The 56378-nt window shown below is 63.4% G+C and carries 47 protein-coding genes, 1 tRNA gene, 1 rRNA gene and 1 pseudogene (1 of these 50 cut by a window edge); 24 read left to right on the top strand and 26 right to left on the bottom strand.

All coding sequences use genetic code 11. The features are described 5' to 3' along the window. A 16S ribosomal RNA gene (locus GTP55_RS19895) occupies positions 1-337 on the bottom strand; the annotation flags it as partial. Positions 338-629: 292 nt separating this feature from the next. Beyond that, positions 630-1406: an enoyl-CoA hydratase gene (locus GTP55_RS19890; RefSeq protein ID WP_161046596.1), complete on the bottom strand. Its 777-nt coding sequence runs from the start codon at positions 1404-1406 to the stop codon at positions 630-632. 126 nt (positions 1407-1532) lie between these two features. Here GTP55_RS19890 and GTP55_RS19885 point away from each other — a divergent pair, with 126 nt between their 5' ends. Together GTP55_RS19885 and GTP55_RS19880 are read left to right on the top strand one after the other, a co-directional pair. Then, on the top strand, positions 1533-2747 hold the full coding sequence (locus tag GTP55_RS19885) for an MFS transporter (protein WP_161046595.1): 1215 nt from the start codon (positions 1533-1535) through the stop codon (positions 2745-2747). Positions 2748-2791: 44 nt separating this feature from the next. Next, on the top strand, positions 2792-3229 hold the full coding sequence (locus GTP55_RS19880; protein WP_161046594.1) for a universal stress protein: 438 nt from the start codon (positions 2792-2794) through the stop codon (positions 3227-3229). Here the strand turns inward: GTP55_RS19880 and mltA are convergent. Beyond that, positions 3226-4473: a murein transglycosylase A gene (mltA, locus tag GTP55_RS19875; RefSeq protein WP_161046593.1), complete on the bottom strand. Its 1248-nt coding sequence runs from the start codon at positions 4471-4473 to the stop codon at positions 3226-3228. The genes GTP55_RS19880 and mltA overlap by 4 nt on opposite strands. 95 nt (positions 4474-4568) lie before the next feature. Continuing rightward, the gene (apaG, locus tag GTP55_RS19870; protein ID WP_161046592.1) at positions 4569-4943 is read right to left on the bottom strand and encodes a Co2+/Mg2+ efflux facilitator ApaG/CorD; all 375 of its coding nucleotides are present in this window, start codon (positions 4941-4943) and stop codon (positions 4569-4571) included. A 158-nt stretch (positions 4944-5101) separates the two neighbouring features. Here apaG and rpe point away from each other — a divergent pair, with 158 nt between their 5' ends. The 7 genes from rpe (at position 5102) to trpC (ending at position 11308) form a co-directional block, all read left to right on the top strand. Beyond that, a complete protein-coding gene (gene rpe / locus GTP55_RS19865; protein ID WP_161046591.1) occupies positions 5102-5767 on the top strand; it encodes a ribulose-phosphate 3-epimerase in 666 nt (221 codons plus the stop codon). 2 nt (positions 5768-5769) lie between these two features. Next, the gene (locus GTP55_RS19860; RefSeq protein WP_161046590.1) at positions 5770-6453 is read left to right on the top strand and encodes a phosphoglycolate phosphatase; all 684 of its coding nucleotides are present in this window, start codon (positions 5770-5772) and stop codon (positions 6451-6453) included. 214 nt (positions 6454-6667) lie between these two features. Next, complete coding sequence (gene trpE, locus GTP55_RS19855) at positions 6668-8164, top strand: anthranilate synthase component I (RefSeq protein ID WP_161046589.1); 1497 nt, start codon at positions 6668-6670, stop codon at positions 8162-8164. A 1-nt stretch (position 8165) separates the two neighbouring features. Next, positions 8166-8729, top strand: coding sequence for an anthranilate synthase component II (locus GTP55_RS19850; RefSeq protein ID WP_161046588.1), 564 nt, complete (start codon positions 8166-8168; stop codon positions 8727-8729). 17 nt (positions 8730-8746) lie between these two features. After that, positions 8747-9778 carry an anthranilate phosphoribosyltransferase gene (trpD, locus tag GTP55_RS19845; protein ID WP_161046587.1) on the top strand — a complete coding sequence of 344 codons (1032 nt, stop codon included), beginning with the start codon at positions 8747-8749 and terminating at the stop codon, positions 9776-9778. 82 nt (positions 9779-9860) lie between these two features. Then, positions 9861-10502, top strand: a complete 642-nt coding sequence (locus GTP55_RS19840; protein ID WP_161046586.1) for a LysE family translocator — start codon at positions 9861-9863, stop codon at positions 10500-10502. Then, entirely contained in the window at positions 10502-11308 is an 807-nt protein-coding gene (gene trpC / locus GTP55_RS19835; protein WP_161046585.1) for an indole-3-glycerol phosphate synthase TrpC, read from the top strand. The genes GTP55_RS19840 and trpC overlap by 1 nt, the downstream gene beginning before the upstream one ends. Here trpC and GTP55_RS19830 read toward each other — a convergent pair. The 7 genes from GTP55_RS19830 to GTP55_RS19800 form a co-directional block, all read right to left on the bottom strand. Next, positions 11305-12477, bottom strand: a complete 1173-nt coding sequence (locus tag GTP55_RS19830) for a GGDEF domain-containing protein (RefSeq protein WP_229258066.1) — start codon at positions 12475-12477, stop codon at positions 11305-11307. The genes trpC and GTP55_RS19830 overlap by 4 nt on opposite strands. A 144-nt stretch (positions 12478-12621) precedes the next feature. Continuing rightward, entirely contained in the window at positions 12622-14442 is a 1821-nt protein-coding gene (locus GTP55_RS19825; protein ID WP_161046584.1) for a M61 family metallopeptidase, read from the bottom strand. Beyond that, positions 14442-15008, bottom strand: coding sequence for a nucleotidyltransferase family protein (locus tag GTP55_RS19820; protein ID WP_161046583.1), 567 nt, complete (start codon positions 15006-15008; stop codon positions 14442-14444). The genes GTP55_RS19825 and GTP55_RS19820 overlap by 1 nt, the downstream gene beginning before the upstream one ends. 5 nt (positions 15009-15013) lie before the next feature. Next, entirely contained in the window at positions 15014-17248 is a 2235-nt protein-coding gene (locus tag GTP55_RS19815; protein ID WP_161046582.1) for a xanthine dehydrogenase family protein molybdopterin-binding subunit, read from the bottom strand. A gap of 10 nt (positions 17249-17258) precedes the next feature. Further along, on the bottom strand, positions 17259-17717 hold the full coding sequence (locus tag GTP55_RS19810; RefSeq protein ID WP_110846622.1) for a (2Fe-2S)-binding protein: 459 nt from the start codon (positions 17715-17717) through the stop codon (positions 17259-17261). 28 nt (positions 17718-17745) lie between these two features. Next, entirely contained in the window at positions 17746-18474 is a 729-nt protein-coding gene (locus GTP55_RS19805) for a DsbC family protein (RefSeq protein WP_161046581.1), read from the bottom strand. Positions 18475-18495: 21 nt separating this feature from the next. Continuing rightward, positions 18496-19716, bottom strand: coding sequence for an FAD-dependent monooxygenase (locus GTP55_RS19800; protein WP_161046580.1), 1221 nt, complete (start codon positions 19714-19716; stop codon positions 18496-18498). Positions 19717-19793: 77 nt separating this feature from the next. Between GTP55_RS19800 and GTP55_RS19795 the strand changes: the two genes are divergently transcribed. From GTP55_RS19795 to GTP55_RS19775, 5 genes are all read left to right on the top strand, one after another. Beyond that, positions 19794-19869: transfer RNA gene (locus tag GTP55_RS19795), tRNA-Phe, on the top strand. A 368-nt stretch (positions 19870-20237) separates the two neighbouring features. Beyond that, on the top strand, positions 20238-20621 hold the full coding sequence (locus GTP55_RS19790; RefSeq protein ID WP_161046579.1) for a hypothetical protein: 384 nt from the start codon (positions 20238-20240) through the stop codon (positions 20619-20621). A 504-nt stretch (positions 20622-21125) separates the two neighbouring features. After that, the gene (locus tag GTP55_RS29910; protein WP_229258065.1) at positions 21126-21650 is read left to right on the top strand and encodes a PAAR domain-containing protein; all 525 of its coding nucleotides are present in this window, start codon (positions 21126-21128) and stop codon (positions 21648-21650) included. An 8-nt stretch (positions 21651-21658) separates the two neighbouring features. Next, a complete protein-coding gene (locus GTP55_RS19780) occupies positions 21659-22261 on the top strand; it encodes a lysozyme family protein (RefSeq protein ID WP_229258064.1) in 603 nt (200 codons plus the stop codon). Continuing rightward, positions 22258-22779: a hypothetical protein gene (locus GTP55_RS19775; RefSeq protein WP_161046578.1), complete on the top strand. Its 522-nt coding sequence runs from the start codon at positions 22258-22260 to the stop codon at positions 22777-22779. Before GTP55_RS19780 ends, GTP55_RS19775 begins: the two co-directional genes overlap by 4 nt. A 246-nt stretch (positions 22780-23025) precedes the next feature. On the opposite strand, the gene GTP55_RS19770 is transcribed toward GTP55_RS19775, so the two are convergent. Together GTP55_RS19770 and GTP55_RS19765 are read right to left on the bottom strand one after the other, a co-directional pair. Continuing rightward, on the bottom strand, positions 23026-25686 hold the full coding sequence (locus tag GTP55_RS19770; RefSeq protein ID WP_161046577.1) for a M1 family metallopeptidase: 2661 nt from the start codon (positions 25684-25686) through the stop codon (positions 23026-23028). Between the two features lie 132 nt (positions 25687-25818). Beyond that, positions 25819-28497: a PD40 domain-containing protein gene (locus tag GTP55_RS19765; protein WP_161046576.1), complete on the bottom strand. Its 2679-nt coding sequence runs from the start codon at positions 28495-28497 to the stop codon at positions 25819-25821. 171 nt (positions 28498-28668) lie between these two features. Here GTP55_RS19765 and trhP point away from each other — a divergent pair, with 171 nt between their 5' ends. Both trhP and GTP55_RS19755 read left to right on the top strand, forming a co-directional pair. Further along, positions 28669-30024 (top strand): prephenate-dependent tRNA uridine(34) hydroxylase TrhP, encoded by a 1356-nt coding sequence (gene trhP / locus GTP55_RS19760; RefSeq protein ID WP_161046575.1) that lies wholly within the window; start codon positions 28669-28671, stop codon positions 30022-30024. 88 nt (positions 30025-30112) lie between these two features. Continuing rightward, a complete protein-coding gene (locus GTP55_RS19755; RefSeq protein ID WP_229258063.1) occupies positions 30113-30973 on the top strand; it encodes a CAP domain-containing protein in 861 nt (286 codons plus the stop codon). Between the two features lie 4 nt (positions 30974-30977). Here the strand turns inward: GTP55_RS19755 and GTP55_RS19750 are convergent, their stop codons facing one another. Genes GTP55_RS19750 through GTP55_RS19725 form a run of 6 tightly spaced genes read right to left on the bottom strand, consistent with a single transcriptional unit; the run spans position 30978 to position 36640 of the window. After that, positions 30978-31517, bottom strand: coding sequence for a DUF2058 domain-containing protein (locus tag GTP55_RS19750; protein ID WP_161046601.1), 540 nt, complete (start codon positions 31515-31517; stop codon positions 30978-30980). Between the two features lie 38 nt (positions 31518-31555). Further along, entirely contained in the window at positions 31556-32980 is a 1425-nt protein-coding gene (locus tag GTP55_RS19745) for an efflux transporter outer membrane subunit (RefSeq protein ID WP_161046573.1), read from the bottom strand. A 13-nt stretch (positions 32981-32993) separates the two neighbouring features. Further along, positions 32994-33872, bottom strand: coding sequence for an efflux RND transporter periplasmic adaptor subunit (locus tag GTP55_RS19740; protein WP_161046572.1), 879 nt, complete (start codon positions 33870-33872; stop codon positions 32994-32996). A 2-nt stretch (positions 33873-33874) separates the two neighbouring features. Next, complete coding sequence (locus GTP55_RS19735) at positions 33875-34081, bottom strand: DUF1656 domain-containing protein (RefSeq protein WP_161046571.1); 207 nt, start codon at positions 34079-34081, stop codon at positions 33875-33877. Further along, positions 34078-36174, bottom strand: coding sequence for an FUSC family protein (locus GTP55_RS19730; RefSeq protein ID WP_161046570.1), 2097 nt, complete (start codon positions 36172-36174; stop codon positions 34078-34080). The genes GTP55_RS19735 and GTP55_RS19730 overlap by 4 nt, the downstream gene beginning before the upstream one ends. A gap of 16 nt (positions 36175-36190) precedes the next feature. Continuing rightward, positions 36191-36640 carry a MarR family winged helix-turn-helix transcriptional regulator gene (locus GTP55_RS19725; protein ID WP_229258062.1) on the bottom strand — a complete coding sequence of 150 codons (450 nt, stop codon included), beginning with the start codon at positions 36638-36640 and terminating at the stop codon, positions 36191-36193. A 117-nt stretch (positions 36641-36757) separates the two neighbouring features. Here GTP55_RS19725 and GTP55_RS19720 point away from each other — a divergent pair, with 117 nt between their 5' ends. Beyond that, positions 36758-38686 (top strand): alpha/beta hydrolase family protein, encoded by a 1929-nt coding sequence (locus tag GTP55_RS19720; protein WP_161046569.1) that lies wholly within the window; start codon positions 36758-36760, stop codon positions 38684-38686. A 50-nt stretch (positions 38687-38736) separates the two neighbouring features. Here GTP55_RS19720 and GTP55_RS19715 read toward each other — a convergent pair whose 3' ends face one another. Both GTP55_RS19715 and GTP55_RS19710 read right to left on the bottom strand, forming a co-directional pair. After that, complete coding sequence (locus GTP55_RS19715) at positions 38737-41517, bottom strand: M16 family metallopeptidase (protein WP_161046568.1); 2781 nt, start codon at positions 41515-41517, stop codon at positions 38737-38739. 114 nt (positions 41518-41631) lie between these two features. Then, complete coding sequence (locus tag GTP55_RS19710; RefSeq protein ID WP_161046567.1) at positions 41632-43269, bottom strand: M28 family metallopeptidase; 1638 nt, start codon at positions 43267-43269, stop codon at positions 41632-41634. A gap of 142 nt (positions 43270-43411) precedes the next feature. Here GTP55_RS19710 and GTP55_RS30385 point away from each other — a divergent pair. The 3 genes and pseudogenes from GTP55_RS30385 (at position 43412) to GTP55_RS19695 (ending at position 45931) form a co-directional block, all read left to right on the top strand. Further along, a pseudogene (locus GTP55_RS30385) lies at positions 43412-44348 on the top strand (DUF2167 domain-containing protein). Between the two features lie 4 nt (positions 44349-44352). Continuing rightward, positions 44353-45066 carry a site-2 protease family protein gene (locus GTP55_RS19700; RefSeq protein ID WP_161046566.1) on the top strand — a complete coding sequence of 238 codons (714 nt, stop codon included), beginning with the start codon at positions 44353-44355 and terminating at the stop codon, positions 45064-45066. Positions 45067-45127: 61 nt separating this feature from the next. After that, positions 45128-45931 (top strand): DNA-formamidopyrimidine glycosylase family protein, encoded by an 804-nt coding sequence (locus tag GTP55_RS19695; RefSeq protein ID WP_161046565.1) that lies wholly within the window; start codon positions 45128-45130, stop codon positions 45929-45931. On the opposite strand, the gene GTP55_RS19690 is transcribed toward GTP55_RS19695, so the two are convergent. The 4 genes from GTP55_RS19690 to GTP55_RS19675 form a co-directional block, all read right to left on the bottom strand. After that, positions 45873-47390 (bottom strand): GntP family permease, encoded by a 1518-nt coding sequence (locus tag GTP55_RS19690; RefSeq protein WP_161046564.1) that lies wholly within the window; start codon positions 47388-47390, stop codon positions 45873-45875. The two genes, GTP55_RS19695 and GTP55_RS19690, sit on opposite strands and share 59 nt — an antisense overlap. Positions 47391-47466: 76 nt before the next feature. Then, positions 47467-49248 (bottom strand): hypothetical protein, encoded by a 1782-nt coding sequence (locus GTP55_RS19685; RefSeq protein WP_161046563.1) that lies wholly within the window; start codon positions 49246-49248, stop codon positions 47467-47469. Positions 49249-49251: 3 nt separating this feature from the next. Beyond that, positions 49252-49638: a GtrA family protein gene (locus tag GTP55_RS19680; RefSeq protein WP_161046562.1), complete on the bottom strand. Its 387-nt coding sequence runs from the start codon at positions 49636-49638 to the stop codon at positions 49252-49254. Then, positions 49631-50578 (bottom strand): glycosyltransferase, encoded by a 948-nt coding sequence (locus GTP55_RS19675; protein ID WP_161046561.1) that lies wholly within the window; start codon positions 50576-50578, stop codon positions 49631-49633. Before GTP55_RS19675 ends, GTP55_RS19680 begins: the two co-directional genes overlap by 8 nt. Positions 50579-50667: 89 nt before the next feature. On the opposite strand from GTP55_RS19675, the gene GTP55_RS19670 reads away from it, so the two are divergent. The 4 genes from GTP55_RS19670 to GTP55_RS19655 all read left to right on the top strand — a co-directional run bounded on the left by GTP55_RS19670 (position 50668) and on the right by GTP55_RS19655 (position 54229). After that, a complete protein-coding gene (locus GTP55_RS19670) occupies positions 50668-51816 on the top strand; it encodes a TIGR04552 family protein (RefSeq protein ID WP_161046560.1) in 1149 nt (382 codons plus the stop codon). 204 nt (positions 51817-52020) lie between these two features. After that, positions 52021-53010: a hypothetical protein gene (locus GTP55_RS19665; RefSeq protein WP_161046559.1), complete on the top strand. Its 990-nt coding sequence runs from the start codon at positions 52021-52023 to the stop codon at positions 53008-53010. After that, positions 53007-53429 carry a hypothetical protein gene (locus tag GTP55_RS19660; RefSeq protein ID WP_161046558.1) on the top strand — a complete coding sequence of 141 codons (423 nt, stop codon included), beginning with the start codon at positions 53007-53009 and terminating at the stop codon, positions 53427-53429. The genes GTP55_RS19665 and GTP55_RS19660 overlap by 4 nt, the downstream gene beginning before the upstream one ends. A gap of 158 nt (positions 53430-53587) precedes the next feature. After that, complete coding sequence (locus GTP55_RS19655; protein WP_161046557.1) at positions 53588-54229, top strand: hypothetical protein; 642 nt, start codon at positions 53588-53590, stop codon at positions 54227-54229. Positions 54230-54282: 53 nt separating this feature from the next. Here the strand turns inward: GTP55_RS19655 and pepN are convergent, their stop codons facing one another. Then, positions 54283-56378: the 3' portion of an aminopeptidase N gene (gene pepN / locus GTP55_RS19650; protein WP_161046556.1), read on the bottom strand. Its footprint extends 526 nt past the window's final position; 2096 of the gene's 2622 nt are visible here — the last part of the coding sequence; its start codon lies off the right edge, out of view — the gene reads right to left on this strand; it ends in the stop codon at positions 54283-54285.

The following is a 56378-nucleotide window of genomic DNA, read 5'->3' as shown; positions in this document are numbered from 1 at the left end:
GTAGGAGTCTGGACCGTGTCTCAGTTCCAGTGTGGCTGGTCGTCCTCTCAGACCAGCTACTGATCGATGCCTTGGTAGGCTTTTACCCTACCAACTAGCTAATCAGATATCGGCCGCTCCAGGAGCATGAGGTCTTGCGATCCCCCACTTTCATCCTTAGATCGTATGCGGTATTAGCGTAACTTTCGCTACGTTATCCCCCACTCCAGGGTACGTTCCGATATATTACTCACCCGTTCGCCACTCGCCGCCAGGTTGCCCCGCGCTGCCGTTCGACTTGCATGTGTAAGGCATGCCGCCAGCGTTCAATCTGAGCCAGGATCAAACTCTTTAGTTTAATCTCTGTTTGTGACCACTGCTGGTCACTGGTTCGCTCTTCTCAAAAATACTGACAGTATTTCTACTGAATATTTCTTTGTTGAGCATTTAATGCTTTTTGTTGCAGCATCAAACGCCCACATTTATCGACTGTAAATTTTTAAAGATCATTCTGTACTGCATGCTGACAAAGCGTTTTGTCTGTCAGCGAAGAAGGAAGAGTATGAAGCGTTTGCAGCATTTCGTCAACCTTCTTTTTCCCCGCTTAACTCAGCATTTACATGCGTTGCCTTGCGAGGGACCGAATCATATCAAAGCCCCTCGAAGTTTGGCAAGCGCTTTTCCAAGAAAGCTTTCATGCCCTCTTTTTGCGCCGGCGTGCCGAAGCCGGACTGGAACAACTGGCGCTCATATGCCACGCCTTGCGACAGCGTGGTTTCAAAGGCGCGGTTGACCGCATCCTTGATCTGCATGGCCACCGAAGTCGGCATGGCGGCGATCTGTTTGGCGGCGGTCAGCACTTCTTCCAGCAGCTTATCGGCCGGCACCACGCGCGACACCAGGCCGATGCGCTCGGCTTCGGCGGCATCAATCGTCCGGGCGGTCAGCAACAGGTCCATGGCCTTGGCCTTGCCGATGGCGCGCGGCAGGCGCTGGGTGCCGCCGGCGCCGGGCGTCACGCCGACCTTGATTTCCGGCTGGCCGAACTTGGCGTTGTCCGCAGCGATCAGAAAGTCGCACATCATGGCCAGTTCGCAGCCGCCGCCCAGCGCGTAGCCGGCCACGGCGCCCACCACCGGTTTGCGGATGCGCAGGATGTGCTCCCAGTTGCGGCCTATATAGTTGTCGCGATGGGTGTCCGGGTAGGTGTAGTCCACCATGGCGGCGATGTCGGCTCCTGCGGCAAACGCTTTCTCGCTGCCGGTCAGCACGATGCAGCCGATGGCCGGGTCGGCGTCGAACTTATATAAAGCGTCGCCCAGCTCGTTCATCATATTGTCGTTGAGCGCATTCAGCGCCTTCGGACGGTTCAGACAGATCAGGGCTACTTTGTCGTGCACTTCAACGATCAGGTCTTCATATGCCATACGTTCCTCCAGGTGGAAAATTTACCGGCCGATTGTAGCGCCTATCTCCGCCGCTGGTATGATTGAAATTTGGCAACCTGCATTCAAGAGTCTCCCATTCTTAACGCCCTCAGCAACGACGAATTGATGCGCAACGGCGATTTCCGCCGTTACTGGTCGAGCGCCATCCTGAATGGCTTTGGCAGCTATATCAGCGGACTGGCGCTGCCGCTGTGCGCGGTGCTGCTATTAAAAGCCTCGCCGGCGCAGATGGGCATGATGGGCGCGGCGGCGGCGCTGCCGTTTGCGCTGCTGGCCCTGCCCGCCGGTGTGTTCCTCGACCGCAACCGAAAACTGCCGATCCTGCTGGCCAGCAAGGCGATCCAGGCCACCGCCCTGGCCAGCATCCCGCTGGCATGGTGGCTGGGTCTGCTGACGGTGGAGTGGATGTATGTGGTGTCGTTCGTTACCGGTGCCTGCGCTGTGGTGGGCGGCGGCGCCGAGCAGGTATTCCTGACCAATATGATCGGCCGCGACAAGCTGACCGACGCCCAGTCCAAGTTCACCGCCACCGATTCCATCGCCCGCCTGGTGGCGCCGGGCTTTGCCGGCCTGCTGATCCAGTGGCTGACCGCGCCCTATGCGGTGCTGCTGAACGCCTTCGGCTTCCTGGTCTCGATCAGGCTGCTGCGCAAGCTGAAGGCCAACGATCCCAAGCCGCCGCCGTCCAACAAGCATCCGCTGCGCGACATCCACGACGGCATCCTGTTCATCTGGCGCCAGCCGCTGCTGCGCGCGCTGGCCTGGGCCTCGGGCTGCTGGCATCTACTGTTTTATGGTTTTGTGGCGCTGCATGTGATTTTCGCCACGCGCGAACTGGGCATGAGCGCCGGCATGCTGGGCGCGGCGCAGATGGTCGGCGGGGTCGGTGTGCTGGCCAGCTCCCTGCTACTGAAGCCGCTGACCCGGCGCTATGGCGCCACCGGCGCGATGCTGTTCGGCATGGGGCTGTGCACGGTGGCCTACATCGTCACGCCGCTGATCCCGGCCAATCTGTTCGGCTATCCGCTGGCCAGCGCCATGCTGTGCGCCGCCATGTCGTTTTTCCTCGATTGCGGCGTGATGCTGTTCCTGCTGCCCTACACCACGCTGCGCCAGCAGGTCACGCCGGACGCCTACCTGGGCCGCATGATGTCGACCATGCGCTTCCTGACCGGGGCGATCGCGCCGCTCGGCGCGCTGGCCGGCGGCTACCTCGGCGAACACTTCAGCATCCGCACCGGCCTGGCCTGCGTGGCGGCCGGCGCCATCGTGCTGATGATCGTCCTGGCGCTGTCGCCACCCGTGCGCCAGAAAAGCTGACTAGCCAGTAGGCTGGCTCCAGTGTTCAATGACAGGAGTTAGCCATGTTCAAATCCATTCTACTGCCGACCGACGGCTCCGAGCTGTCCGACAAAGCCACCGCGATCGCGGTGGAATTCGCCCGCCTGCACCAGTCGCGCATCACGGCGCTGACGGTGATCCAGCCGCTGCTGCTGCCATCGCTGGGCGACAGCGGCGCCGTGGCCGACGCCGGCCAGTACGAAATCCAGATGCAGGACGCCGCCCGCGCCCATATCGAGCGGGTGGCGGCGGCCGCCAATACGGCCGGCATACCATTTGAGGGCGTGATTGCGATGTCGCCCAATCCCTATGAAGAGATTGTGGCCGCCGCCGAGAAGTACGGCTGCGACCTGATCATGATGGCGTCGCACGGCCGCAGTGGCCTGAGCAAGCTGCTGATGGGCAGCGAAACCCAGAGCGTGCTGTCGCACACCACGCTGCCCGTGCTGGTTTTGCGTTAGATCTTTTTAGGCAGCAGCACCCAGACGCTGCCGCGCTGCTTCATGCGGCCCGCATTCTCGGCCGCCTCGGCGCCAAAGCCGAAGAAATAGTCGACCCGGATTGCGCCACGGATGGCGCCGCCCGTATCCTGCGCCATCACCAGCCGCTGCAGCGGAATATCGCTGTTCGGCTGGGTGGTGGACAGGAACACCGGCGCCCCCTGCGGCAGCTGGGTGGCGTCGATGGCCACCGAGCGTTGCGGCGTCAGCGGCACGCCCAGCGAACCTTTCGGCCCCACTTTCGGATCCGGCAGGCGCTCCTCTTTAAAGAACACATAGCTCGGATTGGCGTTGAACAGCTCCTGCATGCGGGTCGGATGGCCGGCGATCCACGCCTTGATGCCCTGCGCCGAGGCCTGCTCCAGCGTCAACTCGCCCTTCTCCACCAGATACTTGCCGATCGATTTATACGGCTGGCCATTCTGGTCGGCATACGCCACGCGCACGGTTTCGCCGGTGTCGCTCAGCTGCACGCGGCCCGACCCCTGCACCTGCAGGAAGAACGATTCCACCGGATCATCCACCCACAGCAGCTCCTTGCCGCTGAAATTGGCCGACTCGATATCGGCGCGGGTCGAATACGGCACCACCTTCTTGCCCACCAGTTTACCGCGCAGGCGCATGCCCTTCAGTTCAGGGTAGACGCTGGCCAGGTCGATGGTCAGCATATCGTCCGGCACCTTGTACAGCGGGGTCTGGTACGGGCCGCCCTTCTTGCGGGCGCCGTGCAGCAGTGGCTCGTAGTAGCCGGTGATCAGGCCGTCGGTGGCGCCGTCGGGGGCGATCACCTGGTTCGGCTCCAGGAAAGCTTCAAAGAAGGTGCGGATGGCTTTTTCATCGTTGCCGTTGACGGTGCGCGCCACGGTGCACGATTCCTTCCACAGCGCCTGTTTGATCAGCACCGAGCATGACGACATGAACGCCGGCCAGGCGGCGCGCAGGTCGTCGCGTTCCCAGCCGGGCAGCTGGGCGAAGGTGGCCGGCACCATTTGCAGCGCGCCCGGCTTGGCCGGTTCCGCCGGCGGCGTTGGCGTTGGCGTTGGCGTTGGCGTTGGCGTTGGCGTTGGCGTTGGCGGCACCGGCACGAACACCGGCGGCGCCGGCTGGGCCGGTTTTTCAGGCGGCAGCGGCGTGGAAGTACAAGCGGCCAGCGCCAGCGCGACGACGCTCAGCGAAACGGGTAGACTACGACGTGGAGATAACATAAAGGCTAACTATGTGGGTATTAATGGTGGAAGCGGGCGTGGCGTTTTTCCTGCTGGTGTTCATCGTCTGGTGGACCATGAAGGGCAAGAAGTGATCAATGCAGCGTGCGCGGCAGCGACAGCACGAATTCCGGGATCTTGACTTCGAACTGGTGACCATCCTCGGCCACGCAGAAATATTCGCCAACCATCGAGCCCTGCGTGGTTTGCAGCGCGGCGCCGCTGGTGTATTCGAACACTTCGCCTGGCTGCAGCAGCGGCTGATGGCCGACCACGCCCAGTCCGCGCACTTCTTCCACATGGTTGTTGGCGTCCGTGATCACCCAATGGCGCGAGATCAGCTGCGCCGCCACCGTGCCGGTGTTTTTGATCGTAATCGAGTACGTAAACACAAAATTAGTGCGTTCCGGGTCCGACTGGTCCGGCAGGTACTGGGTTCTGACCGACACGGTAAATTCATAAGTGGGCATCAACATTCCTCTAAAAAGCAAGCTTGGCGATCATATATCGCCAAGCATCCATTGCACCGCAAATCCGCCCTGTATGCAAGGACGGCGCACCTGAAAACAGGCGCAATGGCGTGGACCAGCGTAAAATAACGCATCTTTTTCAATGCCAGCCCAACGCCATGACCACTTTCCGCATCGCTCCCAGCATCCTGTCCGCCGACTTCGCCCGCCTGGGTGAAGAAGTCCGCAACGTCGTATCGGCCGGCGCCGACATGATCCACTTTGACGTGATGGACAACCATTATGTTCCCAACCTGACCATCGGCCCGCTGGTGTGCCAGGCGATCCGTCCGCACGTGGAAGTGCCGATCGATGTGCACCTGATGGTCAAGCCGGTCGACCGCATCATCCCGGACTTCGCCAAGGCCGGCGCCAACATCATCACCTTCCACCCGGAAGCGTCGGACCACATCGACCGTTCGCTGCAACTGATCCGCGACCACGGCTGCAAGGCCGGCCTGGTATTCAATCCGGCCACCCCGCTGAGCTACCTGGAACACGTGATGGACAAGATCGACATGATCCTGATCATGTCGGTCAACCCGGGCTTCGGCGGCCAGTCCTTCATTCCGCACGCGCTGAAGAAAATCGCTGAGGCGCGCCGCCTGATCGACGATTCCGGCCGCGACATCCTGCTGGAAGTCGACGGCGGCATCAAGATCGACAACATCGCCGCTGCCGCTGCCGCCGGCGCCGACACCTTCGTGGCCGGCTCCGCCATCTTCGGCCAGCCCGACTACAAGGCCGTGATCGACGCCATGCGCGCCAACCTGGCCAAGGCATAAGAATGAGCGTACTGGCAGGCGTGCGCGCCGCAATCATTGACCTCGACGGCACCATGCTGGACACGATCCCCGACTTCCACGTCGCGATCAACGGCATGCGCGCGGAACTGGGCCTGGGCCCGATCACGCAGCAGCAGATCGCGCTGATGGTCGGCAAAGGCTCGGAAAACCTGATCCGCTCCGTCCTGGCGCTGGATTGGGACGCGGACCGCATCGAGGCAGCGTTTGCGCCAGCGATGGACGCCTACCAGCGCCACTACCTGAGCATCAACGGCAATCACAGCGTGCTGTATCCGGACGTGATCGCGGGCCTGACCGCCCTGAAGGCGCAGGGCCTGCGCCTGGCCTGCGTGACCAACAAGCCGATCGCCTTCACCACGCCGCTGCTGAAGCAGAAAGGCCTGGACGGCTTTTTCGAGGTGGTCTACGGCGGCGACTCGCTGCCGCGCAAGAAGCCGGACCCGCTGCCGCTGCAAACCGTGTGCGCCGACTTCGACCTGCCGCCATCACAGGTGGTGGCCATCGGCGACTCCTCCAACGACGCCCAGGCCGCGCGCGCCGCCGGCTGCCCGGTGCTGACCGTGCCATATGGTTATAACCACGGAGAGTCTATACACGACATCGATTCCGATGGTATAGTTAATACGCTGCTAGAAGCGGCAAGCCTGATCCGTTCGCATAATTAACCGTTAGCTGAACCAAACCTGACCGAAATGTCTCTCACCAAAAAACACACCGTCAACCAAACAGGCTCGATTGAGGCCTGGCTTTGGCGACGCTGGCAATCCTGGCAAAACTGAGCCGAATTGATTGCTGTCGTCCGCATTCCCATGCGCGACAGGTTTTTTGAACACACCACCGCTGGCACACCTCCTTATTCCGGCGGCATGGAGAGAAGATATGACCGAACTCGAATTCAAATCGTTGGCCACCGACGGCTATAACCGCATCCCGTTGATCGCGGAAGCCTTCGCCGACCTCGAAACCCCGCTCACGCTGTACCTCAAACTGGCGCAGACCCAGAACGCCGGCAAGAACACCTTCCTGCTGGAGTCAGTAGTGGGCGGCGAGCGTTTCGGCCGCTACTCCTTCATCGGCCTGCCGGCCACCACGCTTCTGCGCACCTTCGGCAACCGCACCGAGATCGTCAAGAACGGCACGGTGATCGAGACCCACGACGGCAATCCGCTGGACTTCATCGAGACCTACCAGAAGCGCTTTAAAGTGGCGATCCGACCCGGCATGCCGCGTTTCTGCGGCGGCCTGGCCGGCTACTTCGGTTACGACACCGTGCGCCACATCGAGAAAACCCTGGCCAACGGCGCGCAGAAGGATGACCTGGGCCTGCCTGACATCCAGCTGATGGTGACCGAGGAACTGGCCGTCATCGATAACCTGAGCGGCAAGCTGTATCTGATCGTCTACGCCGACACCACGCAGCCGGAGTCGTATTCGAAAGCCAAGCAGCGCCTGAAAGACCTGCGCGTGATGCTGCGCCGTGGCGTTGAAGCGCCGGTGACCAGCGCCTCGGTGCGCACCGAAGCCGTGCGCGAATTCGCCAAGGAAGATTATCTGAAAGCCGTCGCCCGCGCCCACGAATACGTGCTGGCCGGCGACTTGATGCAGGTGCAGATCGGCCAGCGCATTCGCAAGCCGTATGTCGATTCGCCACTGAGCCTGTACCGCGCGCTGCGTTCGCTGAATCCGTCGCCGTATATGTACTTCTACAATTTCGGCGATATGCAGATCGTCGGCGCCTCGCCGGAGATTTTGGTACGCAACGAGACCGCGCCGGATGGCGAGAAAAAAGTCACGCTGCGTCCTATCGCCGGTACCCGCCCGCGCGGCGCCACGCCGGAACGCGATGCGGAACTGGCCAGGGAACTGCTGGCGGACCAGAAGGAAATCGCCGAACACGTGATGCTGATCGACCTGGCGCGCAATGACCTGGGCCGCATCTCGGAAATCGGCAGCGTCAAGGTCACCGACCGCCTGATCATCGAAAAATACTCGCATGTGCAGCACATCGTCTCCAACGTCGAGGGCAAGCTGAAAGACGGCCTGTCCAACCTGGACGTACTGCGCGCCACCTTCCCGGCCGGCACCCTGACCGGCGCGCCGAAAGTGCGGGCGATGGAAGTCATCGACGAACTGGAAATCTCCAAGCGCGGCATCTACGGCGGCGCCTGCGGCTACCTGTCGTTTGGCGGCGAGATGGACGTGGCGATTGCGATCCGCACCGGCGTAATCAAGGACGGCAACCTGTACGTGCAGGCCGCCGCCGGCATCGTCGCCGACTCGATCGCCGAAATGGAATGGCAGGAAACGGAACACAAGGCGCGTGCGGTGCTGCGCGCCGCCGAGCAAGTGCAAGATGGTCTGGATGGGGAGTTCTAACATGCTGCTGATGATCGACAATTACGACTCCTTCACCTACAACATCGTGCAGTATTTCGGCGAACTGGGTGAAGACGTGCGCGTCTACCGCAATGATGAAATCACGATTGCGGAGATCGAGGCGCTGAATCCGGACCACATCTGCATTTCGCCAGGTCCGAAAGACCCGTCGCAGGCAGGTATCTCCATCGAGGTGCTGAAGCACTTCGCCGGCAAGAAGCCGATTCTGGGCGTGTGCCTTGGCCACCAGGCCATCGGCGAAGCGTTCGGCGGCAAGGTAATCCGCGCCAGGCAGGTCATGCATGGCAAAACTTCTTTAATCGCGCATACGGGTGTGGGCGTCTTCAAGGACCTCCCTTCTCCCTTCACAGTGATCCGGTATCACTCGTTGGCCATCGAGCGCAGCTCGCTGCCGTCCTGCCTGGAAGTGACGGCATGGACCGACGACGGTGAAATCATGGGCGTGCGACACAAGGAATACGACATCGAGGGCGTGCAGTTCCACCCCGAGTCGATCCTGTCGGAACACGGCCACCAACTGTTGAAGAACTTCCTCGTCCGCTGATTAAAGAAGGAAAAGCCATGCCTATCACCCACCAAGAAGCGCTGGTGCGCTGCATCGAACACCGCGAGATTTTCCACGACGAGATGCTGCACCTGTTCCGCCAGATTATGTCCGGCGAAATGTCGCCGACCATGATCGCGGCCCTCACCATGGGCCTGCGCGTGAAAAAAGAAACCATCGGCGAAATCGCCGCCGCCGCGCAAGTGATGCGCGAGTTCTCCACCAAGGTGCCGATGGCCGACACCACCGGCCTGCTGGACATCGTCGGCACCGGCGGCGACGGCGCGCACACCTTCAACATCTCCACCACCGCAATGTTCGTCGCGGCGGCGGCCGGCGCGCGCGTGGCCAAGCATGGCGGCCGCAGTGTATCGTCGTCGTCGGGCAGCGCCGACGTGATCGAATCGCTGGGCGCCAACATCAACCTGAAGCCGGAGCAGATCGCGCAGTCGATCGCGCAGACCGGCATCGGCTTCATGTTCGCGCCTAACCACCATGCGGCCATGAAGCATGTGGCGCCGGTGCGCAAGGAACTGGGCGTGCGCTCGATCTTTAATATTCTGGGACCGCTGACCAATCCGGCCGGCGCGCCGAATATCCTGATGGGCGTATTCCACGCTGACCTGGTGGGTATTCAGGTGCGCGTGCTGCAACGCCTCGGCGCGCAGCACGCCATCGTGGTATATGGCCAGGACAATATGGACGAGGTGTCGCTGGGCGCCGCCACCCTGGTCGGTGAACTGGTGAACGGCGAGATCCGCGAATACGAGATTCACCCGGAGGATTTCGGCATGCAGATGATCGCCAGCCGCAACCTGAAGGTGGCCGATGCGGAGGAATCCAAGCAGCGCATGATGGAAGCGCTGCGCGGCGAAGCCGGCCCGGCCTACGATATCGTGTCGCTCAACGCCGGCACCGCACTGTACGCGGCCGGTGTGGCCAGCTCGATCGAAGATGGCCTGAAGCGCGCGCGCTTTGCGATTACCTCCGGCGCGGCGCTGCGCAAGATCGATCAATTCGTCCAGGTTACACAAAACCTCGGCAGCTAACGCGTCATTCCCGCGCAGGCGGGAATCCATACGGCCTATGGGGTCCCGCCTGCGCGGGAACGACGGGGCGAAGGATAACGATATGTTTGGAATTCACGATCTTACGCTGTTTATCATCTCGGGCCTGCTGCTGAACCTCATGCCCGGACCCGATTCGCTGCTGATCATGACGCGCAGCGCGGCGCAGGGCTGGCGCGCCGGATCGGCCGCCACGCTGGGCATCTGCACCGGCACCATGGTGCATATCCTGGCTGCGGCGCTGGGCTTGTCGGCATTGCTGTCCACCTCCGCCGCCGCGTTCACGGTGGTGAAGTGGATCGGCGCGGCCTACATCGTCTACATGGGCATCGGCATGCTGCGCGCGAAGCTGCGCGACGAGGAACCGCAAGCAGAGGCGCCAGCGGTGCAGCCGCTCGCGTGGCGCAAGATCTTCCTGCAGGGTTTTCTGACCAACGTGCTGAATCCCAAAGTGGCGCTGTTCTTCCTGGCGTTCGTGCCACAATTTATCGCGGCCGATTCCAGCAACAAGCCGCTGGCCTTCATCATCCTCGGCGCGATTTTTAATTTTAATGGCATGCTGTATTGCCACGGTTTGGCCTTATTCACCGCTTTTGCCAGCACGCGCTTGAACATCAAGCCGCTGGTGTCGCTGTGGCTGAACCGCACCATGGGTGGCCTGTTCCTGGCCCTCGGCGTGCGCCTTGCACTCTCGGAGCAACGTTAATGTCTGATATTCTGAACAAAATCCTGGCCGTGAAAGCCGACGAAGTGGCAGCCGCCAAAAAATACCGCAGCTTCCCCAGCCTGCGCGACGAGGTGGAATCCAACGCCGAACTGCGCGCCGGCCTGCGCGGCTTCGAAGCCAGCCTGCGCGCCAAGATCGCCGCCGGCCACGCCGGCGTCATCACCGAAATCAAAAAGGCATCGCCGTCCAAAGGCGTGCTGCGCGCCGACTTCCGTCCGGCGGAAATCGCCGCCAGCTACGAGGCCAATGGCTCCGCCGCGCTGTCGGTGCTGACCGACGAGCAGTTCTTCCAGGGTTCCGTGGCCTACCTGCAGCAGGCGCGCGCCGCCTGTTCGCTGCCGGTGCTGCGCAAGGACTTCATGGTCGACGTCTACCAAATCTACGAAGCACGGGCGATGGGCGCCGATGCGATCCTGCTGATCGTCTCCGCGCTGGATCACGGCCTGATGGTGGAAATGGAAGCCGTGGCCCACGAACTGGGCATGGACGTGCTGGTGGAAACCCACGACAGCGACGAACTGACCGCCGCGCTCAAGCTGAAAACCGCGCTGGTGGGCGTCAACAACCGCAATCTGCGCACCTTCGAGGTCTCGCTGGAGAACACTCTCGGCCTGCTGGACCGCATGCCGCCGGAAAAACTGGTGATCACCGAATCCGGCATCCTGGCGCCGGCCGACGTGCAGCGCATGCGCGCCGCCAATGTGCACGCCTTCCTGGTCGGCGAAGCCTTCATGCGCGCGCAAGACCCGGGCGCCGAGCTGGCGCGCCTGTTCGAAATGAACTAAGCCCTGGCCGCAGCCCGCAGCGGCTGCACCACTTCGGCCGCAACCTCGTAACGGTTGCGGCCTCTTTCCTTAGCGCAATACAACGCCTTGTCGGCGCGGATAAGCAGGTTGTCCAGGCTTTCGTCTGCGCTGGTCTGGCACGCCACGCCGATGCTGACGGTGTATGGCGGCACGCCCGGACGGGCGGTGCACAGCGCCGACTGGATGCGTTCGGTGATGTGCAGCGCCCGATCCAGCCCAGTGGCCGGCAGCAGCACGACGAATTCCTCGCCGCCGAAACGCGCCACGTGGTCCGACACGCGCAAGGCTTTGGCAATCATTTGCGCCACATCGACCAATACCCGGTCGCCCACGGCGTGACCGTGATTATCGTTAATCCGTTTAAAATAATCGATGTCGATATTCAGCATCGTCAGGAATGTTTTTTCCCGGCGCATCAAGGCATGCTCCTTGGCGTAAATATCGGCAAAGCCGCGACGGTTTAAAGTCTGGGTTAATGGGTCCAGCGTCGAGCGGCGTTCCAGCGTAATTTGCAGACGGCGCGTGCAAACGGTCATAAAACCCACTGTCATCATCAGGGTCATGAAATGTGCGGTAGCCAGATACAGGCTGGCGAAGGTGCCGGCGCCAAGCAGATTAACATCGCTATTACTGGTCACCGCCAATACGCCGCGCACACCGACCATCATGGATTCTATCGTCATCAGGGTAACGAAAAACCACATCGAGAAATGATAATCGCCATGTTTCAATATGACGTAGATGGCACGCGCATGCAATATAAATACGACGACAGAAGAAAGCGCCACACGGATACTGAAACTGGGCGTAATCCATAGCCAATACGCCAGCAACACAGCGATTAATATCCAGCTCGAGTGGAATATCCACCAGGATGGTCGCACCTGGTAAAAACGCTCGGTGCCGATCATCATTAATCCTAATCCCCAGGTCATTACCACGTTGGAGAATAAGAGCACGATATCGGATTTGCCGTGCAGCGCGAACAGCACCACGCCACTTACCAATAATACCAGCGCCTGTGCCCATTCGCGCAAGCCGTGGATTTCCTTGGGAAAGTTTAAATAGGCGGAGTACAGCACCACGCTCATGGCAGCAGCCATGAGCGTTGCCATCAGCAGTATGGTGTTTGGATCGGGCAAATTCATGTGCGGCGATTCTAAACCACAAATCCGCGCGAATGGAAATTTCGCCCGAGTCACGCCGGAACTTGGCGAGTACATGCCAAAAATTGGCATGGAATGGGCGAAAAAAAGGCCGCATCGGTGGATGCAGCCTTTTCCAGCGTTGTTTTAGCGGCTGGCGCTCGGGCGTAATGGACCGGCTGATTTCTTTCCTGCGGCTTCCACCGTCAGGGTAATGCCTGGCGCCCGGTCGCCTTGCAGCGTCAGGTCAAAGCGCATTAATTCATCGCGGCGGAAGGCATAAACTTCCACCGTTTCGCCAACCGCATAACGGGACAGCAGCGTATCCAGATTCGTCGCGGTAACGCGCAAGCCATCGACGGCAATCAGAATATCGCCGGCCGATAATCCGGCCTGCTGGGCAGCGCCATTCTCATGGACGGCGGACAGTTTGCAATCATTGCCGTCCTTGCCCAGATTGGCGTCGAAACTCGGCTTGGACGATTTACGTTCATCATTATATTTAAGGCCGAATGGCGCCAGCAATTTAGCCAGCGGCAAATCTTCCGTACCGCGAATATATTTATCGAAGAATGGCTTGAAGCGGCCACCGCTGATTTCATCGAATAAGACTTCCGCCTCTGCCGGCGTTACGCCACGGCCGCCACCAGTATAAAAATCGCGGCCATAACGCTGCCATAATGCACGCATTACATCATCCAGCGATTTCTCACCACCGGTTTTGGCGCGAATACTCAGATCCAGCGCCAAACCAATCAGCGAACCCTTGGTGTAATAACTGACGATAGCATTGGGTGCATTTTCATCCTGGCGATAATATTTACCCCAGGCGTCGAAACTGGAATCGGCCACGCTTTGTTTGGTGCGGCCGGAGCCGCGCAATACACTGCCCACGGTTTTACCCAGCAATTTGAAATAAGCAGGCTCGCCGATAATTCCGGCGCGCACCAGCATCAAATCATCGTAATAACTGGTAAAGCCTTCAAATAGCCACAGCAGCGGCGAATAATTCTCGACCTGCAGGTTATACGGCGCAAACGCGGCCGGCTTGATGCGCTTGACGTTCCAGGTGTGGAAGTACTCGTGACTGCACAGCCCCAGGTATTGCAGGTAGCCGTCGCTGATGTCCTTGCCCCTGGCCGCCGTGGTCGGCAGGTCGCCGCGGTTGCAGATCAGCGCGGTCGAGGCGCGGTGTTCCAGGCCGCCGTAGCCGTCGCCCACCGCCATGGTCATGAAGACGTAGCGGTCCATCGGCGCTTTTTTGGTTTTCGGCTCGAAGAAGGCAATCTGCGTTTCGCAGATTTTTTTCAGGTCGGCGCTCAGGCGCGCCAGATCCAGGTTCGGCACGCGGCCGGTGATGACGATGTCGTGCGGAATGCCATGTGCCTTGAAGGTGGCCAGCGCAAAATCGCCCTGCTCCACCGGATGGTCGATCAGCTCATCGTAGCTGGACGCGATATAGGTGCCATATCCATAACGTTTCGCTTTCAGCTCCGGCAGCGAGGTGGCCACGCGCCAGCCGGCGGCAGCTTCGTCGGCCGGACGCTGGATGTCCACCACGTGCGGCAGTTCTTCCTGACCCAGCACGCGCAGGAAGGTGCTGGTGCCGTTGAAGAAGCCATGGTTCTGGTCCAGATGCGCGGCGCGCACCGACAGATCCCAGGCATAGACTTCATAGTGCACCGTCAGCGCGGCGCTGCGGTCGGCCAGCGGCGCGGCCTGCCACGAATGCTTATCCAGCTTGGTCAACTCGACCGGCTCGCCCTTCGATTCGGCGCGGATGCGGACGATATTTCGCGAAAACTCGCGAATCATATAGCTGCCAGGTATCCACGCCGGCAGCGCGAAAATCTGGCCGCCTTCGGCCGGCGCGGCCACCGTCACCGAAACGTGGAACAGGTGCGCCGCCAGATCATGGCCAACGATGGTATAGGCGATAGCCGGGAGGGTTTTGCTCGGTTTTTTCATCATAAATCCTGTTTTGTGTCGATGTCGCGCACCACGCCTTCGTCATCGACCACCACTTCGCTCACTGCATGGCTCTTTAAAATCGCGCGCGCGCCCTGGTCGCCTTCCAGCGCCAGCAGCAACGGCAAATGATAGGAACTGAAGGCGACCGGATTACCGCGCCGCCCTTCATACACCGGCGCCGCAATGCGCGCGCCACGTTCTATTGTAGCGGCCAATGCGCGCATGGTGTCTGGCCTTACGAAGGGCATGTCGCCCAGGCCGATGAGCCACCCTTCGGCGCCCTTGGTAAATTCGATTGCGGTAATCAGGGATTCGGCCATACCCAGGTCGGCGTCGGCGCACACGCGCACCTCGCAACCGAGACGGCCCAGCAGCGCGGCGACCATGTCGTCGCCCTCGCGCACCACCGCCAGCACGCGAGGGAGCGCGGCCAGCATATTTCTGGCGCTGGCGGCGACGACAAATTCACCATCGGCCAGCGTTTGCAGCAGTTTGTTTTCTACGCCGGACGGGTCGAAACGTCGACCGCGTCCGGCTGCCAGCAGAATGCCGACTAACGCCATCCGGCTCAGGCGCTCGCCAGATCGAACGGCAGTTTGCGCAGGCGCTTGCCGGTCAATTTGAACAAAGCATTGGCGAAGGCCGGCGCCAGCGGCGGCAGGCCTGGTTCACCCATGCCGGTTGGCGGATCGTTCGACGGCACGATATGCACATCGATCACCGGCATGTCCGTCATGCGCGCCACGGTGTAGTCGCTGAAGTTCTGCTGCTCGACCACGCCGTCCTTCAGCGTGATGGCGGCGCCCGACAAGGTCATGCCGAGGCCCATCAGCGCCGCGCCCTGGATCTGCGCTTCGATGGTCAGTGGATTGACCGCCGTGTTGCAGTGGACGCCCGCCGTCACCTTGTGCAGCTTCGGCGTGCCGTTTTTCACGGACGCCACCACCACATAGGCGATCACGGTGTTGAACGACTCATGCACCGCCACGCCGTAGGCCTGGCCCTTCGGCAAAGCCTTCTTGCCGTAGCCGGATTTGGCCACTGCCAGGTCCAGCGCGGCAATATGGCGCTTGCCCTTCTCGCCTACCAGCTTTTTGCGATACGCCACCGGGTCCATCTTGGCCGCATGCGCGGCTTCGTCGATCAGGGTCTCCATCACAAACGCGGTATGGGTCGAGCCGACCGAACGCCACCACAGCACCGGCACGTTGGCCTTGACGGTGTGCGCGCTCAGGTTCAGCGGCACTTCGTACGGTTCGCCCATGCCTTCAACCATGGTCGAGTCGACGCCGTTCTTGACCATCATCGGCTCAAACGGCGTGCCGCTGGTGATCGACTGGCCGACGATCACGTGATCCCATGCCACGATCTCGCCCTTGGCGTCGATGCCGATGTCGGCGCGGTGCACGTGCGACGGACGGTAGTAGCCGCCCTTGATGTCGTCCTCGCGGCTCCAGATCACCTTGATCGGCTGCTTGTGACCTGCGGCCTGCCATACCTTGGCGATATTGACCGCTTCCACCAGATAATCCGAAGTCGGCACCGCGCGGCGGCCAAAGCCGCCACCGGCCATCATCGTGTTCAGCACCACCTGCTCCGGCTTCAGGCCGGCGGTGGCGGCAATCGCGCCCTGGTCGACGGTCTGGAACTGCGAGCCGGCCCACACCGTGCAGCCATCCTTGCGCAGGTCGACCACGCAATTCAGCGGCTCCATCGGCGCGTGCGCCAGGTACGGGAACTCATAGACAGCGGAGATTTTCTTCGCCGCGCCGGCCAGCTTGGAGGTATCGGCGGTGCGCACCGGATTGCCCGGTTTCTGCGCCAGCGCCTTGTACTCGGCTACCTGCTTCTCGCTGCTGACTTTATCGACGCCGCTGGTATCCCAGTCGATGACCAGCGCATCGCGCGCGCTCTTGGCCGGCCAGTAGCCGTCGGCGATCACCACCACGCCGCTGCCGCCACGGTCGGTCTTCACTTCCAGCACATCGATCACGCCCTTGATGGCCTTGGCCTTGCTGGCGTCGAATTTGGCAACCTTGGCGCCGAACACCGGCGGCCGCGCAACGACAGCGACCTTGCTGTCCGGCGCCTTGAAGTCGATGCCGAACTGCTGCTTGCCGGTCGATTTGGCGCGCGCGTCCAGACGCCTGGTCGGCTTGCCGATCAGCGTGAAGTCCTTCGGATCTTTCAGCGTCACGGTGGCGGGCACCGGCTGCTTCATGGCCGCATCGGCCAGCGAACCGTAAGTGGCCTTCTGGCCGGCAGGGCCGATCAGCGTGCCCTTGACGGTCTTGATCTGCGCCGCCGGCACCTTCCACTGCTCGGCCGCCGCCGCGATCAGCATCTGGCGCGCCTTGGCGCCGATTTCGCGGTACTGCGTGTACGAGTGGGCGATACTGCCCGAGCCGCCGGTGATCTGGATGCCGAACGCAGGATCTTTATATTGATCGCCAGCCGGCGCCAGCGCGCCGCGCACTTGCGACCAGTCGGCGTCCAGTTCCTCCGCGATCAGCATCGGCAGCGACGTTTGCACGCCCTGGCCGAACTCCAGGCGGTTGACCTGCACCGTCACCGTGTTATCCGGCGCGATGTGGAGGAAGGCGTTCGGTTCGTAGACCTTGGCCGGCGCCTGCTGCGCGTTGGCCCAGCGGCCCGCGCCGGGCATGAAGAAGCCCAGTACCAGCCCGCCGCCGGCGACTGCGCCGGCTTTCATGAAGCCGCGGCGCGACACGCCCGCCGCCGTAGCGGAACCGCTTACCAAAGGGGTGGCAACTGAGCCTTGATTTAGCCATTCGATACGCATGCTGGTCTCCTCAGGCAATCGCTTTGGCAGCGTCTTTGATGGCAACGCGGATGCGCTGATAGGTGCCACATCGGCAGATATTCCCGGCCATGGCGTTGTCGATCTCGGCGTCCGACGGATTCTTGTTGGTGCGCAGCAGCGCGGTGGCGCTCATGATCTGGCCACTCTGACAGTAACCGCATTGCGGCACGTCGATCTTGACCCATGCGTCCTGCACGGCCTTGCCGACCTTGTCGGCTTCCATCGCCTCGATGGTGGTGATTTTCTGGCCCTCGGCCGCCGAAATCGGCGTTACGCACGAGCGGATCGCCTGGCCGCCCAGGTGCACGGTGCAGGCGCCGCACAGCGCCATGCCGCAACCGAACTTGGTGCCGGTCATGTTGAGGTTATCGCGCAAGGCCCACAGGATGGGCGTCGATGGATCTGCGTCCACCTGTACATCCTTGCCGTTGATGTTCAAAGTGATCATGTGAATCTCCCTGGTTGGACTACTACAGTTACTGCTTAACTTTGCTGAATTTTTCTTCCAGCGCTTTAGCATCGATCGCGCCAGGGATGCGCGATCCGTCGGCGAAGAAGATCGCCGGCGTGCCCTGGATGCCCAGTTTGTGGCCCAGCTCCACCACGGCGTCATTCGGCGCTTCGCACTTGGCGTCCGCCACCGCTGCGGCTTTGCCGCTCACCATCCAGTCGTCCCAGGCCTTGCTGCGGTCCGGCGAGCACCAGATGTTCTTCGACTTGACGAAGGAATCATCCGACAGGATGTTGTACATGAAGGTGTAGATGGTGACGTTGTCGGTTTCCTTCAGCGTGGTCTGGCGCAGGCGCTTGCAGTAGCCGCAGTTAGGATCCTCGAACACCGCGATCACGCGCGAGCCATCGCCTTTGACGGTCTTGATGGCTTTGTCCAGCGGCAGGTCGGAGAACTTGATCTTGGTGATATCGTCGATGCGCTCGCGCGTCAGGTCGGCGCCGGTGGACAAGTTGAAAATATGACCATTGATCAGATACGTCGCCGTCTTGTCGGTGTACAGAATGTCATTGCCGATGCGGACTTCATACAGGCCGCTGTATGGCGTCTCGGTGATCGAATCGACCTTGACGTTGACGCCAAGGCGCGGCTCGATCAGCTTCTTGATCGCTTCGGCGCTCGGCGGGGTTTGCGCGCCAACGCAGGATGCCATCAACACCGACAACGACAGCAAAACGGACTTACTCTTTCTCATAACTTCTCCGGTAACGACTGACTACTTGCCCATCGCGTGAGAGATCAGGCGACGCTTCAGCACAGGTAATTTATCCAACAAGTTTAATCCGAAATTACGAACCACGCGCAGGGGCTCGATATCGGTCTCGAAAAGGCGCGCCAGACCATCGGTGGTCACCTGCATCAGCAGCACGTCTTCCTTGCGCGCGCGCGCATAGCGGGCCAGCACGCGGTCGTCGCCGATGCCGCGCTGCGGCTCGCGCTCGGACAGGGTCTTGATCAACTGCGCCACATCGCCAAAGCCCAGGTTCATGCCATGGCCGGCCAGCGGATGCACCACATGGGCGGCGTCGCCGATCAGCGCCACGCGCGGCGCCGTCATCGCGTGCGGCCGGATCAGGCGCAGCGGGAAATCGCGCACCAGCTCCGGCTGCAGCGGCGTCAGGGCGCCCAGCTTCTCGCGCGCGAACACCGCCAGGCGGTCGGCGATCTGCTGCGCCGACTCGGCGCGCAAGGTATCGGCCAGCTGCTCCGGCGCCGACCACACCAGCGACACCTGATTCCCCGGCAGCGGCAGCAAGGCGACGATGCCCTCGGCGCCGGTGAACCACTGATGGGCGGCGCCATGGTGCGGCAGTTCGCAGGCAAAATTGGACACCACGGCGCGCTGGTTGTAGCTGCGGTAATCGAGGCCGATGTCGCACTGGCCGCGCACCCACGACTGGGCGCCGTCGGCGCCGACCACCAGCGCGGCGCGGATGCTGGTGCCGTCATCCAGCAATACCGTGGCGCGGTCGGCGTCGCGCAGCAGACCGGTGGCGCGGCCGGTGGCCGTCTTGACGTTCTGGGCGAAGCGCAACGCGGCGTCCAGTGCCTGGTTCAGGTTGCGGTCTTCCAGGATCCAGGTCAGCGCGTTGGTGTGGGCGCCGTAGGCGTCGAACGCCAGGCCGCCGGCATGCGGGCCGTCGCCATGGACGATCATCGCATCGACCGGCGCCACCCGCGTGTGGTCCAGCGCATCCCACACCTTGAGCGACGACAGCAGATGATGCGCGGTGTGATTGAGCGCATAAACGCGCGCGTCCCAGCCCGGATCGGCCGCCACTGGCGCCGGTGGCGGCGAAGGCGGCCCCAGCAACGTCACACTCAGGCCGGCCTGGGCCAGGCCCAGCGCCGCGGTCTTGGCAATCGCGCCATTGCCAACTATGCAAATATCAGTTTCGATCACGCGCAGCGCCGCGGAGGTGGTGGGCTTATTCATCCGGCCATTATAGCGTTTGTGATGAATGGAAATTGGCCCTTGCACTTTCCCGTTGAGATGCTATAATTCTGCTCCTTGGCCTGGTAGCTCAGTTGGTAGAGCAGAGGATTGAAAATCCTTGTGTCGGTGGTTCGATTCCGCCCCGGGCCACCAAGAACAAGATTCACGCGACGCCCACTCATGCCAGTGGGCGTTGTCGTATATGGGATTCGCAGTTTTTGTCTCCGGTCTATTTCCGGTGCTTAAATTGAATTGCGGCTCTTTATGCCCCAGTCAAACGATCGCGGATGGCGGGATTGGCGTTGATCGACGCCGTCACCTTGCCCTTGCAGGAACGTATGAGTCTGCCACCTCCAGGTATTCCTCGAGCGTAAATTCAACACCTTAGTCCTTTGCCCCCCTAAGGCGGTTCTCAACTCCGCTTTGCGCATGCTCATGCGCCTTCTCGAAAAACTTGGCAAAATTGCAGCTAGCCGATGCTCCTGTTACCGCCTAAAGCCTTTACCCCTCACGAGGTCGATATGAAACATTTCATTATGTTCGTCTCATGCGCAATCATATTGGCAAATTCATCTGCAACGGCTGGGACTCAAGTATTAGGTGCAGAAATCGGCGTCACCACTGGCGAGCAGCTAAGAAAAGCGCTGTCCAAAAACACGCAAGTTCAAGATGGTGGATTAAACAAATACAGCGGTGGACAGATGCTGAGCACCGACGGCGCATCATACGAAATTGAAGGCCTCTTGGGGGTAGTGTACATATTTGACACACAGGGAAAGCTTGCCGGTGTAATCATGGAAATGGAGAAAAGTCGTTTCGCTTCGGTTTATCAGTTTCTTAAGCAAAAATATACGGTCAGTTCAGAGCGGCGCCCGTTCGTCGGCAACCAAATACGCGCGTTTTAATCCCCCAGACGCCACCATCGAACTAGATGCACCGCACTTGAGTTTTGAGATGCAGGTGCGCTATCTTCGTAACGATCTGCTAAAGAAATTCAATGCCGATAGTGCCAAGGAAGAAGCAGCAAAGAGAAAATCTGAGGCAGAGAAATTTTAGTAGGACGTATTGCATCCCTGGCTGTGCAGCCGCGCCTTTCGGCGACCGGCTTCGGCTATGGCGACAATTTGTTAGTCAGGCGAGTCGGTGACGTGATACATGATGCGACGCAAAAATTGAAAACACTTGTGTCGGTGTTTCGGTTCCGCCCAGGCCACCAAGAACATCACCACAAAAACGCCGATCCTTGCAGATCGGCGTTTTCGCTTCTGGACTACTCAGTCGTCGGCTTCGGTCTATCTCCAGTCGGTGGCACCAATTTTTTGCTCCTTCTCAATACGAGAGTAAATCATCCAATCCATAGTTGCCAAATGCGTCGTCCCGCTCGCCGACGTCAGATAAAAAGGCTTTAGATGAAACGCCATACAATCACGCTAGGTGCTTCGACTACGGTTGGGGGTAAGGTCATCTCGGCCAGCAGCAACGGTAGCATCAACGGTGTCGGAATTGCGCTTGAAGGCGACATGATTTTCTGCCCTGCCTGCAAGTCAAAAGGAAAGATCGTGTGCGTCGGACCTCGAATTCCGGAGACATGGAACGGCAAGAACGTCGCTTTGGAAAACGATTCGTGCGTCTGCGGCTGCCCTGGCCCTCCCCGACTTGTGCCCAATCAATCTGTCAGATACCAGATCATTGGCGAAACGTCCGACACGTCGCAAGCAACAGACTCGACCGTAGGTGAGACCGCGAGCAGACTGACGATGTTCGACGACAGATATGCGCTAATCGACGAAGAGACTGGCAACCCACTGGCCAACACCGAGTACGCCTTAAGGCGGGAGAGCGGAGAACTCGAATTCGGGACGACCGATTCCCAAGGGCATACGCATCTGCTGGAGGCCGAAGTTCATGCTGAATCGATTCAAATCTACTCGTGAGGGCTAAAATGACTGCTGCGGTAACATCTCCGTCCGGGCGCATTCTGCGTTATCGTGCAACGAGAACCACCACGCCACGCGAGGACAGCGAAGCGAAAAAAGTGAGAATCAAGGCAACCCAAGAGCAGCGTGTAGCGGAAAACAAGGAATTCCTGAAGAATGCAAACGTTCGGGCTTTCCTAAAAGCCATCGGAGAGGCGGAAGGTGGTGGCTACGACTTTAAATTCGGTGCAGTCAAAGGCAAGAAGAACGATCCTTGGCGATTTAGTGATTTTTCGACCCACCCCGGCCCGGGAAAGGGGGGCACTACAACTGCCGCTGGGCTATACCAAATTACCAAGCCCACGTGGCATGACCACGGCGAGAATGGGATGGGTATAACAGATTTCACGCCGGATACCCAAGACCTTATCGCGGTGTCCATTCTGCGCCGGCGAGGTGTTATCGAGAAAATTAAAGAAGGCGATATCGAGGCTGGCATATCTGAGGCATCGGTGCAATGGGCCGCACTTCCAATGGGGAAAGGCAAACCAGGCCATTACCATCAGCCCTATGTTGAGTTTGGGCACTTTGAGGCAGTCTACAAATCCGAAGGGGGGAAGACAAAATGAACAAGGCTATTGTCATCGTCGTGGCCCTCCTTTCTGCTCCTGTGCCGGTCCATGCCGCGCCAGCAGTGCTCAAAGTTGGCGAGCCCTTTATCAAGGCGAGAAAGCAACTCTACGCTGCAGGATGGCGCGCAGACCCGTTAGCCCATTTGTCCACGGGTGAACACATGGGACTGGAAAGGCAGCTTGTGGAAAATGGGTACGCCGAGGTCGACTCTTGTAGCGAGGGTTTGTCTTTCTGCATTCTCCAATACATCAAGGGCAATGCCTGCCTGCGCCTTCAGACGCAGGGGGAGCAGATCCGTTGGATGAAAGTTGATCAGTGGTCCAGCGATTGCCGAGAACGGTCAGTTGGAGAAGAAAGGAATGCGCTGCCCGCCGACGTGAGATACCTGATCCAGTGGCGTAAGGACTGTGAACTCGCTGACGAATGCAAAAGAACCCAACGATTTTTGTTAAAGCTTAAACAAAAATATAGGCATGATCCCGTGATCATGCGGGTCCTTGCGTCCCACAATTAAATCTGACACCGGGTGCAGGCTAAGCGTAGTGCTCACCTCATGCTTTGCACCTACACGGTCGGTCTTGATAGCGAATGCCCACTGTCCGCACGTTCTACCCACACCGTGCGCTGAACGATCTCCGAGACCCGCCGCAAGCGGGGGACATGAAGGTGGTCGGCTGGACTGATGTGTTTAGCGCTCCCATCAGCCAAGCCGTCCTCCGAAAGATAGTGCCCGCATCAGAAGGGCCGAACCGGACAGCGCTCAGTTAGCCGCCACCTTGGGCGCGATCGCGGCGTCGGCCGCCTTGCGCATCATGGCTTGCTCGGTGTGCTTGAAGCGGGCGCTTTCCATGCCGCGCGCCAGTTGCGGCGCCAGCTCGGCCGGCACCTTCTGCTTGATCCAGGCCTCCAGCTCATCCGGCGGCAGCGCGCGCCAGAACAGCTCGGGCACGTATTGGGCCAGGTACAGCGTACCAAACGGCTCAAACGGCGCCAACAATGCGTCCGCATTCGTGGTGAAACTGCTCCAGGCCAGTTGCGGGTGCTGGTCCGTCAGTCTGGCCAGCAAGCCCAGGCGAACCGTCCCGGCCTGCTTGGGAATTTCATCCGACATGACGATGGCTACCGCCTGCCTGGCCAGCGCCGGATCACGCACCGCCATCAGCGCCTGGTAGTAACGCCGCACCTCGGTCTCATTCTTGGCGCCGCGGGCGATGGCATGCAGCTGCTCGAACTCGGCCGGCGTGGCGCCCAGCGCGACGATCGTCAATACCGTGGCCTGGTCTTCGGCCGCGATGCTGCCGCGATCGGCCACGAAGCCGGCGAAACGCTTGCGCGCTTCGGCAATCACTTCGGCGTCGCCCCATGCGCCCAGTCCGGTCAACACCGCGCGGCGCAGTTTGACCACGCCAGGCGTGTCGTCCGCCCGCGCGTCCCAGCCCAGCTGGCGTGACAGCGGCTTGATCAGGTTGCGCGCATAGCTGCTGAACGCGTCGTGGCCCGGCGCGCCGCGCTCATACGATTCGATGGTCGCCAGCACGCCGGTGATCTGTTCCCACGAGCGCTGGTTCTGCACCGTGCCCATGGCCGAAGCCAGCGCCAGGTAGCTGCCCAGCGGCGCCGCGCCCGCTTCGGCCAGCGCCCACTGGTCGTCCAGCATGGCGATGCGGTCGCCGTCGGTCATCTTGCTGAAGTCGCGGGTGTTGCGCGCCAGCGTGGCCTGGTCGTAGGCGACGCGGTAGTAGCCGATCGCGTTGGCGTTGACGGTCAGCGTTTCGGCGCAGTTGCCGGCCTCGATCTTCTGGCCGTCGCCGGTCAGCAGCACCGCCTTGACCGCGCCGCTGCCGCTGCGCACCTGCAACGGCACCTGCCAGTGGCCCTTGCCCGTGCCCAGTCCTTGCAGCAGGAAGCGTTGCTGCGTCAGCGTGACGGTGCGCTTGCCATCGGCGCCGCAAGTGGCGGCCACCGACACCAGCGGGAAGCCCGGCTGGGTGGTCCACGAGGTGGCGATCGCGCTCACTTTATCCCCTTTGCCGCCCTTGCCGCCCGCCGTGTCGAGCGCGCGCCACAGGTCGCCGCCCAGCGTATTGGAATAGGCGTGCTGCTTCATGTAGCTGCGGATGCCCTGGCGGAAGCGCTCCGGCCCCATGTGGTTTTCCAGCATGCGCAGCACCGCCTGCCCCTTGCTGTAGGTGATGGCCGGATCGAAGGCGCTGCTGGCCTCGAGTTCGTTGACCACGTGCTGGACGATCGGATGCACGCTGGCCTGGGCATCCGAGGTCATCGCCTCTTCCTTGGTGGCGTCCTCGCGCTCCCACCAGTGCCAGCTTGGATTGCGCAGGTCGGTTTCGCGCGCCGCCATCCACGATGCGAAGCTTTCGTTGAGCCACAGGTCGTCCCACCAGCCCATGGTCACCAGGTCGCCGAACCATTGGTGCGCCATCTCGTGCGCCTGGATCGAGAACACGCCCTGGCGGTTGGCCAGCGTGCTCGACGGCGTGATCAGCAGCGCCTGGTCGTTGTAGGTGATCGCGCCCCAGTTTTCCATCGCACCGCTAAAGCCGCCCGGCACCGCGATCGAGGTCAGCTTGGGCAGCGGGTACTTGACGCCGAAATAATCGTTGTAGTCGTCGAGGATCTGCTGCGCCGCCGCCAGCGCCGCGCGGCCGCCCTCTTCCTGACCCTTGACCGCCACCACATTGAAGTGCGTGCCGTTGTGGTCGGCGCTGATCTCGGCCAGGTCGCCGGCCGAGAATTCCACCAGGTAGGAGGCCATCTTCGGCGTCGCCCCAAAGCTGGTGGTAGCCAGCTCGCCGTCGACCTTGCGGCTGGCTGGCGGCATGTTGGAATACACCGCCCACTTGGCCGGCACCGTCACGCTCAGCTTGAACACGGCGCGGAAGGCCGGCTCGTCCCAGCAAGGGAACATGCGGCGCGCATCGGTGGCTTCGAATTGCGTACTGAGCATTTCGCCCTGCACGCCGTCCGGCGTCTTGTACTGCTGGGCGAACAGGCCGACCGCCTTGGTTTCGATCTGGCCGGTGTAGTCAAAGCTGAGCGTGTGGCGGCCTTTGCGCGCAGGCGCGTTGAGGGTCACGGTGGTCAGCTGCTTGTCGTCGCTGGAGTCGACGCTCTTGACCGGTTTGCCGTCCAGCAGCACATTGCTGAGCTTTTGATTCAGCGAATTGAACTGGATGGTGGCGGTGGCGTCCTTGAAGTCGAGCAAGATGGTTTCCTTGCCGGCGATCTTGCGCGCGGCCGCATCCGGCGTGATGGCGACGCTGTATTCGAGCGGCACCACGTTCTTGGGCAGGCGGCCGGGAGCGGTCGCGAAATTGAAGATCGCCGGGGCGGCATCGCGCGCCAGGACCGGAACAGCCGGAAAAGCCAACGCCAACGCCAAACTCAACACACCTGCACGCATATTGCTCTCCTGAAGGAGGCCGGCGGCTTGCCGACCACGATCGAAATGACAATCAGGAAATATACACTGGTTTGGGGCAAGCTGATGACGTAAATGGCGGCGCCAGCACTGTGGCGCCGCCATCAGCCTTGCTTAATGCGAGGCCGGCAACACCAGGCGGCGCATGGCCGCAGCCTGACGGCCACCTTGCAGCGCCGGAATCGGCGCCACGATCAGGCGCGCATCGCCCAGGAAGAACAAGGTCTTGCCATCGGGACTGATCGTACCCAGCGCACGCGTATCACACTCGTAGGTGTTGGCAGTGCAGGTCGGGTAATCCGCCAGCTCGAAGTAACCCAGCAGCGGCAAGTCGGTACTGGTCACCATGCGCGTGCTGCTGTCGAACACATACACGCGCGGCTTGCTGGTGCTGCCCACGTACAGGCCACTGCTGTCGTAAGCCATCACATACAAGCGCTTGCCATCCGGCGAGAACACCGGCGTGCGGCCGTAGTACGCGCTATCCGGGATGACCACCTTGCCGATGATGTTGAAATCGCGGTCCCACACAGCGTAAGTGCCTTCCGCAAAACGCTCGCCGCGCAGGCTTTGCGCGCTCTCGAACCAATGACCCAGACCGCTCGGCGCCTGTTGCGCCACCTGGTCGCGGCTATCCAGCGAGACGATCGGCGGCAACGGTGTATAGCTGGCCGACTGCACGATATTGATGCGCGAGCCGTCGCCCGACACCGACGCCCAGCCAAAGGCATACGGACCGCCTATATTGCCGAAGCTCTTGCTGACCAGGTCAAAATACGCCATGTAGCCGCCATCGTCCTGCACGCCGGAAGCGCCGGAGAACAGCACTTTGCCATCATTGCGCACCGCCATCCGTGGCAGGGCGTTCAGCGTTTCGCCATACACGCTGCCAGCTTTGAAGCTGCCTTGTTCGGCCAGCGTGACCGGATCGAACAGCTTGATCTGGCCGCTGGTCACCGTCACGATCAGGCTCTTGCCATCCGGTGAAAGCGCCACCTCGTCGGCACTGGAGACCGGTACGCTGGTGGCATTCCAGTTGGTGCCGCTCTTACTGAAGCGCATCAGCGAACCCAGCGTCTTGTTGACGGTGAACAGCGCCTGCCGCTCGGGGTCGAACACCAGGCCGCCCTTGTTACCTTGCGCCGTCACCGCCGCGTAGGCCAAGGCCGGTTGCGACACCGTCTTCAGCGTGACGCTGCCGGAGCTGGCGCCCAGGCTGTTGGACAGCGCCACCGTGGCATCGCCCTGCGCCGCTGGCAGGCTCAGTTCAAACTGCGTGTCGTTGACGCGCACAATTTGGGCCGGCGTGGCGCCCGTCACCTGCAGCACCTGATTCAGATTGGTAATCGCGTCGAAGCCGCGGCCGCGCACGATGTAATTGCCCGCCTCGCCGGCCAAGCGGGTATGCGGGCTGATGTAACTGACTTCCGGCAGCCGCTTGTCCAGCGTGATGGTGAACTTGGTGCCGGCGGCTTTGCCACTGGCCAGGCTCAAGGTAATGTCGGCCGTGTAGGTGCGGAAATTGGCCAGCTTCAGCATTTGCGCCACATTCACCGATACCCCCAGCTTGTCGGTGCGCAGCGACCCGCTGGTGCGCGACAGCTGCAGCCAGGGCGTATTGCTGCTGGCCTGCCAGCCCTGCACCGGCAGGTTCGGCATGTCGATGCTGATCTGTCCGCTCAAGGTGGATGGCGTGCTCGCCGCATCGACCGTCAGGGTCGAGTTGCCAGCGACATTCCAGTCCGCCGCCACCACATTCAGGCTGATCGGCACCGACACCGGCAGCACGTCGTTGCCGCCGCTCAGCACCAGGTCGGCCAGATAGGCGCCGGGACGCAGACTGGCGGCCGAAGCGACCACGCTGACGGCGCCGCCGGCGCCTGGCGTCACGGTCAGCCAGCCCGGGTCACCCGTACGGTATTGCACACTGGTGCTCAAGCCCTGAGCCCAGTTTGGCAGCGTCACTTTCAGTTGCTGGCCGCTGCTGGCATAGCCTGCAGGCGCCGAGAACGCCAGGCTGGGGCGGTCCGGGGTGATGCTGCTGACCGAGGAAGGATCGGCAGTGACGCGATAGGTCACCGGAATGGTGGTCGCGCGGCTGCCCGCGCTGACCGTCACCAGGCCGTTGAAAATGCCGGGCCCCTTCGACGCGGCGATCACCGTCATGCCACTGGAGGTGATGTTCGCAACCCGCAGCCAGGTGGCGCTGGTGGTGGCGGAAAAACTGCTCACGCCGCTCGGCAACTGCACCGCCACTGGCGTGGAGGCCGAGGCGCCGGTCAGCGAGCTGAAGTCGACACTGCCCGGCGTGACCTTCAAGCCCTTGCCGACGCTGACCGTATAGGCCACGTTGGCTGGCGAACCATTGAAGTGCTGGGTGCATTGTTTATCGGCGCACATCGACAGCTTCAGCGTGCCGGAATACTCGCCGGCCGCCAGCTGCATTTTCGGATACACAGAGAACTGTGCCTGCGTGCCGTTAATGCGGGCTTCCACATGATCGATGGCCGTGCCCAGGTCCTCGCCGCCGAAATAGGCGGTGGTCGGCACATTGCTGCCGCTGCCCGTGCCCAGAATGATCTGCGACGGGATCACGCTGCCTTCATCCCCGCTAAACCGCAACTGGGTCCGGTCGATGCTCACTGAAAACCCGGGCGCCGGATCAACAGTCGAACCGCCGCCGCCTGACGCGCCGCCGCCACTGCCGCCGCCACCACCGCCGCAGGCGACCAGCAGCGACGACAGCCCGATAGCAACCAGATAGCGCAGCTGATTGATTTTATAGATTAACAATATGTTCTCTTGAGAAATTTAATAAAAAGCAATTTTATATCAAGATTGTAAATCTATGTAAATAGGCATGAGACCCGTAGCATGTCAGGGCGCTGGGCTGAGCATTTTTTGATCTGCCGCAAAGATCGGGCTGAACGGGATCACTAGAATCCCCCACTTTGCCCGCCGTTTATGCTCAAAGCTCCCGAACTCCTCCTGCCCGCCGGCTCGCTCGACAAGATGCACGCCGCCTTCGACTTCGGCGCCGACGCCGTCTACGCCGGCCAGCCGCGCTACAGCCTGCGCGTGCGCAACAACGATTTCTCCACCCTGCCAACGCTGCAGCAAGGCATCGAAGGCGCCCATGCGCGCGGCAAGCAGTTCTTCGTCGCCAGCAATATCTTCGCCCACAACGCCAAGCTCAAAACTTATCTGCGCGACATGGAACCGGTGATCGCCATGCGGCCGGATGCGCTGATCATGGCCGATCCCGGCCTGATCATGATGGTGCGCGACAAATGGCCGGAGGTGCCGATACATCTGTCGGTACAGGCCAACGCCGTCAACTGGGCCGACGTCAAATTCTGGCACCGCATGGGGCTGACGCGGGTGATCCTGTCGCGCGAGTTGTCGCTCGACGAGATCGAGGAAATCCGCCAGCAGTGCCCGGAGATGGAGCTGGAAGTGTTTGTGCACGGCGCGCTGTGCATCGCCTATTCCGGCCGCTGCCTGCTGTCTGGCTACTTCAACCATCGCGATCCCAACCAGGGCACCTGCACCAACTCCTGCCGTTGGGACTACAAGGTGCAGCACGCCGCCGAAGACGCCACCGGCGATTTCGCCCAGGTGATTCCGCTGCAATTCCAGCAGGCTTTGCAGGAAGCCGAGCAGCGGCCGTTCTCCTCGCTGCACCAGCAGCCGCGCCACCCGCTGGCCGACAAGGCCTACCTGATCGAGGAAGCCGAACGTCCCGGCCAGCTGATGCCGATCATGGAAGACGAACACGGCACCTACATCATGAACTCCAAGGACTTGCGCGCGGTCGAGCATATCGAGCGGCTGGTGAAAATCGGCGTCGATTCGCTGAAGGTGGAAGGCCGCACCAAGTCGCTGTACTACGCGGCGCGCACGGCGCAGGTGTACCGCCGGGCCATTGACGACGCCGTGGCCGGCCGCCCGTTCAATATCGACCTGCTGGGCCAGCTGCAAGGGCTGGCCAATCGCGGCTACACGGACGGCTTCTACCAGCGCCATCACACCCAGACCTACCAGAACTACATGCGCGGGGCGTCCGAGGCCAACCGCAGCCAGTACATCGGCGACGTGCTGAGCGTACAGGACGGCTGGGCGCGGGTGGAAGTGAAGAACCGTTTTTCCGTCGGCGACCGGCTGGAGGTGATCCACCCGCAAGGCAACCGCGATATCGAACTGACCCGCATGCTGAGCGACGACGGCGCCGAGATCAGCGTGGCGCCCGGCAGCGGCCACTTCGTCCGCATCGCCCTGGACGCGTCCCTGGACCGCGCCTTACTGGCGCGCTACCTGTAGGCGACGCAGGCCGACCACCATCCGGCAGGCTTGTCGCCGGCGCGACAATATGTCACCATGGCAACTTGAGTTACTAACGAGAATTGTCATGTTCAAACTGGCAATGTTGATCGCCACCCTGCTTGCGGCCGGCGCAGCGGCCGCGCAGTCCGACGCAGACCGCCTGACGATGCTGGTCAACGCCTATCGCGCGGCGCCCGGCACCTGCCAGGGCCAGGCGGCAGCGGCGCTGCCGCCGTTGACGCCCCAGCCGGCGCTGGCGGCCGTGCGGCTGACGCCCGGCACCATCCTGTCCGCCGCGCTCGAACGCGTGGGTTACAACAATAACAAGGCGGATGCGATCTCGATCGACGGCGCCAGTACACCGCAAGACGCCATGGCCGCCATCCAGCAGTCCTACTGCGGCACGCTGCTCAATAGCGGCTATACCGACATCGGCAGCACGCGCAACGGCGCCGAATGGACCGTGGTGCTGGCCCAGGCCGCCGCAGCGCTGCCGTCCACCACCTGGCCCGACTGGCACGACGCCGGGCAAGAGATCCTGCTCGAAGTGAATGCGGCGCGCAGCAGCGGCCACGACTGCGGTGGCAAGTTCATGCCGCCGGCGCCGCCGCTCAGCTGGAACGCCCAACTGGGCGACACGGCGCTGGGCCACAGCAGCGACATGGCGTCGCAACGCTATTTTGCTCACGTCGCCAAAGATGGCAGCGACGTCGGTGTGCGTTCGCGCCGCAACAACTACAACTGGAGCCGCATCGGCGAAAACATCGCCTTCGGCATGAACACGCCGCAGGAAGCGGTGGCCGGCTGGCTGTCCAGCCCCGGCCACTGCCTTAATATCATGAATCCCGGACTCACCGAGATGGGGGCGGCGTATGCCGTCACGCCGCAGAAGCAAGCCGGCCTGACTTACTGGACGCAGGTGCTGGGCAAACCTCGGCAACAGTAGGCGCTTACCACATCAGATCATCGGGAATCTTGAAGGCGGCGTACGGATCATCCTCTTCCACCTCGGCGGCGACCTGCTTGACGCACACCACGATGCCCGGATTGCGCTCGGCGATCTTGTCGGCGATCACGCGCGGCACCAGCTCATAGCCGCCGCCCTCGCCCACGATCACCAGCCGGCCCGCCACCAGATGCTCGCGCACCGCCGGCGTCACGTAGATGCGCTCGATCTTGGTGCCGAAGGTGAAGTTGTAGGCGATATCGGCGTGGTTGCCCTTGCTCTGCTTATTCTGCTGCACCATCTGCGTGATCTGCGCGGCGATGGCTTTCTGCTGCGCGGCGGCGTCACGCTCGGCGTTGGCCAGGCGCGCCTTCTCCGCATTGGCGCGTTGCAGTTCCTGCGCCGCCAGCTTGGTCTCGTCCACGCTCTCCACGCCGGCGCGGCGGTTCTCTTTCTGCTGCTTGCTCTTGTTCTGATTGGTGACTTTGACTTTATTCTTGTCCACCAAGCCGGCTTTTAATAACTGATCCGCCAGTCCCATGATGCTAACTCCTTATTAACGAAGGCGATAGCATACCATTCTTACTGCTGCTGCCAGCCGCCGCCCAGCGCCAGGAACAGCGCGATCTGGTCAGTCGCCAGCGTGGCGTCCGAGGCCGCCCAGGCGGCATCGGTGGCGGCCAGCGTGCGGTCGGCGTCCAGCACCGACAGGAAATCGGTGCGGCCGTACTGGTACAGGCGGTGCGATTGCTCGGACGCCAGCGCGCTTTCGTCGCGCGCCGTTTTCAGCGCGGCGTTGCGGTCCAGTTCACGCGCATAGACGGTCATCGCGCTCTCCACTTCCTTCAGCGCGTTGAGCACCGTGCCGTCGAACCTGGCCAGCGCGCCGTCGGTGCCGGCTTCCGCCTGCGCGATGCGGCTGCGCGCGGAGCCGGTGTCCGGCAGCGTCCACGAAATCAGCGGGCCAAGGCTCCAGCGCGTGGCGTTGGCGGCGCCGAAGTGGTCCAGCAAACCGGTGCTGCCGACCGAGGCGCCCAGGCTGATGCTCGGATACAGGTCGGCAGTCGCCACGCCGATGCGCGCGGTGGCGCCGGCCAGCGTGCGCTCGGCCTGGCGGATGTCCGGACGGCGGCGCAGCAGCGCGGCGCCATCGCCCACCGGAATCTGCGTCGTCAGGCGCGGTGCGGCCTGGCACTGCAGCAGGTGCATATTCATTTCCTGCGGCGTCTTGCCGGTCAATGCGGCCAGGCGATAGTGGGCGATGCGGTGCTGCGCTTGCAGCGGCGGCAACGCAGCCTGCAACTGCGCCAATTGGCTGCGGGCTCGCGCGCCGTCAATGGCGGTGCCGCGGCCGGCGCGGGTGCGTTCATCGGTCAGCGCAACAAACTTCTGCTGCAAGTCGACCGCCTGCTGGGCCACGGCCATCTGCCGCACCGCCGAACAGGCATCGGCGTAGGCGCGCGCGGTGTCGGCGGCCACGGTCACGCGCACCAGGTCGACGCCTGCCTGCGCGGCCTGGGTGTCGGCGTTGGCCGCTTCCACTGCACGGGCGATTTTGCCGAACATATCGGTCTGGTACGACACGCGCACGCCGACGTCGTAGTTGAATTTATCCGGCAGCGCCTTCGGCGAACCAATCGGCACGCCCGACGAGCGGCCCACGCCCGGCGCGGCGCTGATGCTGACTTCCGGCTTGCGCTCTTCTTCCGCCTGATCCAGCACGGCGCGGGTGCGCGCCAGGTTGGCGGCGGCCACGCGCAGGTCGGTGTTGGCGGCGAAGGCTTGCTGCATCAGCTGGTCCAGCACCGGATCGTCGTACAGACGCCACCAGTGATCCGGCAGCGGCGCCGATTTGTAGGCTGCTTCCGCCGTGCCGAGGAACGGCGCGGCGGCTTGCGGACGTTTGATCACGGCCTGCTCCGGCACCTTGTAATTGGGGCCGACGGTGCCGCAGGCGGCCAGCACTGCGGCCAAAGCCACGCCGCTTAATAGCTTGAGTGAGTTCATGCTGTCCTCCGCATTACGAACGTTTGGTCTGCACATCAACCGTCACCGTCTGGCCGGCGACCAGGCGCGCGCCTGCCGGCAAGGCGTCAAGCTTGATGCGTACCGGGATGCGCTGCGCCAGCCGCACCCAGTTGAAGGTCGGATTGACGCTGGACAGCAGGTTGGACGAGGTGCTGCGGTCGCGGTCTGCCACGCCGCCAGACAGGCTTTCCACATGGCCCTTGAGACGCAGCGATTGACCCATCGGCAGCACTACCACGGCGTCGCCGATCCGGATCGCCGGCAGCTTGGTCTCTTCGAAATAGCCTTCAACATAGTAGGAGTCGCTGTCGATCAGCGCCAGCACGGCGCGGCCGGCGCTGACGTAGGAGCCGGCGCGCAGGTCGAGGTTGGAGACGGTGCCGTTCACCGGCGACACCACCCGGGTGCGTTGCAGATTGAGCTTGGCCACATCGCGGGCCACCACCGCTTGCGCCAGCGCGGCGCGCAACTGGTCGACGCGCGACGAGCCCTGCTCGCGCGTTTCGGCCGACACCAGGTCGCGCAGATCGTTGTTGCGGCGCGATTCCTTCAGCGCCTGGTCCAGTGTGGCGCGTTGCGCCTGCTCGGCGGCTTCGGCCTGGCGCAGCGCCAGCTCAAAGCGCGCGCGGTCGACTTCAAACAGCACGTCGCCGATTTTTACCTGCTGGTTGTCGCGCACCAGCACATTGGTAACCTGGCCGGTGACGTCCGGCGCCACCTGCACCACGTCCGCTTTCACGCGGCCGTCGCGGGTCCACGGTTCCACTTCGTAGTGCTGCCACAGGCGCCATCCCAGTAGGCACGCCACGGCCACAGCGGCCATCGTCACAATAAACCGGCCCAGGGCCAGCAAAGGAGTTTTGAGGTTCATGTTTAGCCCCGATTCGTCAATATCATGGAGAAGCTGCCCAGCAAAATGAAGAACAGCGCAAATTCAAACAGCGCGGGATGCCATACCAGACGGTAGAAGCCAACCCGCATCAGCAGCCGGCCCAGCGCGCGCGTGCATACCAGCGCAAGGATGGACAACAGCAGCAAAGTAGGTACGTATAGTCCGTACAGACTCAATTCGGCAATCACGATGCAATCTCCGGTTGATAGGCGGCCGCGCGCGGAAACAGGTCGCGCCGCATGCTGGCCAGTGCGGCCGCCGCTTGCGGACGCGCCGCGCCGATGCCGCCGTCGGCGTCGGCCGCACCATGCGCGCCAGCGGCGCATACCGCGCGCAGCGTGCCGTCCAGCCGCTCCAGCAAAGCCGCCGGCGCCTGGCCGTGGCCGATCGCGCTGCTGCCGAAGTAGCCGCCCAGCTTTTGCATCAGCGGTTGCAGCGTCACGCCGGCTTCTTCCAGCGGCTGGCGCAGGCCGCACAGCTGCGCCACATGCAGGCCGACGCGCAGTTCGCGCAGCCCATCGACCGCCACCGCGCGCGCTTCCGGCGTTGGATGGGCGATGGCCAGGCGCGGCATCAGCAGCCCGATACGATCCACCATGCGCGCCGAAATCCTGACCAGCGGTTCGCGCGCGCTGGCCTGCGCCATTTGCGCGACTTCACGGCGCGCGGTGCGCAGCATGCGTTGCGCCATCCAGTCGCCGCCCACTGTGCGTACCAGGCTGGTGATGACGGCAGCGGCGATATAGCCGAACAGCTGCGCTACCATGCTATTCAGGAAGCCGGGAATATCCAGCGTGCCGGTGTCCTGCAGCGACAGCGTGCCGGCGATGCCGATCAGGAAAGCCAGCGCCGCGCCGGCGGTGGCGGGGCGCGGCATGTAGGCGCCGCCGATCAGGAATACCGGCGCGATCACCAGTACCAGCATTTCGTAGCTGTGCACCGCCGGCAGCACGAACAGGATGTAGGCCGCCGCTATCGGCATCGAAATCACCGTCCATTTCAGGAACGCCAGGATGGCCGGCGTCGGGTTGTCCTGCGTGGCGAAGAAGCAGCACAGCACCCCCGCCATCATCGGCGCGGCGGCGCCGGACGGCCACGCGGTAAGGATCCAGAACGCACAGCACAGCAAAATGGTGAGCGTCGCCGCCAGCGCGGAACGCAGCGCCATGCCATGGTCGCGGTGCAGCACCGACGGCGTCACGTGCGGCGTGTATTGTGCCGCGCCGCCGGCCATCACGGCGCCGACGTTGCTGCGCAATTCGAGGCCGTCTTCGCAGGCTTCGATCAGCGCGTCGAGACGCTGCGCGAGATTGAGCCGCAGGATTTCGCTCCAGCTGGCGTTGGCCGGCAGCGAGGGCTGCAACTGCGCCAGTGCCGCCCGCAGTTGGGCGGCGCGCGCCGGATCGGCGTTGCCACCGGCTGCCACCCAGGCGGCGATATCGTCCAGCAGCGCGGTCCACGGCGCCAGGCTATCCGGATCGACTTCGCGCAGCGCGGTAAGGCGGTCTTCCACCGCCAGCAGCAGCGGCACCATTACAGTCAGGCGGTCGTGCAGGCCGTGCACCATGCCGGCGGTCCAGCGCAGGTGGGAGGTGTCGAACGGCAGGTGGGTCGACATCACGCGCATCTCGCTGATTTCGCCGGCCAGCGCCAGCCGCGTGTGCACCGCCGGAGCGGCTGGCGCGGCTGGCGGTGCATACGCGGTTGGCGCGGTAACGGCGCCGGGATTCAGCACCTCGCCCATCCAGCGCTGCGCATCGCCGAGGGCGCGGTCCAGCCGGGCCAGCAGCACCGGGCCCACGCCCTGCGGCAGCAGCAGCGAATGCACCACGGTGGCGGACAGGATGCCGATGGTGATTTCCTCCACCCGCGCCAGGCCGGTATCGAAGATGGCTGCGGGGTCACTCACGGCGGGAAAGCCGATCAGCCCCGCCGTGTACCCGGCCAACATGAAGATGTAGGAGCGTGGCGTGCGGTCCAGCAGCGACAGGTACAGGCACAGGCCCACCCAGCACGCCAGCGCCAGCGACAGCAGCTCCGGCGCATTGGCCATGCGCGGCACCATGACGATGGTGGCGATGCTGCCGATCAGCGTGCCGCACACGCGGAACAGCGCCTTGGAGCGCACCGCGCCGGAGAACGGACTGGCGACGATATACGCCGTCATCATCGCCCAGAAAGGGCGTGGCAAACCGGCCGCCAACGAGACGTACAGCGCCAGCATCGAGGCGATAAAGCATTTCAGCGAGAACAAAATCTCGCTCCCTTTAGGCATGTGCATGATGGCCGCCCCGCGCTTAACCCGCGCTGCGCCCGGCCAGCACCTGATCCAGCTGCACCAGCACGCGCACGGTGGTTTCGATGTCGGCCTGCGGCATGCCCTTGAACAGGTCGCGGCGGAATGGCGCCAGCGCTTTTTCCAGGCGCTCGGCGATGTTCTTGCCGGCGCTGGTCAGGGACAGCGTCTTGGCGCGGCGGTCGCTGGGATCGTCCTGGCGCAGCACCAGGCCGGCCGCCACCAGTTGGTCGATGATGCGTACCAGCGACGGCGGCTCGATGCCGACGGCGTCCGCCACCTGGCCGGGCCGCACGCCGTCGCCCAGGCGCGAAATCATCAGCACCGGCCAGGCGCTGGCGTGCGACAGCTCAAAGTCCGCCGTCAACGCGTCGGCCGCGCTCTTGTAGGCACGCGCCACGTGGATCAGCGTATGGGTCAGGGACATCAGGGTCTTGTCGTAGGCGGTCATGGTCGACTCGTTCAAATATACTTAGGATGCTAAATATTAGCATCGAACGAAAATCTTTGCTGGGCAGGCGCTGGAATCTGCGCTATCGTTGTCGTTTTAAATATCTTTTTTGCCACCATGAAGCTGATTGCCATACTGCTGGCCGCTGCGACGGGAGCGATTGCGGCGCAGGCCGCGCCCATCCCCATCGAGCAGTTCTTCCAGAAGCCGCAGATGACCGGCGCCAGCATCTCGCCCGACGGCCGCCATGTCGTGCTGCGCCTGCAGTCGCCGGCCGGCCGCAGCATGCTGAAAGTGCTCGATGCCGACAGCCACGCGCAGAACGTGGTGGCGGCCTACCGCAATGCCGACGTCGAAACCTTCTTCTGGCTGAACGACCAGCGGCTGGCCTACACCGTGATCAACGTCGATCACGGCGGCGACATCGGCCAGACCGGCCTGTACGCGGTGGACCGCGACGGCAAGGCCTTCACGGTGCTCTCGCCCACCATCGTGCCGCAACGCTCCTTTGCCGACAGCGACTACGCCAACAACGCCTACCTGGCCCGCCCCACCGTCAACGGTTTCCCGCCGCGCAAGGGCGACGTCATGTTCGCGGTGGCGCGCTTCCCGGACTATGAAGTGCTGATGCGCCTGAACACGCGTTCGGGCGGCCGTCCACTCGACGTGCGCGCGCCGCGCGGCACCCACCGCTGGCTGGTGGACGCCGATGGCGAGGTCCGGGTGGCGGTCGCGCGGCGCCGCGGCATGGATATCGTGTACCACCGGGCCGACGATAGCTGGCGCGAGGTGGCCAGCTTCGATCCGCTGTCGCCGCAGGCCTTCCAGCCCAAGCTCTACGTCAATGGCCAGCTGTATGTGCAGGCCTACAGCGGCAACGACGAGGCATCGATCTACCGCTTCGACCTGGAGAAAAAAGCGCTGGACGCCAAACCGCTGATCATCGTGCCGGGCTACGACGCCGACGGCTACTTCCAGATCAGCGACAGCAAGATGCTGGGCTTCCGTGTCAACACCGATAGCGAAAACACGGTGTGGTTCGACGACGGCATGAAGGCGATGCAGCAGGAAGTCGACGCGCTGCTGCCCGCCACCATCAATACGCTGAGCTACGGCGGCCATAGCGAGACGCCGTTTGTGCTGGTGGACGCGCACAGCGATGTGCAGGACCATATCTACCTGCTGTACAACCGCGACACCAAAAAGCTGCTGCGCCTCGGCGACGCCCATCCGGACCTGAAGCCGGAACAGATGGCGCCGATGGCGATGGAGCGCTACCCGGCGCGCGACGGCTTGCGCATCCCGATTTACTTCACGGTGCCGGAACCGGCAGTCAAGCGGCCGCGCCCGACGGTGGTGCTGGTCGGCGATCCGCAATGGAAGCGCAGCGCCAGCTGGGCGTGGAATGAGGAGGTGCAGTTTCTGGCCTCGCGCGGCTACGTGGTGCTGCAACCGCAGTCACGCGGCACCGGCGGCTTTGGCCGCGCTTTCGAGGCGGCCGGCGACAAGCAGTGGGGCCGCGCGATACAGGACGATCTCGCCGATGCGGTCAAGTGGTCGGTGGCGCAGGGCTATACCGATCCGGCGCGGGTGTGCATCGCCGGCACCGGCTACGGCGGCTATGCGGCGATGATGGGATTGATACGCGATCCGGCGCTGTTCAAATGCGGCATCAGCTGGTCGGGCATGACGGATCTGGGCGCCATGTTCGAGCGGGACTGGAAGGATGTGGCGGAGGAGCGCGGGCTGGCGCAACTGGCGGCACGGGTCGGTGATCCGAAACTGGATGCGGCGCAGTTCCGCGCCACCTCGCCGCTGCACAACGCGGCGCGCATCACGCAGCCGGTGTTGCTGGCCTATGGCAAGGAGGATGCGCGCGTGCCGTTCCACGAGGGCCGCAAGTTCCGCGATGCGCTAAAGGCCACCAACCAGCAGGTCGAGTGGCTGGAATACACGCCCAACGTGGAGGACTGGAAGACGCAGGCCAACCGCATCGACCTGTGGCGCCACATCGAGGCCTTCCTGGCCAAACATATCGGCCCATAAAAAACGCCGGCGCGGCGCACAGGCGCCGGCAGGCGTGTCGGCGATGATGCTTACGGCAGCGGCTTGCCGTCAACGTCGATCTTGCGCACTTCGCCGATGTTCAGCGAGCGCACGCCCGCTTCCACCTTGCTCAAATCACCCACCACCAGCCACACCAGCTGGTTCGGCGCGATGGTGCGCGCCGCCAGCGCGTTGGCGCTGTCCGGGGTCAGCGCCGTCACCTTGGCGGTGAAGGTGTTGTAGTAGTCCTCCGGCAGCTGGTAGCGGATGATGTTGCCATAGCGGCTGGCCAGCTGGCCGGCGGTTTCAAACGATCCGGCCAGGCTCAGGGTCGCATTGGTCTGGGCGTCGGCCAGTTCGGCGGCGGTGATCGGGCGCTTGCCGGCGATGTTGGCGTACTCCGTCACCAGCTCCTGCAACGACTCCTTGGTCTTGTCGGTCTGCACCGGTGAAGCGCTCAGATACATGCGCTGGCCCACCGCTGGCCACAGACGCGCGTTGACGCCGTACGACCAGTGCTTGTCCTCGCGCAGGTTCATGTTGATGCGCGAGCTGAAGGTGCCGCCGAAGACGTCGTTGATCACGCCCAGCTCCACGTCCTCGGGTGCGTTGCGCGGCGGCGCCAGTTGCACGCCGTAGATCACGCTCTGCTGCGCGCCCGGCTTGTCCATCAGGTAGACCACCGGCTTGGCCGGCGGCGCCACGGTGGCGATCTCCTTCTTCGGCGCCGCGCCAGGTTTCCAGCCGGCGAAGGCTTTTTCCAGCAGCGGGGTGATCTCGGCCAGCGTGGTGTCGCCCACCACCAGCAGCGTGGCGTTGTTCGGCTTGAACCAGGACTGGTGATATTGCGCCAGGTCGTCGCGTTTCAGGCCGCTCACGCCGGCTTCGGTGCCGCTGCCGCTGACCGGCACCGCGTAGGCGTGGCCGGCGCCGAACAGCAGCTGCGGCAGCACGCGCAGGCCCATCGCCTGCGGATTGGACTTCTCACGCGCGATCGCCGCCAGCTGGTCCTTCTTCAGGCGTTCCAGTTCGTTGGGCGCAAAGGCCGGATGCTGGATCACATCCGCATACACCGCCAGCGCCTTGGGCAGCGTGGCCTTGAGCGTGTTCAGGCTGACCGTCACGCTATCGAGACCGGTATAGACGGCAAACTGCGCGCCGGCCGCTTCAAACGCTTCGCTGATGGCGCTGGCGCTGCGGCTGGTGGTGCCCTCTTCCAGCATGCGGCCGGTCAGGCTGGCCAGTCCCTCGGTTTTCTGCGTGTCCGAGGCGTAGCCGGCATCGACGATCAGCGAAAAATCGACCAGCGCGGCGGCGTGGCGCTCGGCCAGCACCACTTTCAGACCGTTCGACAGCGTGGCCTTCTGCATCGGCGGCAGCGTCAGGGCGGACGCCTTGCCCAGCGCCGGCGGCTGGCTGCGATCCAGCTTGGCGGTGGTGGTCAGGTTGGTCGGATACGGCTGCACGTCCAGCACATAATCGCCGTCCGTCAGCCAGGTCTGCATCGCCTGCTTGACCTGCGCCGGCGTGGCCGCCTTGATCGCCTTCAGGTAATCCTTGTAGCATGCCGGATTGCCGGTGTAGGTGGTGCAGCTGGCCAGCAGGTCGCTCTTGCCGCCAAAGCCGCCGATGCGTTCGACGATGCGGGTGTACTGCGCCAGGATGGTGGTCTTGGCCAGTTCCAATTCGGCGGCGGTGGGGCCGGTCTTGATCAGCGCCTGCAGTTCCTCGTCGCCGGCGCGCTCCATCTTCGCGCTGTCGGCGCCGGGACGCGCGGTCAGCATCACGTAGAACTGGCCGGCGATTTCCGAGCCGCTGTTAAACGCGCTGGCGTCGGTCGCCAGCTGGTCCTTGTACACCAGCCGCTTGTAGAAGCGCGAGGTCTTGCCGCCGCCCAGCACCTGCGCCGCCAGATCCAGCAGCGGTTCGGTGGCGGTGTCGGTGCCCGGCACATTCCACACGCGGTAGATGCGCGCCTGCGGCACCCGGTCCTGCACCGTGCCGCGATGGGTGCCGGTGCGCTTGGCGATCCACTCCTGCTGCTTGGCCAGCGGCGGGCCGGCCGGGATGTCGCCGTAATACTTCTCGACCTTTTCACGCGCCTGTTCCGGCGTAATGTCGCCGGCCAGCACCAGCGTGACGTTGTTCGGGCCATAGTTGGTCTTGAACCAGTCCTGCACGTCGGTCATCGACGCCGCATCCAGATCGGCCATCGAACCGATCGTGGTCCACGAATACGGGTGGCCGACCGGCCAGGTGTTCTCCGCCAGCAGCTGGCGCGTCACGCCGTACGGGCGGTTCTCGCCCAGCCGCTTCTCGTTCTGCACCACGCCGCGCTGCAGGTCCAGCTTCTTCTGATCGAGCACGCCGAGCAAATGGCCCATGCGGTCGCTCTCGGCGAACAGCGCGTAGTCCAGCATCGAGGTCGGCACGTTCTGGAAGTAGTTGGTGCGGTCGCCGTTGGTGGTGCCATTCAGGTCGGTGGCGCCGATGCGTTCCAGCGCGTTGAGGTAGGTCTGGTTGAAGTTCTCGCTGCCGCTGAACATCAGGTGCTCGAACAGGTGGGCAAAGCCGGTCTTGCCGGGCTTCTCGTTCTTGGAACCGACGTGGTACCAGGTGTTGATCGCCACCACCGGCGTCTTGTGGTCTTCGTGCACCAGCAAGGTCAGGCCGTTTTTCAGCACGAATTTGGTGTACGGGATGTCGGGAATCGCGATGTCGCTTTTGGCGACAGGCTGGGTGGTGTCGGCGGCATACGCGGCGCCGGTGGCGCCGGCGGAGAGCAGCGCGATGGCGGCCGCGAGGACGGTGCGGCGCAAGGACATGGTCATGCGGTATCTCCCAAAGAAGTGAACCTGCAAAAAAAATGGGCGCCTGCATTGCAGCAGGCGCCCATTCATTCTATTAAGGTTTAGATAAGTTTGACCAGCTTTTTTTGCATCCGCTTATTTGCGTTCTTTTGCAGTGGCGTCACGCGCGGCGCGGAACTCGGCGTCCTTGGACCAGTTCGGCCAGGCCTTGGAGTCAGCCAGGTCGCGGCCCAGCGCATACAGCAGGCCCAGGTCGTGCGCCATGCTGGCGAAGGTCCAGTCGGCGTGCCATTCGTCGGACGGCTGGTGGTAGTTGTTGGTGTTGTAGTCCGCCTCCAGCTTTTCGCCGGCGGCCACGCCACCTTCCACCAGGTCGTCGCCCGAGCCGTACGAGATGGCCGGTACGCCGCGCTTGGCGAACGGGAAGTGGTCGGAGCGGAAGAAGTGGCCGGCTTCCGGTTTCGGGTCCGGCTTGTACACCAGGTTCCATTCCTTGGCCTTGGCGATCAGCTGGTCCAGCAGATCCAGCTTGGCGCTGCCGGAAATGGTGAAGTTGCGCGTCAGGCCGTGCGGGCTGAGGGCGTCCATATTGATCACGCCGACCGTGGTGGCCAGCGGGTACAGCGGATTGGCAGCGTAGTATTCGGAGCCCAGCAGGCCTTTCTCTTCGGCGGTGACGGCCAGGAAGGCCACGGTGCGTTGCGGCGCCGGCGCCTTGCCGTAGGCGCGCGCCAGTTCCAGCAGCGCGGCGATGCCGGTGCCGTTGTCGACCGCGCCGTTGTAGATCTTGTCGCCCTTGGCGTCCGGCAGGCCCACGCCCAGGTGGTCCCAGTGGCCGCTGTAGATCACGGTTTCCTGCGGACGCTGGACACCGACCACGCGCGCCGCCACGTTCTTCGACACGATCACCTGCGCGTCCACCGCGTAGTGGGCCGACAGCGTGACGTCCTTCAGCTGCACCGGCTTGAAGTCGCGGGTTTGCGCCTGCTTCTTGAGCGCCTCGAAATCCAGGCCGCCGCGCTTGAACAGGTCGACCGCCAGGTCGCGCTGGATCCACGCTTCCATCGGCGCATGCGCCTCGGCCGGCTTCTTGCGCACGATGTCGTACATGACGTTGGTGTTGGAGTTCTTGACCGTGTTCCAGCCATACGAAGCCGGCGCGGTTTCGTGCACGATGATGGTGCCCAGCGCGCCGCGGCGCGCCATCTCTTCATACTTGTAGGTCCAGCGGCCGTAGTAGGTCATGGCCTTGCCGCCGAAGTCGCCCTGGCCGGTTTCGAAGTCGGGGTCGTTGATCAGCACCACCGCCAGCTTGCCCTTCAGGTCCTGGCCCTTGAAGTCGTCCCACTGGCGCTCCGGCGCGGTGACGCCGTAGCCGACGAACACCAGCGGCGCATTCTTGAAGTTGACCAGCTTGGCGCCATTCATCGCGGCGCGCACCGCCAGGTCGTCGCCCTGGCGCAGCGGCTGCACGGTCTTGCCGTCGTTGACGCTCAGCGTCACCGGGCCCTTGATTTCAAAGCGGCCCAGCGGCACGTCCTGGGTCCAGCTGCGCTGGCCTTTGACCACGTCGCCGCCCGGCTTCAGGCCGGCGGCCTTGAATTGTTCGATCAGGTAGGCGACGGTTTTGGTTTCGCCGGCGGTGTGCGGACCGCGGCCTTCAAATGCGTCCGACGACAGCACTTTGACGTCTTGCGACAGGCGTTTGGCGTCGATCTCCGGTGCGCTGGCGGCGTGCGCGCCAAAGGCGACCAGCAGCGACAGGGCAAGCATGGTTTTTTTCAATCTGGGCTCCCTCAAGGGTAGTACGTGAATCGGCAATACTGCCACGAATAAATGTTGGCGACAATGTCATAAGTAATTACCAAATCGAAAAGTTTCCTGCAGGATACTGCTTTTATGACAAGGAGTTTGTATGCGCCGTCTCTTCACCGCCCTGCTTTGCCTGATCCTGGCCGCCGCGCTGCCGGCGCAGGCCGCCGATCCGGCCGCTTCGGCGCCGCAAATATCGGCGCAGCAGTTCCTCGCGTCGCTGACCTTCCGCCAAGGCCAGATAAAGCTGCCGGGCGAAATCGCCACGCTGAACCTGCCGGCCAGCTTCCGCTACCTCGATCCGGCCGACACCGAAAAACTGATCACCGACGGCTGGGGCAATCCACCGGGCGCCAAGACGCTGGGCATGATCGTGCGGGCCGACGTCAATCCGCTCAGCGAGGCAGGCTGGGGCGTGGTGGTCACCTATGACAAGGACGGCCACGTCAAGGACGACGACGCCGACAAGATCAACTACACCGACCTGCTGAAGGACATGCAGGAAGGCATGGCCGAGAACAACAAGGCGCCAGGAACAGGGCTATGCGCCGATGGCGCTGGTCGGCTGGGCCGAGCAGCCCAGCTACGACAAGGGCCAGCACAAGCTGTACTGGGCCAAGGAGCTGCATACCGACGGCAGCAAGGAAAACGGCTTGAACTACAACATTCGGGTGCTGGGCCGCGAGGGCGTACTGGTGCTCAACGCCGTGTCCGGCATGGCGCAGATCGCCCAGGTCAAGCAAGAGATGAAGAAGGTCACCGCCTTCACCGAGTTCACGCCGGGCAACCGCTACACCGACTTCAACGCCAGCACCGACAAGGTGGCCGAGTACGGCCTGGCGGCGCTGGTGGCGGGCGGCGTCGCGGCCAAGCTGGGCTTCTTCGGCAAGCTCTTCGCGCTGCTGCTGGCGTTCAAGAAGGTGCTGCTGCTGGGCGTGGCGGCGGCGGGCAGCTGGATCTACAAGCTGCTGGGCCGCAAGAAGGCCGCCAAGGGCGAGGAACCGGCCGCTGCTCCGGTCGACCTGAGCAAGCCGGAGTAAGACCATGGGCAAGTTGATCATCTGGCTGCTGGCGGCCGGCAAGATGGGCAAGCTGCTGATGACCTGCGGCACCATGCTGCTGTCCATCGTGGCGTACAGCTGGATTTATGGCTGGCGTTACGCGGTCGGTTTCGTGGCGCTGATTTTCGTCCACGAGATGGGCCATTACGCGGCGGCGCGCCAGCGCGGGCTGGAGGTCGGCGCGCCGACCTTTATCCCCTTCGTCGGCGCCTGGATCGCGCTCAAGCAGCTGCCGCATGACGTCGAGACCGAAGCCTACATCGGCTTTGCCGGGCCGCTGGCCGGTACGCTGGCGGCGGTGGCCTGCTACTTCCTCGCCCGCGACCAGGACAGCAGCCTGCTGCTGGCGCTGGCCTATGCCGGCTGCATGATCAACCTGTTCAACCTGATCCCGGTCTCGCCGCTCGATGGCGGCCGCATCACGGCCATCATCTCGCCCAAGGTGTGGCTGGCCGGCGTGCCGCTGCTGGCGGCGCTGTTCTTCTACCACCCGAGCCCGATGCTGATCCTGGTGGCGGTGCTGGCCTATCCGCAGCTGAAGGAAGCCATCTGGGGCGATCCCGCCAAGGACGCCAGCTACTACACCGTGCCGCGCGACACCCGCATCAACTACAGCGTGATGTACCTCGCCCTGGTGGCATTCCTGGCGATGATGAGTTACAGCATCCACAATCTGCTGGACGGCTCGGTGAGCTAGCGTACAGTCCGGCCACGGCGGCGCGGCGACACTGGAGGCCAGTATCCAGTGGAGAGAGGCCATGCCGGAAGGACCGTCGATTGTCATTTTGCGCGAAGCGGCCGAGGGTTTTGCCGGCCGCACCATCACGCGCGCCAGCGGCAACAGCAAGGGCGTGGATTTCGCCGCGCTGGAGGGACAGCCAATCGTGGCGCTGCGCAGCTGGGGCAAGCATTTCCTGATCCAGCTGCCGACGCTGGCCCTGCGCATCCATTTGCTGATGTTCGGCAGCTACCGCATCAACGAACGCAAGGACGCCGTGCCGCGCCTGAGCTTGGGTTTCGACGACGGCGACGAGTTCAATTTCTACACCTGCTCGGTCAAGACGCTGCCGCCGGATCTCGACGCGCAGTACGACTGGCGCATCGATGTGATGGCGGACCAGTGGGACCCCAGAGTGGTGCTGAAAAAGCTGCGCGCCCAGCCGGGCATGCTGGTGTGCGACGCCGCGCTGGACCAGGAGATTTTTTCCGGCGCCGGTAATATCTTCAAGAACGAGGTGCTGTTCCGCATCCGCGTCCATCCGCTGTCGACGGTCGGCGCGCTGTCGGCCGCCAAGCAGCGCGAACTGGTCGCCGAGATGCGCGCCTACGCCTTCGATTTCCTGCGCTGGAAGAAGGCGTTCGTGCTCAAGCAGCACTGGCAGGCGCACACCAGGCGCATCTGCCCGCGCTGCGACATCCCGTTCCACAAGGCGCATCTGGGCAAGACCCGGCGCCGCAGCTTTTTCTGCACCCGCTGCCAGAAGCAGTATCCGCCCGCCGCGCTTACACCAGCCCGGTCAGATAGTAGACCGCGATCACAAAGAACACTGCCAGCGTCTTGATCACGGTGATACCGAAGATGTCGCGGTAGGACTGGCGGTGCGTCAGGCCGGTGACCGCCAGCAGCGTGATGACGGCGCCGTTGTGCGGCAAGGTGTCCATGCCGCCGCTGGCCATGGCCACCACCCGGTGCATCACTTCCAGCGGGATGTGGGCGGCGTCGGCGGCCTTGATGAACTGGTCCGACATGGCGGCTAGCGCAATGCTCATGCCGCCCGAGGCGGAACCAGTGATGCCCGCCAGCGCGGTCACCGAGACGGCGGCGTTGACCAGCGGATTGGGCACGCTGCGCAGCGCTTCGCTGACCGACAGGAAGCCCGGCAGCGCGGCGATGACGCCGCCGAAGCCGTATTCGGACGCGGTGTTCATCGCCGCCAGCAATGCGCCGCCGACGGCCGCCTTGGTGCCGTCGGCGAAGCTGACGCGGATGCGGCCGAAGGCGGTGGCGATGGTCAGCAGGATGCCGAGCAGCAGCGCGCCTTCCACCGCCCAGATGCCGATCACCGATTTGATGGTCAGCGTGACCGGCGCGTGCAGGCCCGGCAAGGCGTCGGCTGTGAGGGCGTAATTGTCGCCGTACCAGCCGGGGATCAGTTTGGTCAGCACGAAATTGGCGACGCCGACCAGCACCAGCGGCGCCACCGACAGCAGCGGATGCGGCAGGTTGCCGCGCGCAGCGACGGGTACTGTAGCGCCGGCTGTGGCGCCAGTGCCGGCCGACGCGGCAGGGACGCCAGCGGCCGCTGTCGGCATGGCGCCGGTTGTGGCGACGGGCGCGTTGCCGGCGGGTGCGACCGGCACGTTGGTGGCCGGCGTGGCGGAGTCATAGCCCTCCCCCGTCGCCATCGCCGAGCGGCGGCGCCATTCGAGGAACGCCAGGCCAGCGGCCAGCGTGGCGATCGAGCCGATCACGCCCAGCGACGGCGCCGCCCAGCCGGTGGTCTTGAAGAACGTGGTCGGGATAATATTCTGGATCTGCGGCGTGCCCGGCAAGGTATCCATGGTGAACGAAAACGCCCCCAGCGCAATCGCGCCCGGCATCAGCCGCTTGGGGATATTGCTCTGCTTGTACAGCTCGGCGGCAAACGGGTACACGGCAAACACCACCACAAACAGCGATACGCCGCCATACGTCAGCAGCGCGCACACCAGCACGATGACGGCGTTGGCGCGCGAGCGGCCGATGTACTTGATGGCGGCCACCACGATCGCTTCCGAAAAGCCCGACAGCTCGATCAGCTTGCCGAACACCGCGCCCAGCAAGAACACCGGGAAGTACAGCTTGATGAAGCCGACCATCTTGTCCATGAAGATGCCGCTGAACACCGGCGCCACCGCGCCCGGATCGGTCAGCAGCACCGCGCCCAGCGCGGCCACCGGGGCAAACAGGATCACGCTGTAGCCGCGATACGCGGCCAGCATCAGGAACGCCAGCGCGGCAAGGACGATCAGGAAGGACATGCGGACTCCGGGACGTGGTGGGATCCCGGATATTGTAGTGCTTATTACAACACCGTGCTGTTCTTTCCGCCTCCGCTTAAGGAGACAGCCGGCGTACCCGGCACCACTGGTAAGGATACGGCTCGCGCCCCACCGCCGCCGGATAGATAACACAGCTGGCGGCGTCGATGCCGAGGCCGAAGCGCGCCAGCTCCCGCGCCGCGGCGTGCACCACGGCGCGGTCCTGCGCGGCCAGGTCGAGCTGGAAGGCCGGCAACAGGTCCAGCGTGCAGCCGCCGGCCGGCAATTGCCGCAGGCTGGCCTGGAAGTGTAGGTGACGCGTCAGCCACGCCAGCCGCCCGCAACCGGCCGCATCGGCGGTCAGGCCCAGCGCGGTGGCCGCGGCCAGCTTGCGCTCCAGCGCCGACTGCCGCTCGTTTTTGCTGGCCGACAGCATCACGTAATGCGGCCCCGGGCGCTCGGCAATGACGTCGCGCAGGCGCTGCACGTAGCCGGCCGATTCCGGCATGCCGCCCAGCCGCACGATCCGCGCCGGCGCCGGCATGAACATCGCCAGCCAGCCCAGCGGCGGATGCTGCTGGGCGATGAAGATCACGCTGGCGGCCGGCGCCGCCAGCGACGGCCGCTGCGCGCTAAAGCTTTGTGCTCCCCAGCTGGCGTGGCCCCAGTTGGCCACCGGGAACACAGCTACGGCCAGCAGCGCCACCACCCAGCCCGCCACCCGGCGTGCGCTCGGCGCCGTGCGCAGCACGCCGTGCACGGCCAGCCAGATGACGATCGGCGCCAGCAGCTCCAGCGGAATCAGGTAGCGCTGGATGCTGAACAGCCGCAACCACACTAGGTACGACAGGGCGACAAACAGCAGCACGAACACGTGGCGGCGCTCGGCCGTGCGGCGCAGCAGCTGCACGCCGCCGCAGCCCAACACCAGCACGTACATCACCGGCCACAGCCACAATTTCATCGGCAGTTCGCCGACCCGCAGCGGGTTCAGCGCAAACACGAACGGCCACAGCAGATTTTCCAGCACGCCCTGCGGCAGGAAAATGCTGGGAATCACGCCGCCTTCCGCCGCCAGCGGACTGTGGAACAGGTTGTTAAATTGCGGAAACAGCGGATTGCCGAAAGTGTGCCACATCGTCATGAACCACCAGCCGGCGCTGACGGCCATGCCGCCGAGCACGCCGACGCCGAACACCGACGCCAGCCGCAGCCGCTGCCACCAGCGCTGCGGCGTCACCAGCAGCGCCAGGCACAGGCCGGCGGCATAGACGGCGTTGGTCAGCTTCAGGCCGGTGCCGACGCCCATCACCAGGCCGGCCGCCAGCGCTGCCAGCAGCGCCCGCCAGCCCCAGTGCTGCAGGGCGGACCAATGGCGCAGCAGCAGGTACAAGGCCCCCAGCACCGTCAGCGCGGTCAGGTTGTCGCCCATGGTGTTACCCAGCTCGCTAAGGAAGCCAGGCGTCAGCAGGCCGGCTGCGGCCAGCAGCAGCGCACGGCGGGCGTCGCCGGCCACGCCCGGCAACTGGCGCGCGATAGCGGCCAGCAGCACAAAGTTCAGGCCGTGCAATCCCCCCATCAGGAACCCGACCAGGCGCGGTGGGCACCACTGCGTCAGGAAATAATACGGAAGTTCGATGGTGGGATTGAAATAGCTCTGGAAGCCGCCCGGCGCCAAGTCGAAACCGATGCGGTCATGCATCAGCGCATAGACGTTATACAGGTGGTAGTTGCGCATGTCCCAGCCATCGTCCTGGCCGTTCATGACCGACAGCAGGCCGCATAGCAGCGGGACCAGCACGGCGGCGGCCAGGCCGGCGCGCGGGTGGTTCAGGAAAGCAAAGCGGAGCAGTTTCATAAATCAGGATTTGAAGACAAACAATTTGGCGCTGAGGAAATTCACCAGCATGCCGGCCAGCGACCCGACCGCCACCCCCAGCGCCGGCAGCCACAGCGCCGGCGCCAGGCACCACAGCGTCAGCCAGTAGGCCGCCAGATTCAGCGCCGCGCCGCCGCTCATTGCCGCCAAGTAGCGCCACCATTCGCGCCATGGTGCGGCGGTGGGCGCGAACGTGTAGCGCCGGTTCAGGCGCCAGGTGACCCAGACCGCCGTCAGGAACGACAGCAGCCGGCCCGGATACGGACCACTGCCCAGCGCCAGCGCCCCATACAGCACCGCCACGTCGGCGCCGAAGCCGATCGCGCCGATCACGACAAAGCGCAGCAGCTGGCGCACCACCCTAGTCATGCTCGGGCAGCGCCGGCGCCGGCCGTGCCAGGTAGGCAAAACGCTTTTGCTCGATGCGGCCCTTGGTGACCGCGTCGAGGATGATGCCGCACATCAGCAGGATCACGCCGAACAGCATCAGCGCGGTGCACAGCACGGCGGTCGGCAGGCGTGGCACCAGGCCGGTGCGCAGATAGGTCGCGGCCAACGGTGCGGCCAGGATCAGCGACAGCAGCGCGCACAGCGCCGCGCCGATCGCATAGAACGCCAGCGGCCGCTCGGACTTGAACAGGCGCACGATGGTGCTGAGGATGCGCGCGCCGTCACGGTAGGTGTTGAGCTTGCTGACCGAGCCGGCCGGCCGCGCTTTGTAGATGGTGGCCACTTCCGCCACCGGCATGCGCAGCGCCAGCGCGTGCACCGTCAGTTCGGTCTCGATTTCAAAGCCGGACGAGTGGGCCGCAAACGATTTGACGTAGCGCCGCGAAAACACCCGGTAGCCGGACAGAATGTCGGTAAAGGTGCGCCCAAAGATCAGCGACACGAAGCCGGTCAGTAAGGCATTGCCGACGCGATGGCCGGGACGGTAGGCCGCCGCTTCGTTGCTGACGCGGTTGCCCACCACCATGTCCAGCCCGTCAACCAGCAGCCGTTCGATCAGTTGCGGCGCCACGCTGACGTCATAGGTATCGTCGCCGTCGGCCATGATATAGGCATCGGCATCGATATCGGCAAACATGCGCCGCACCACGCTGCCCTTGCCCTGCGCCGGCACATTGCGCACGATGGCGCCGGCGGCGCGCGCGATCTGCGCCGTGCCGTCGGTTGAATTGTTATCGAACACATAGATCTGCGCCTGCGGCACGTGGGTGCGGAAGTCGCCCACGATGGCGCCGATGGTCAATGCCTCGTTGTAACAAGGCAGCAGAACGGCAATGCGGGGAGTGCGGGGAAGCGTCATAAGCTGCTGATCACAAATAAAGCCGCTATTATAGTTCCAACCGACAATCTATTATTATAAAAGTAATGCGGCTGCTGGAGACACACGCCATGACTGAATTGCACCCCTCGCTCAAGAGCGCGGGCAAGCTGTCGCTGAACTGGAGCTATCTGGACGCCATCGCCAACGGCAAGTCGGCGATCGACCTCGGCGCGCTGGCCTTGCGCAACCTGCACGACGCCCGCCAGTTCGTGCGCGAATACGGTTTCGACCTCGACCAGCCGGCGGCCGTCGCGCTGATCCGCCATGCTCATGCCGAGGCGGTCGACTTCATCCGCGCCACCTTCCTGGCGCCGGCGCAGGCCGGCCTGATCCCGCCCGAGGTGGCCACGCCGGACGATCCGCTCAACCTGCTGGTGTATGCGTCGCTGCGCGGCCAGCAGGTCGATGTGCGGCGCATGTGGGCCTGCGTGGTGCTGAAGGTAATGCACGGCATCTTCTACATCGACAACAACCTGAAGCTGCGGCATTTCCACGCGATCCGCGCCCAGGTGTTCGGCACGCTGGACGAGGTGATCCGCCAGCAGGGCGAGCAGCACTACCTGACCGACGGCGAAGTCTGCCTGCCGCTGCTGCACTACGACCGCAAGGACAACAAGGGCCGCAACAGCATCCTGCTCAAGCTGCTGCAAAAGGCGGCCTACCTGGCCGCCGATATCTTTGACCATCTGGGCGTGCGGCTGGTGTTTGCCACCCGCGCCGAATGCCTGCTGGCCCTGCGCACCTTGCAGCGCGCGCATGTGCTGTCGGTGACCAATGTCGATGCCGAGCGCAGCCGCAACACGCTGCTGGACCTGGACGCGGCCAAGCAGGTGTTCTGCAAATACCGCGCACAGCTGGAGCGCGCCGACCGCTACCCGCTGGACCTGCTGCGGCAGATGGATAGCGAACTGGCCGACATCGCCCAGCCGCAGACGCGCTGCGACAATCCGCACAGCGGCAGCGGTTTCAATAGCATCCAGGTGACGGTGCGCAAGATGATCCACGTGCAACAACTGGATGCGGCGCCGGAACAGGACTACGACGTCGGCTTTTTCTTCGAGTACGAAATCCAGCTGATGGACGAAGCCAGCTACCAGCGCAGCCTGAGCGGGCCGGCCAGCCACGCCGCCTACAAGCAGCGCCAGGTCGACACCGCCCGCACCCGCGTCTTCGGCCGCGACCTGCTGCGCTGGCTCGAACACCAGCCGCCCGTCTGAGCCGCCACCAACGCCGCGCCGCATCGCCGTGCCCCAGGCCGCCTGTCGCCCGTCACGCTCGCCCCTCCTCCCTGCCGCGTCGCTTGCCGTTGCCCGGCGCCACTTGCGCTCACGTGCCGCCTCACCGTCCGACGTGGCCAGCGGTGCGCCGTCGCTGGCGGCAATGCTTTACGCTTTTGCCTCATGCGTACCCTGACTTTTCTGATGGTTCTCTTGCTGGCTGGCAGCGCCGCCGCCCAAACCGCCGCGCCCAGCGTCACGGTCGCCGCCACGCGCGACCCGGTCGACAAGTCCTACCGCAAAATGCTGGCCGGCATGGACATCTTCGAGCGCAACCACGCACTGGCGCCGCAAGCCACGCTGCGCTTCCAGATGCTGCCGCGCCTGCCCACCACGCAACTGGACGGCATCACCTTGCGCGTTGCCGGCGACACCGTCTCGCTGCCCGTAGCAGTCGCCGCCGACCACACCTTCACGCTGGACCGCAACGCCCAAGCTCAACAGGAAGACGCCGCCCTGATCGCCAGCCGCAAAACCAGCACCCTCACCTGGCGCGCCCAGGTCCGCAGCCCCAACGTCCCGGACGGCATGCGCCGCCTCGGCGACCTGCGGCTGGAATGCCTGGTCGGCGTTGAAGCCGGCCTGCTGTCCAACAACGCCCAGGTCTTCGCCTGGCTGGGCGAGCTGTTCACCAGTCCCGACCGCGTCTGCAACAGCCCGGAAGGCAACTACCTGTTCTTTGCCGAACGCCCCGTCTTCGCCATCACGCTGCGCGACGGCGATCGCCGCGCCACCCTGCCCTTGCGCGCCCTGTACGCCGGCGGCACGCAAACACTGTCCACCCTGCCCTACTGCGACTGCCAGGTGCTGCTGGACCGCAGTTACTACGCCCCCATCTGGGACCGCAGCTGGCCTGACGACACCCTGCTCGCCTTCGACGACATGGACAGCCCGCCCGGTCCCGCCGACACCGCCATCGCCGCCGACCACGCCACCACCGCCCAGATGCGCGCCCGCCTCGGCCCGGCGCAAACCATCAACTTTGACAGCGGCTACCAGATCTGGCGTTACACTTACCCACCCGCGCGCAACGGTGAGCAGCCGGCCGAATTCACCATCCTGTTCGGCCCCGACGGCGTCGCACGCAAGGCGCGCCTGCGCGAACCCACTCTTGAACCAGGACCGAAGCCATGACCAAACTGTCCCACACCCTGCGCCTGGCCACCGCCAGCCTGCTAGTCCTCACTGCCTGCGCCGGTGCCCGCCAGACTGTCCCGACGCCCGCGCCTGAAAGCCCGACGGCCGCGCTGTGGCAGCAAATCCAGTCCGCCAACAGCAACCTCAGTTGCGACAACGACAGCCAGTGCCACAGTATTGGCGTCGGCGCCAAGTCATGCGGCGGCCCGGAAAACTACCTCGCCTGGTCCAGCAAAAACAACGACGGCGCCAAGCTCAAATCGTTGATCGAACTGCACTCCGCCGCCCGCCGCGCCGACAACAACCGCAACGCCACCATGTCCACCTGCATCGCCACCAGCGACCCCGGCGCCACCTGCCGCGCCGGCACCTGCGTCCTCACCGCCCACGACATCGCCCCGCCGCCAGGAAAATAATTCCGGCGCTATACACACAGGGGCTACCCCACCCCGCCCCCTGTGGATTTCGTTCTATTTTCTATTCTATTTTGCTTCTGCTTTTTCTATTTTCTTCTGCAATTGAACTTTGCAGAAAATTACCGATCTAAATAGAAGAAAATAGAAGGAGAAATAGAATGAAATCCACAATGAGTCTGCACATAGAGACCGACACCCTCCTCCGCCTTATCTCGCATCTGAAACGACGCGGCGGCACGCAAGACATTTCACAATCCATCAACAGCGCAATAGAACTCTGGCTCGGCGAGCAAGCCAGACTGACCAAAGGCTGCGATCCCGCCAATGTGCGCGGCTACCAATGGAAATCATTGTTCCTCCCCGAGGGCACAGAACTGCACACCTGGAGCTACGGCGATCACAACTACGCACGCGTGGTAGGCGACGACATCATCCACAAAGGCAGGCCAGTCACACCCAACCAGTTCGCCCAATCCTTCGCTCGCACTACGCGCAACGCCTGGACCGACTTGAGCATCAAACGCCCTGAAGACAAACAATTCAGGAAAGCCCATCTGCTGCGCAAAGAAGTGGAAAGAGAACAATCCCAACCTCAGCCAGCCGGCGCCAGCACGGCCGCAGCGCTATCCGAAACCTCCGCGCTGGCCCTCCTGACAACGTTACAGTCGCAGCTAGTCGCTTCCCAACCGCCGCCACCTGCGCCGCCCGCACCGCCACGCGACACCACACCCGGCCAAGGCTGGAACTTGCCGGAGCGCCGCAAGATGCGCTTCCGCATTGAAGACATCGCATTTGAATAAAAAAAAGCCAGCCGAACGAACGGCTGGCTTTCAGACTCAACAACCCGCGCGGATTAGTGCGCCGTCATCGCCTGCTTGATGGCGACGCAGCGCGCATCTTCCTGGCGCGTGACCAGCAGCGCGCGGCGCGTGCCGTTCGACAGCTCCGGCAACTTGGCAATCGCCGCATCCAGACGCTGCACGCTGGCCGGCGTGCAAGTCGCCGGAATCATCGACGCCGCATACGCACGCATGTAGACCGGCCCCGCCGCCTTGTCCACCGCACCCAGCGTGTCCAGACGCTGCTGCGCCGTCAGCTCATTCAGCGCGCTTTGCTCGGGCGGATACATGCTGCCCATTGCCGTGCGCACCTTGGAGAACGGCAGCTTGGTCTGCAGATCGGCAATCGTCGTCGCCCACTCGGTCTTGACCTTGCCTTCGGGACGAACCACGGTTGCCGCAATCGCCGCCTGCTGGCCGCTATCGGACTTGTCACGCGCCTGCTCGGCCACCACCAGCGCCTCGCTGCCTGGATACGCCATGCGGCTCAGGCGGCGGATGATCTCCCAGCGCACATCCTGCGACACGTTCAGCCCCTTGACCACCAGCTTGCCGTTCAGGATATCCGCCAACTGACGCAACGCTGCCGGGCTGGAAGCCAGCCCCACATAGGTCGAGAACCAGCGGCGCTGGAAGTTGCTGTCGGTGGCCGACTTGGTCGCCGCAAACGCCATCTGCTCCAGCTGCACGCCCACCTTGGTCTGGTATGCCGATGGGCCTTGCGCCTCCAGATAACCCTTCGACGCCCGCACCTTGTCGACGATATTGCCCAGCAGCGTGTAATCCTTCTCGGCCGGCGCGTTGGCCAGCACGGTTTTCAGGAAATCGTTCAGCGGCAGCTGCGCCGAGCGCACGCCATCCCACAGACTCTGCCACAACATCGAACGCAACAGCGGATCATCCACCTTGCTCAGGCTGGACTGCGCCGTCGCAAACGATTTTTTATCCAGCTGCACCTGCGCAAAGCCCCAGTCCTGGTAGTTCGGATACACCAGCTCCGGACACGCCGCGCCCTTCAGCTCCGGCACTTCGGTCGCCGCACCCTTGTAGGTGATCGCCACATTCTTGCTCCGGCTCAGACCATGCGCCGTCAGATTGAACAGGCCCACCTGCACGCGCTGCTCGCGCAACGTCGGCAGTTCCTTGCTCGGCGCGCTCTGGCGCAGCGTGAAGGCGCCGACCTTGCCGCCGGCGCAGCTGAAATCGGCCGCGATGGTGTTCACGCCCGGCTCATACAGCCACTCCTTGGTCCAGCCGCTCAGATCGCGGTTGGCCGCTTCCGCCAGACTGCCGATGAAATTATCCAGCGTCGCATTCTGATACTGGTACTTGACCAGATAGTTATGCACGCCCTTGCGGAACACCTCTTCGCCCAGCAGGTGACGCAACTGCTTCAGCGTCGACGCGCCTTTCGAATAGGTGATGGCATCGATGTTATCGAACGCATTCGCGGTCGACGGCACCGGCGTCTCGATCGCGTGCGTGGTTACGCGCTGATCCTGCACATACGCCGCCTGCTTGCCGCCCGAATAAAAGGCCTGCCACGAATTGGTGAACTCGGTCGACTCGGCCGTCGCCAGCGTGCCCATGAAGGACGCAAAGCTCTCGTTCAGCCACAAGCCGTTCCACCACTTCATGGTCACCAGATCGCCGAACCACTGGTGCGCCATCTCGTGCATGATGACGCCGGCCAGCGATTCCTTCTGCGCCGTCGTCATCTCTTCCTTGTGCAGGAAGCTGCCTTCGCCGAAGGTGATCGCGGCGGCATTTTCCATCGCGCCGTACAGGAAGTCCGGCACCAGCAGCTGGTCATACTTCTCGAACTGGTACGGCACGCCGAAGTACTGGTCGAAGAAGCCCAGGCCGGCCTTGGTGTACTTGAACCAGTCCTGCGGCGACACCTGCGACGCCACCGACTGGCGCGCGAACAGGCGCATCGGATACTTGCCGCTATTGTCCTCCCACACCTTGTACGGACCGGCGTGCATCGAGAAGTTATACGGGCTCAGTTTCTTCGAGCGCGGGAAGGTCCACAGCTTGCCGCCATCGGCATCCTTGACGCTGGTCTCGCGCATGGTGGACGACACCACCCAGTCGGCCGGCGTGCTGA

Source organism: Duganella margarita, from assembly GCF_009857535.1.
Lineage (GTDB): Bacteria > Pseudomonadota > Gammaproteobacteria > Burkholderiales > Burkholderiaceae_D > Rugamonas > Rugamonas margarita.
The sequence above is the reverse complement of the archived record's forward strand: the minus strand, read 5'-3'. Positions and strand labels throughout refer to the sequence as shown.

Coding starts and splice junctions, on each gene's coding strand:
- GTP55_RS19890 (WP_161046596.1), bottom strand. CDS start 1,406: ATGGCATATGAAGACCTGATCGTTGAAGTGCACGACAAAGTAGCCCTG.
- GTP55_RS19885 (WP_161046595.1), top strand. CDS start 1,533: ATGCGCAACGGCGATTTCCGCCGTTACTGGTCGAGCGCCATCCTGAAT.
- GTP55_RS19880 (WP_161046594.1), top strand. CDS start 2,792: ATGTTCAAATCCATTCTACTGCCGACCGACGGCTCCGAGCTGTCCGAC.
- mltA (WP_161046593.1), bottom strand. CDS start 4,473: ATGTTATCTCCACGTCGTAGTCTACCCGTTTCGCTGAGCGTCGTCGCG.
- apaG (WP_161046592.1), bottom strand. CDS start 4,943: ATGCCCACTTATGAATTTACCGTGTCGGTCAGAACCCAGTACCTGCCG.
- rpe (WP_161046591.1), top strand. CDS start 5,102: ATGACCACTTTCCGCATCGCTCCCAGCATCCTGTCCGCCGACTTCGCC.
- GTP55_RS19860 (WP_161046590.1), top strand. CDS start 5,770: ATGAGCGTACTGGCAGGCGTGCGCGCCGCAATCATTGACCTCGACGGC.
- trpE (WP_161046589.1), top strand. CDS start 6,668: ATGACCGAACTCGAATTCAAATCGTTGGCCACCGACGGCTATAACCGC.
- GTP55_RS19850 (WP_161046588.1), top strand. CDS start 8,166: ATGCTGCTGATGATCGACAATTACGACTCCTTCACCTACAACATCGTG.
- trpD (WP_161046587.1), top strand. CDS start 8,747: ATGCCTATCACCCACCAAGAAGCGCTGGTGCGCTGCATCGAACACCGC.
- GTP55_RS19840 (WP_161046586.1), top strand. CDS start 9,861: ATGTTTGGAATTCACGATCTTACGCTGTTTATCATCTCGGGCCTGCTG.
- trpC (WP_161046585.1), top strand. CDS start 10,502: ATGTCTGATATTCTGAACAAAATCCTGGCCGTGAAAGCCGACGAAGTG.
- GTP55_RS19830 (WP_229258066.1), bottom strand. CDS start 12,477: ATGAATTTGCCCGATCCAAACACCATACTGCTGATGGCAACGCTCATG.
- GTP55_RS19825 (WP_161046584.1), bottom strand. CDS start 14,442: ATGAAAAAACCGAGCAAAACCCTCCCGGCTATCGCCTATACCATCGTT.
- GTP55_RS19820 (WP_161046583.1), bottom strand. CDS start 15,008: ATGGCGTTAGTCGGCATTCTGCTGGCAGCCGGACGCGGTCGACGTTTC.
- GTP55_RS19815 (WP_161046582.1), bottom strand. CDS start 17,248: ATGCGTATCGAATGGCTAAATCAAGGCTCAGTTGCCACCCCTTTGGTA.
- GTP55_RS19810 (WP_110846622.1), bottom strand. CDS start 17,717: ATGATCACTTTGAACATCAACGGCAAGGATGTACAGGTGGACGCAGAT.
- GTP55_RS19805 (WP_161046581.1), bottom strand. CDS start 18,474: ATGAGAAAGAGTAAGTCCGTTTTGCTGTCGTTGTCGGTGTTGATGGCA.
- GTP55_RS19800 (WP_161046580.1), bottom strand. CDS start 19,716: ATGAATAAGCCCACCACCTCCGCGGCGCTGCGCGTGATCGAAACTGAT.
- GTP55_RS19790 (WP_161046579.1), top strand. CDS start 20,238: ATGAAACATTTCATTATGTTCGTCTCATGCGCAATCATATTGGCAAAT.
- GTP55_RS29910 (WP_229258065.1), top strand. CDS start 21,126: ATGAAACGCCATACAATCACGCTAGGTGCTTCGACTACGGTTGGGGGT.
- GTP55_RS19780 (WP_229258064.1), top strand. CDS start 21,659: ATGACTGCTGCGGTAACATCTCCGTCCGGGCGCATTCTGCGTTATCGT.
- GTP55_RS19775 (WP_161046578.1), top strand. CDS start 22,258: ATGAACAAGGCTATTGTCATCGTCGTGGCCCTCCTTTCTGCTCCTGTG.
- GTP55_RS19770 (WP_161046577.1), bottom strand. CDS start 25,686: ATGCGTGCAGGTGTGTTGAGTTTGGCGTTGGCGTTGGCTTTTCCGGCT.
- trhP (WP_161046575.1), top strand. CDS start 28,669: ATGCTCAAAGCTCCCGAACTCCTCCTGCCCGCCGGCTCGCTCGACAAG.
- GTP55_RS19755 (WP_229258063.1), top strand. CDS start 30,113: ATGTTCAAACTGGCAATGTTGATCGCCACCCTGCTTGCGGCCGGCGCA.
- GTP55_RS19745 (WP_161046573.1), bottom strand. CDS start 32,980: ATGAACTCACTCAAGCTATTAAGCGGCGTGGCTTTGGCCGCAGTGCTG.
- GTP55_RS19740 (WP_161046572.1), bottom strand. CDS start 33,872: ATGAACCTCAAAACTCCTTTGCTGGCCCTGGGCCGGTTTATTGTGACG.
- GTP55_RS19730 (WP_161046570.1), bottom strand. CDS start 36,174: ATGCACATGCCTAAAGGGAGCGAGATTTTGTTCTCGCTGAAATGCTTT.
- GTP55_RS19725 (WP_229258062.1), bottom strand. CDS start 36,640: ATGACCGCCTACGACAAGACCCTGATGTCCCTGACCCATACGCTGATC.
- GTP55_RS19720 (WP_161046569.1), top strand. CDS start 36,758: ATGAAGCTGATTGCCATACTGCTGGCCGCTGCGACGGGAGCGATTGCG.
- GTP55_RS19715 (WP_161046568.1), bottom strand. CDS start 41,517: ATGACCATGTCCTTGCGCCGCACCGTCCTCGCGGCCGCCATCGCGCTG.
- GTP55_RS19710 (WP_161046567.1), bottom strand. CDS start 43,269: ATGCTTGCCCTGTCGCTGCTGGTCGCCTTTGGCGCGCACGCCGCCAGC.
- GTP55_RS19700 (WP_161046566.1), top strand. CDS start 44,353: ATGGGCAAGTTGATCATCTGGCTGCTGGCGGCCGGCAAGATGGGCAAG.
- GTP55_RS19695 (WP_161046565.1), top strand. CDS start 45,128: ATGCCGGAAGGACCGTCGATTGTCATTTTGCGCGAAGCGGCCGAGGGT.
- GTP55_RS19690 (WP_161046564.1), bottom strand. CDS start 47,390: ATGTCCTTCCTGATCGTCCTTGCCGCGCTGGCGTTCCTGATGCTGGCC.
- GTP55_RS19685 (WP_161046563.1), bottom strand. CDS start 49,248: ATGAAACTGCTCCGCTTTGCTTTCCTGAACCACCCGCGCGCCGGCCTG.
- GTP55_RS19680 (WP_161046562.1), bottom strand. CDS start 49,638: ATGACTAGGGTGGTGCGCCAGCTGCTGCGCTTTGTCGTGATCGGCGCG.
- GTP55_RS19675 (WP_161046561.1), bottom strand. CDS start 50,578: ATGACGCTTCCCCGCACTCCCCGCATTGCCGTTCTGCTGCCTTGTTAC.
- GTP55_RS19670 (WP_161046560.1), top strand. CDS start 50,668: ATGACTGAATTGCACCCCTCGCTCAAGAGCGCGGGCAAGCTGTCGCTG.
- GTP55_RS19665 (WP_161046559.1), top strand. CDS start 52,021: ATGGTTCTCTTGCTGGCTGGCAGCGCCGCCGCCCAAACCGCCGCGCCC.
- GTP55_RS19660 (WP_161046558.1), top strand. CDS start 53,007: ATGACCAAACTGTCCCACACCCTGCGCCTGGCCACCGCCAGCCTGCTA.
- GTP55_RS19655 (WP_161046557.1), top strand. CDS start 53,588: ATGAAATCCACAATGAGTCTGCACATAGAGACCGACACCCTCCTCCGC.